The sequence below is a fragment of the Devriesea agamarum genome, from assembly GCF_900070355.1.
GTDB classification, from domain to species: domain Bacteria; phylum Actinomycetota; class Actinomycetes; order Actinomycetales; family Dermabacteraceae; genus Devriesea; species Devriesea agamarum.
Map to the genome: position 1 here is coordinate 2,825,906 of NZ_LN849456.1, position 57,671 is coordinate 2,883,576.

The window sequence follows — 57,671 nt, forward strand, 5'->3', positions numbered from 1 at the left end:
CAGGACGGGCAGGGGGCACCGTGGCCCCGATGTGGCGGCCGAACGCGGTCGCTGCCCAGGTGTGGAATGCACCGATGGACACCAGTAGCCGGGTCAGCGAACCAGAACACACTTGGGCGCCATCAGCAGCAAGGTCACGAATGCGCACCAAAGCCTCGAGCACACCGTCTGGGCCAGAGGCTATGCCCGGGCTTGGGGTCGTTCCGGTGACCTTCTGTCCAGCCTTGACCCGCTCGGTTTCGGCCCCGGTCAATAAGGCTCCGCGCTGGACTGACAGGGCGGAGCTGAGCGCAGACAGCACGCCTTGGGCGGGGGCAACAGTTTTGATTTTTGATCCGTTGGGCCCGGTCGCGTCGTCAAGAGCGGATACCAACCCGAGCATTTTGTTGCGGAACAGCTCATCGATGCCCGGGGCAGGTGGTGTGTAGCTGGCGGGCTGTCCGATACGCAAGCCGCAGGCGCTCAGGCCCACCAGGCTCGATCCTGCGATACCGAGTCCGAACAGACCGAGAGTTACTGTCCTTTTTACGAGGTACCGACGGGAAAGCGGTGAGGCAGCGTGAGCTGGGGTGGCGGCAGGGCCGCGATGGACAGACCGGTGAGGCACGCCCTTGATTCTGACACGGGATAGAGTAGGACGAGGACTGAAAGGCCTTTCGGCGGGTGAATTCGGCAGGTGAATGAGGCGCATCTCATCGCGGTCATCGCGTCCGCGAAGCGCGCTGAGGAGCTGTCGGGTGAGCCTGAGCGCGGTCTGAAGGATAAATGGACGGCAAACAGGAGGGCGCATAGGCGATGAGCGAAATAAGTCGGGATGGTTTGGCAGCGCCGACGTCGGCGGCGATGTCGGCATCTGCTGGGCAGCGGATAGCGGCTGCTGTGGGGCCGGTGGTCGCAGAGCACGGGCTCGTGATTGACGATGTTGCGATGAGCCGGGCAGGCAATCGCAACCGCTTGCAAATTGTGGTGGACCTTCCTGAGGACCACCTTGGCAGCGCCGATTTGGACGCGGTCGCCGAAGCGTCTCGAGCTATTTCGACTTTTCTGGACGACCGCGATGACCTCACCGGAGGCGGTGCATACCTCCTAGAGGTGACGACCCCCGGTGCTGACCGGCCCCTCACCTCCCCGCGGCACTTTCGTCGGGCCCGTAAGCGTCTCGTCGCCTTGGACCTTGCCGATGGTCGCAGGGTGATCGGGCGCTTGCTCACGCTCACCCCTGTCGCGGGTGCAGCCAAAGCGGCAAGCGCAACCGATCTGGCAAATGCCGCCGAAGCAGCAGATGCGCCCGAGATAGCTGGAGTATCCGAGGCGGGAGCGTCTGAGGCGGGAGCGTCTGAGACGGCAAATGCGCCGCAGGATTTCACATTGCACCTGAAAGACGCTCGGGAGGCCACCGACTCCCAGTCCGGGACATCAGGGTCTGCGGCAAAGAATCGACGCATGGGTAAGACATCGCCTATGCTCACAATTTCGCTTTCCGAGGTGCGATCCGGTCGGATCGAGCTGGAGTTCTCCCCGTTATCGGAGGAAGAACTGCTCGGGATGGACAAGGACATACAGACAATCGAAGCGTCGGCGATGGCGAACACCGAAGATGAGGCAGCATCCGAGCCGGTGGCCGCACAGACTGAGGAAAGGGACGGATAATGGACATTGACTTGGGGGCATTACGAGCGCTGGAGCGTGAGCGAGATATCAGCTTGCCGGTGCTGCTGGACGCGATTCAGCAGGCACTGCTCGTGGCATACCATCACACCGATCAGGCTGCGCGAAATGCACGGGTGGAGATTGACCCGAAGTCCGGGCGGGTTGCGGTTTTCGCTCAGGAAATGGACGAGAACGGCGAAGTCATCCATGAGTGGGATGACACCCCGGCTGGATTTGGGCGCGTTGCCGCCTCCACCGCGCGGCAGGTTATTTTCCAGCGCATCCGCGAGCTAGAAGACGAAGCGGTGCTCGGCGAGTTTTCCGGTAAAGCGGATGACATCGTCTCCGGAGTGGTGCAACAGGGCAAAGATCCGCGCATGGTGCACGTGGACCTTGGGTCTGTGGAAGCCGTGCTTCCGCCCCACGAGCAGGTTCCAAATGAGGAATACACGCACGGTCGGCGGCTTCGGGCCTATGTGGTGGAGGCTCGGCGCGGGATGAAGGGCCCGGCCATCACGCTCTCCCGTTCCCATCCCAACCTGGTGCGTCGGCTGTTTGCGCTCGAAGTCCCTGAAGTGACCGATGGCAGTGTCGAGATTGTGGCTCTGGCACGCGAAGCTGGTCATCGAACCAAAATGGCGGTGCGTTCGACAGTTCCGGGGCTGAATGCCAAAGGTGCATGCATCGGCCCGATGGGTGCGCGGGTGCGGGCTGTCATGAATGAACTCGGCGGCGAAAAAATCGACATCGTCGACTTTGATGAGGACCCCACCGTGTACGTGGGAAATGCGCTGTCCCCGGCGCGAGTCTCCTCGGTCACGGTGCTTGATGAAGTGTCGCGGTCAGCGCGGGTACTGGTACCAGAAGGTCAGTTCTCTCTCGCGATCGGGAAAGAAGGCCAGAATGCGCGGCTCGCGGCAAAGCTGACCGGTTGGAAGATCGATATCCGACCCGATCGGCAGTCATCTCCATCCTGACCTGCGCTGACGCTGCGACGTGAGCGATCTCATCGTGCGCTGGACCACCTTATCCAGCGCACTGATGATGCGTCCGATAGACTGGACAAGCTGTTCTCGTGCCGTTTCTCCGGCCAAGGCCTTGTAATGCACTGACTGCATTGCGGTTGTGAGCGTTCGCTTACACCTCAATGTGATGGTCATCCGCGGGGTGTTGCTGGAGGGCTGTGCGGGTTGTGACGCAGTAGCGGTGGGAGGTTGCAGGCATGCGTGCCATGTCGGATCCTCAACGCACCTGCGTGGGTTGCCGTCAGAGGTGTTCTGTCGGCGATCTGCTCCGAATCGTCGCCCCTGAGGGCTGCGTGGAATACGACCTGCATCGCCGAAAGTCGGGGAGGGGCGCGTGGATTCATCCGAACCCGCACTGCCTCAAACTGGCCCGGACCCGAGGGGCGTTTGCGCGCGCTTTCCGGCGCGCGGTAGACGATTCCGCCCTCGCTGACGTGCGAGAACAGTGTTAATGGAAGATCACCTGGAAGCGGGTAGAACCAATGGACATCCGATGAGTACTCGAGCATGAGCACCCAGAGGCACTAATGGTCCGCGCCCTTCTGTCGGCCGGACCGAGACAGGAGAAATGTGGCTAAGGTCCGCGTCCATGAGCTTGCTAAAGAGCTCGGACAACCAAGCAAGGTCGTCCTGCAGAAATTGCGGGATATGGGCGAGTTCGTGCGCTCGGCATCCTCAACGATTGAGGCGCCGGTAGCCCGCCGCCTACGCAATGCTTTCCCCGCCCCCGAAGATACGGGAGCATCAGATAAGGCTGGCGCTGCCGATAAGAACGGCCCCACTCCAGCCCCGAATACCTCGAAGCCTGACAAGCCTGCGGCCCAGACCGAGGCGAAGAAACCGGCCGCGCCGAAACCGGCGGGATCGGTGCCACCCGCACCCGGCCCACGCGCCGCGGCGCCCCGGCCCTCAGCGGCCCCCGCGAAGACCCCGGATGCGACCGAGGACAAGGCCCCGACTGCGAAGCCGGGAACGTTCGCGCGCCCGTCTGCGGCCCGGCCCGGCCCCCAGCGTCCGGCAGCACCCAAGCCTGCCGAAGCAGCCAAGAAAGCGACCGCGCCGCAAAACGCTCAGGACTCCGCAGCGCAGACCGGTGCAAAGCCCGCAGACGCAAAGCCTGCGCAGACTCCGCGGCCTCCGCGCCCGGCACCGAAACCAGGGCAGGCTCCCGGCACCACCTCGCGTGCCCGGGAAGGCGCACCGCGTCCCGGGAATAACCCGTTCGCGACCAGCCAGGGTATGCCCCGGCCCGGTGGCCCGCGTCCTCAGCGGCGCGATGGCGGCCAGGGAGGTCCGCGTCCGGGCAATAACCCGTTCGCGACCAGCCAGGGTATGCCCCGGCCCGGTGGCCCGCGTCCTCAGCGGCGCGATGGCGGCCAGGGCGAAGGTCGTCCCCAGGGTGGCAACCGCGAAGGCGCACCCCGTCCGGGTGGGCCGCGTCCCGGAATGCCTCGGCCCAACCCGGCCATGATGCAGCAGCACGCCCACGGCGGACTTAACGACTCGCAGGCCGGTAACCGGGGCGCCCGTCCCGGCAACCGCGGCGGTGGCCGTGGAGGCGCTGGCGGAGGCGGCCCGCGCTCCGGTGGCCCCGGTGGCGGATTCGCCGGACGCCCAGGCGGTGGCGGTGGCCGTGGTGGTCGCGGCGGCACCCAGGGAGCGTTCGGACGCGGCGGCAAGCCCGCTCGTTCACGCAAGTCCAAGCGCGCGAAGCGGCAGGAATTTGAACAGATGAACGCCCCCGCACCGGGCGGCGTCAGCATTCCTCGCGGCGATGGCAACACGCCTATTCGTTTGCGGCGCGGAGCCTCGCTCTCGGACTTCGCTGACCGTATCGACGTCAACCCCGCATCGCTGGTCACCGTACTGTTCCACCTGGGACAAATGGCAACCGCCACGCAGTCCCTGGACGAAGACACCTTTGTTCTGCTCGGTGATGAACTCGGTTACAAGATCGAGATCGTCTCGCCAGAAGACGAGGAACGCGAGCTGCTGGAGCAGTTCGACATCGACCTTGAGGCTGAACAGGCCGAGGAAGACGACGCTGATCGCCTGCCCCGCCCGCCCGTGGTCACTGTGATGGGTCACGTCGACCACGGTAAAACCCGCCTGTTGGATGCCATCCGGAACGCGAATGTGGTCTCCGGTGAGGCTGGCGGCATCACCCAGCACATTGGCGCCTACCAGGTGGTTGTTGAGCATGAAGGTGCCGACCGCGCCATTACGTTCATCGACACCCCCGGTCACGAGGCGTTTACCGCCATGCGTGCCCGTGGCGCCAAGGTCACGGACATCGCGATCCTGGTGGTCGCGGCCGACGACGGCGTGATGCCTCAGACGGTTGAGGCCATTAACCACGCCCAAGCCGCAGACGTGCCGATTGTGGTGGCGGTCAACAAGATCGATAAGCCCGACGCCAACCCGGACAAGATCCGTCAGCAGCTGACCGAGTACAACCTGGTGGCGGAGGAATACGGCGGCGACGTCATGTTCGTCGACGTGTCCGCCCGCGAGAACCTGAACATCGACAGCCTGCTGGAAGCGGTCCTGTTGACCGCAGACGCCGCTCTCGAGCTGCGCGCTAACCCGAATAAGGACGCCCGCGGTGTGGCCATTGAAGCCAACCTCGACCGTGGCCGCGGCCCGGTGGCAACTGTTCTGGTTGAACAGGGCATGTTGCACGTTGGTGACGCGATTGTGTGCGGCACCGGCCATGGCCGTGTCCGCGCCATGCTGGACGAAAACGGCACCCCGGTCTCCGAGGCAGGCCCGGCTCGCCCGGTGCAGGTGCTCGGTCTCACCTCGGTTCCAGGCGCTGGTGACAGCTTCCTGGTGGCTCGCGATGAGCGCACTGCTCGCCAGATCGCCGAAAAACGCGAGGCTGCGAAGCGTGCCGCACAGTTCGCTCGCTCCCGCAAGCGCATCAGCCTGGAAGATATCAACCAGGCGATGGCCGCTGGCAAGGTCGAAACGCTCAACCTCATCCTCAAGGGCGATGCCTCCGGTTCGGTGGAAGCCCTGGAAGAGGCTCTGCTGCAGATCGATGTCGGCGAAGAAGTCCAGCTGCGGATCATCGACCGCGGCGTGGGTGCCATCACGATGAACAACATCAACCTTGCGATGGCGTCCGACGCAGTGATCGTTGGCTTCAACGTCCGGGCCGAAGGCCAAAACGCTGAATATGCGGACCGCGAAGGCGTCGAGATCAAGTACTACTCGGTGATCTACCAGGCCATCGACGAGGTGGAGCAAGCTTTGACCGGCATGCTCAAACCTGAGTACGAAGAGATCGAACTCGGCAGCGCTGAGATCCGCGAAATCTTCCGCTCCTCCAAGTTCGGCAACATCGCTGGCTCCATCGTCCGCAGCGGCGAAATCCGGCGCGGCGCGAAAGCCCGCATTACGCGGCGCGGCGTGGTTGTCACCGAAGGACTGGAAATCGCTGGTCTGCGTCGTTTCAAAGACGATGTCACCGAAGTGCGCGAAGGCTACGAATGCGGTATCAACCTCGGATCGTTCAACGATCTACAGCTTGAAGACCTCATCACCACGTATGAAATGCGTGAGAAGCCGCGCGAGCAGAAGAACGATCACAAGAAGTAAAACCGTCGGCCCGCGCTCCAGCTCATGAGCTCATAGCGCGGGAACAGACGTCGCAGTGAAAGGTGGCCGTCGTATCCAAGCGGATTCGGCGGCCACCACTGCCGTAGAGAAGCCGGTGTTATCGAGAAACCGGTGTCGCAGATAAGGAGGCTCGCAATGACGGAATACCTGGTATTGCTCGCCCCCTCGCACAACCGGGTCTACGCGCAGGCTGCCCCTACCTTGGCGCTGGCTGAAGCAACCGCCGTTATCCGCGCCCAGGTCCCTGAGCTCACGGCGGCTGTTGACCTCGTCGAGATCGCAGGAATTAACTATCTGCGAGTGGGCGTGGGAGGGGACGCTACCTCGCGCTCCGGGTTAGAACCCAATTCGACATCGCCGGGAAACCTTCGACACGCGCTATCGAATCTATCCGGCACCTACGCGCTGTTTCGTCGCGAATCCCAGGGACAGGGCACGCTGCCCACACTGACACCGATCGAGCGCGATGCAGCAGAAATACATCCGAGCGAACTCGTCACTCAGCAGAAATACCCCGGGAAAACTAATGAACAGTTCACGCACCTGCTGCTGAATGTAACCGCAGCTGCCACTGACCGTCCTCAGGATCTCGCGGCTCGGCGGCTACGAGTCTTGGACCCCATGTGCGGGCGAGGCACCACCTTGAACCTTGCGCTGCGCCTAGGGCTCAGCCCACTCGGAGCAGATATTGACCGCAAAGACTTCGAGGCGTACCGAACGTTTCTTGTGACCTGGCTGCGCAGCCAGCGCATGAAACATACCGCCGACACCACGCGGCTGACGCACCAGCGCAAAGTATTGGGGTCACGGTTAGATGTGTCTTTTGCCCCCGATAAAGCTGCGTGGAAAGCGGGCCAGACTCAGTCCCTCACCTATTTCGGGTGCAGCACAACTGAATTGGGGCGATGGTTGCCAGCAGGAAAAATGGATGCGATTATTGCGGACCTGCCCTACGGTGTTCAGCATGGAGCGCATGGCGGCAGCGCCGCTCAACCAGGCTCAACCAGAGCAACCACAATGTCCCAGCCGAACACCAGCCGCTGGAATCGCAAACCGCTGGATCTGCTGGATGAGGCGCTTCCCGTGTGGCGGACGCTGCTGCGCCGGGGCGGAGCACTAGGACTGGCCGTGAACCTGCATACCGCTGCGCATAGGGATGTTCACGCCGTGCTCACTCGGCACGGACTGCGTCCGGTGGGGGAGACAGGGCGCTTTCGGCACCGGGTCGATGCATCCATCGACCGCAACATTGTGATCGCGGTGCGCACCGACCACCCCTCGGCCCCGGAGACCCCATGAGCAGATCACTTATCTGCGCCGTACGCATCCGCCCACTATGCTCCTGCAGATCGAAGGGTCGCAGAGTGCCAAGCTGCGGGTCGCAGAAGTTCGCACCGGCATCCGCTCAATATGTTCTCAGTGACGACACCGGCCGTGCCCACCCCGGGCACTGATGAAAGGACAGGTCATGACAGACCACGCCCGCGCACGACGCCTCGCCGATCGTATTAAGGTGATCGTTGCTCAGACTCTTGAAAAGCGTGTGAAAGATCCCCGGCTCGGGTTTGTGACGATTACCGATGTGCGAGTGAGCGGCGATTTGCAGCATGCCACGGTTTTCTACACCGTGTTTGGGTCCGATGAGGAACGGCGAGATACCGCGGCCGCGCTGGCAAGCGCCACCGGAATGCTGCGCAGCGAAGTGGGACGCCAAACCGGGGTGCGGCTCACCCCGACCCTTGAGTTCATCGCCGACGCGATCCCCGAAAACGCTCAGCACATCGCTGAGCTCCTGAACGAAGCGAGGCAGCGCGACCAGGAGTTGCAGCGTTCTCGCGAAGGTGCCCAGTACGCAGGGGATGCTGATCCCTACCGGGTGCCTTCCGAGGATGAGGATGAGCTGTTATCGGAAGACGGTGCGGCAGATGCCGACGCTGCGAAGGCTCCGCGGCTCCCGTGAGCGTCGAACCATCGCATAGTCTCATTCTGATCGACAAACCCGGTGAATGGACCAGCCACGACGTGGTAGGTCGAATGCGCCGGGTCGCCGGCACCAAGAAAGTTGGCCACGCCGGCACCTTGGACCCCATGGCGACCGGCTTGTTGCTGGTCGGGATCGGGCAGGGGACCCGCCTGCTGACATACCTGGTGGGTCTGCCCAAAACCTATACGGCGACGATCAGGCTCGGCCAGGCGACCACCACTGATGATGCCGAGGGAACTCTCATTGCAGATCAGGCGTCCACCGGGCACCTGACCAGTGAGGCAGTGGAGAACGCCATTGACACCTTGCGCGGTGAAATCCAGCAGGTGCCCAGTAGCGTCTCAGCGATCAAGGTCAATGGACAACGCGCGTACGCTCGCGCCCGTGCCGGGGAAGAGGTGAAGCTCGCGGCTCGGCCAGTGGTGATTCACCGATTCGAGACCGTCGGTCAGGCTCGGCACGATGACGGGTTTTACGACATTGACGTGGTGGTGGAGTGCAGCAGCGGAACCTATATCCGGGCCCTCGCGCGTGACCTGGGGGCAAATCTCGGTGTCGGCGGACATCTCACCGCCCTGCGTCGCACACATGTTGGTCCGTTTTCAGTATCTGATGCAGTGCTTCCACCTCCTCGGGGGGATGACGACAAGCACCTGGTCGGGTTGGGGCTTGGCAAAGCCGCCTCAATGGTGATGCCGTCGCTCAGGGTGAGCGCGGAGATCGCGCGAGACCTCGGACACGGTAAACGGCCCGAGGTTGATCTGTCGCCTATAAAGCGCACGGAAACGCAGTCCCGCGTCAAAGATGCATCGGTGCCCGAGATAGCGGCGCTCGATGACGACGGCAAACTGGTTGCCATTGTGACTGCGGGCGGGAAAGCGCGCTCTCAATCGGTGGATGCCATAAGCGGGATGAAGACGGTCCGAGGTTCTTTGCGACCTCTGCTCGTCATTCCCGTCGATGCTCAAACGTAACGCCGGATACGCACCCACACGAAGATCGGGCTCGGAACCATTGCATGGTTCCGAGCCCGATCTTTTGTTTATTGGCAGCTCACGTGCTGTTCAACGGCAACTAGTTTCGCTGATTACTGCTGGTTTAGCTGATTATTGGCCATCAGGTGGGCGCGTTACCAGGTCCGTGAACCGTGGGCAACACGCCCACCTGACAACTCGACAACTCAGTAGTGCACCTCAACGCGGGTCCCCAACGAAGCCCAGTTGTACATCCATTTTGCGTCAGCAACCGACATGTTGATGCAGCCGTGGGAGCCGGAGTAACCGAAGGAGGAACGCCAGTAGGCGCCGTGGATCGCGTACCCGCCCTTGAAGTACTGCACGTAGGGGACATCCTCCGTGTAGTAGTAGCGCGGATCGTTCTTAGGCACCCTGGGGCCGTTGGTCATGTCCTGCTTTTCGTAACGCAGGTAGATCTTGAACGACCCGGTCACGGTTCCATAGCCGTGAGAGCCCAAACCATCGATGATCTTGCGCGGACCGAACACCGGAGTATCGCCAACGTACGCCGTCAACGTCTTTCGCGAAAGATCGATATCAATCCACTTCTCTTGCGACTTATCAGGGCCAGCCGGAGCGGGCTGTGCCCCCGCTTCGGCGGGGTTTGGAAGCTTTGCTTGGGTGACCTTCGCGGGCACCGGAGTGGTCTCTAACGCGCCTTTGTACGGCTTAGCGTCAGTCACCGCAGTGGTCAGGCCTTGAACAACCGTGTCCAGATTGGACACTTTGGCGCCATCGACCTTCTCGGAAATAACCTTTACGACCGTGCCGTTGCCATCGACCTGCTCGATGCCGTTCTTCGGAGTCACCTCAACCTTGCTGGCCAGCGACGACACATAAGAACGAACAGCGCCTTTATCGACGACGACATCGAGCCCGCCCTGCTCATTGGCCTGCATAGAAATCCAGCGAGCGCGATCCTGCGCGGGAGCATCCCACGTATTCTTCCCGCTGGAGATGGTGACAGGCGCCTCCATAATGCTCTGGGCACGGGTGAGAGCCTGCTGAGCCGCGTCGTCGGTAATGCGAGGCTGAACTTCAGAAATCTTCTGAGTGAGAGTGAAGTTCTTCAGAGCCGTCGCGTTCTTCGTAAGGTCAGAGGTCATCGCGTTGGTGTCGATGCCCTGGCCAGGCTGACCGGGCTGCACAGTCCACTGCTTGCTGTTTTGATCGAAAACAACCGTGGCGTCGACGGGCTGTTTGCGCCCTTCAGGAACGAGCGACGACGCGAAGGCGTCCGTGACCTTGCGATCGTGAGTCACGACCGGGGCGACAGTGTGAGAGCTACCGAGACGAGCCGAAATAACATCCAGCGGGCCATTGCCGTGGTCAACAGCCTTATTTGCGGTGGCAGCAGCATCAATGGTGATACCTGCATCCTTTAAGGAGACTTGGCGCTGCTCTTCACTCGATGTGACGGTCACCTTGACAGAAGCTGCTCGTTTAGTCACGGCAGCGGTGATTTCTTGGCGGGACATCCCGCCAACATCTATACCGGCGATGGTTGTGCCGGGCAAGGCTCGATTGTCATAGGTTTTTGCGTAGGCGAAAGCGCCCCCGGCAGTGATGAGGCCGAGCACCACTATCGCGGCGAGGACGATCAACAGAATTCGCCGCCCTGAGCGGGATCGGTTGGCCCCGCGACCAAGTCTCGGAGAGAATTGAGTCAAATCTGACATCTACCATCGCATTCTGTGAGCGCGGCCATGAGGCCGGACTGAGCTGAAGGGAGCCCCTCCACTGGGGCACTGTTCCAGGTTACTGGAAACCGCGAGGTAGATGAAGGAATGTCGTACAAACTGGGGGGTGATACCTGACGCAATGCGCGAGACCAGGTCGGCGGAAACGTCATATTCGGGTGCGTTCATCCGTGTGGGGACGAGGTGGCATACAGTGGCGCACGAAGAACTTGTCACGCTCCGTCAGCGTTCGCGCGAATACCCGCGAGGAAGAAGGCTCACGACTGTGTCCGCACGACCCATCTGGAGACGCCTCGAAGACGTCCCCGCAGATCTTGGACCCACTGCCGTTGCCATTGGTAACTTTGACGGGGTTCACCGCGGTCACCAGCATATTCTCTCCCAGCTAGCCCGGTGTGCCGACGCTAATGGGCTAGCCCCGGTAGCGTTAACCTTCTGGCCCCACCCTCGCCATGTGATGGCGCCCGGTAAAGGCCCCGCGCTGATTACCTCCATGTCCGAACGCAACCGGTTACTGGTTCTGGCTGGGATGCGCGGGGTGCTCGACATCGAATTCACCCGTGCTTTCGCGCGCCACAGCGCAGAAGATTTTGTGCGCTCACTCCTGGTCGAGGGGTTGGGTATGAAGGCAATTGTGATGGGGGCGGACTCCCGTTTTGGTCGGGGCAATGAGGGTGATGTCCAGACCATGCGCTCACTGGGTCAAACCTATGGTTTTGACGTCCATGTGGCTGAAGATCTCGCCCCCGGCACGGGCGGGCGGCTGTCATCTACGCTCATCCGCTCAGCGCTCGGCTGCGGCGATGTGGAAATTGCGGCTGAAGCCCTCGGGCGGCTGCACAGTGTGTCCGACACCGTTCACCATGGATTTGCGCGCGGACGCGCCCTGGGCTTCCCGACCGCAAACCTCGGGCCTGCGCCCGAAGGACTAGTTCCGCTCGACGGCGTCTACGCCGGGTATTTATCGGTGGTGCGGCAGGCCGCCCACCATCGCGGGGTCGCTCCGCTCGCAGGCGCGCCGTGCACCATCTCCATCGGCACCAACCCCACCTTCCAGGATGACGGGGAGGCCGCCCGCACCGTCGAGGCATATGTTCACGGCTCCCACGATCTGGACCTGTACGGCGACGTGGTGCGCATTGAGTTTGTCGCCCGTCAGCGCGAAACGGTGAGGTTTGACACCGTTGAAGAATTAGTTGCTCAAATGCGCCGCGATTTAGACGTGACTCGGCGCACGCTTGAGGTGCATGAACTCCGCAGTGTGGTGACTGACTGATAGGCTCTAGGTTGCCGTCAGATCGGCCGCGGAGTGCGGTGGATACGGTCGTGTCTCTCGCGTCGGATTGCGATCCGGCAGCAGGTGAGCACACGCACAATCCACCGCCGACCACAGAGCCCGGGAGAACCAGCCCCGGTGCGCCGCGCAACGACCCGTGAAGGAGAACCAGTGGCCTTTGATACTGCCACCAAGCAGGCCATCATCAAGGAATACGCGACGAGCGAGGGCGACACCGGTTCGCCCGAGGTTCAGGTTGCGCTTCTATCCCACAGGATTAAATACCTGACCGAGCACCTGAAGACCCACAAGCACGACCACCACAGCCGTCGTGGCCTGATGCTTCTGGTGGGTCAGCGTAAGCGCCTCCTGCAGTACCTGCAGGACGTCGATATCGAGCGTTACCGTTCGCTGATTCAGCGACTCGGCCTGCGCCGTTGATCTTGTGCCGCCGCCCAACTTCACTGAGGTCGGGCGGCGGCTTCATTCCCGGGCCTGGGCCCGGGATGACCTTTGCGGCACCCGACGGTTCGGTCCTCGGCAGTGGCCTCCGGGACGTATAGCGCCCCGTGGGTTTCTCTCGAAGGCCGGTCCCGGGCGATCGCACGGCACCTGAACGTGCCGACCACCCGGAGGCGCAGGAGCGCCCCACCGACTGACTAAAGGAGAGACCTGTGGAAGGTCCTGAAATCACTTCAACCACCGCTGTTATTGACAACGGCTCATTCGGACGGCGCACCGTCCGCTTTGAAACCGGACGCCTCGCTCAGCAGGCTGCGGGCTGCGTGGCCGTCTACCTCGACGAGAACACCATGATTCTCTCGGCCACGGCTGTGTCCAGCCAGCCGAAAGAACACTTCGACTTCTTCCCGCTGACCGTCGACGTCGAAGAGCGGATGTATGCCGCAGGCCGGATCCCCGGCTCATTCTTCCGCCGTGAAGGCCGCCCCGGCACCGATGCCATCCTCGCCGCGCGCCTAACCGACCGTCCGCTGCGCCCTGCCTTCGTCAAGGGGCTGCGCAACGAGGTCCAGGTCGTGCTCACCGTGATGGCTTCGGCTCCCGAGGACGCCTACGATGTGGTCGGCATCAACGGTGCCTCCGCATCCACCCAGATTTCCGGACTGCCGTTCTCCGGTCCAATCGGTGGCGTACGCATCGCGTTAATGCCCACCGCCAAGGGCGGACAATGGATCGCCTTCCCCACCTTCAACCAGCTGAAAGAAGCTGTGTTCTCCATGGTGGTCGCAGGGCGAATCGTCAGCGATCAGGAAGGTCATGACGATGTCGCGATCATGATGGTCGAGGCAGAAGCCACCGACAACGCCTGGACTCTGATCAAGGACCAGGGCGTCATCGCCCCCACCGAAGAAGTTGTCGCCGAGGGCCTGGAAGCCGCGAAGGTGTTCATCCGCACCCTGTGCGAAGCGCAAAAAGAACTCGCCGCCAAAGCTGCGAAGCCGGTGCGTGAATTCCCGTTGTTCTTGGATTACGCCGATGACGCCTACGCCGCGGTCGAAGAGGTTGCTACCGAGCGTCTGCGCGAGGTGATGTCCATTGCCGCCAAGCAGGAACGCGAGACCAAAACGGAAGAGCTGCTCGCCGCTGTCAAGGAGGAACTCGCTGAGCGTCTTCCCGAACGCGACAAGGAGATCTCCGGGGCCTTCCGAGCGCTCACCAAGAAAGTTGTGCGCCAGAGGGTGCTCACCGAAGGAAAGCGGATCGACGGTCGCGGCCTGAAAGACATCCGCCAGCTGTCCGCTGAGGTCGATATCATTCCGCGCGTGCACGGCTCCGCGCTGTTTGAACGCGGCGAAACCCAGATTCTGGGTGTGACCACCCTGAACATGCTCAAGATGGAGCAGCAGCTGGATTCGCTTTCACCCACCCGCCACAAGCGCTACATCCACCACTACAACTTCCCGCCATTCTCCACCGGCGAAACCGGGCGCGTTGGCTCCCCGAAGCGCCGCGAAATCGGCCACGGCATGCTGGCCGAACGCGCACTGGTTCCAGTGCTGCCGAGCCGGGAAGAGTTCCCATACGCCATCCGCCAGGTCTCCGAAGCCCTTGGATCCAACGGTTCCACCTCCATGGGGTCAGTCTGCGCATCAACCCTGTCACTGCTCAACGCTGGTGTGCCGCTGCGCGCACCCGTGGCAGGCATCGCCATGGGTCTGATCTCTGACACCGTTGACGGCGAAACCCGGTACGCGGCCCTGACCGACATCCTGGGCGCAGAAGATGCCTTCGGCGATATGGACTTCAAAGTCGCCGGAACCAAGGAGTTCGTCACCGCGATCCAGCTGGACACCAAGCTCGACGGCATCCCCGCCTCCGTGCTGGCCGGCGCCCTCACCCAGGCTCGCGAAGCCCGGTTGCACATCCTGTCGGTCCTACAGGAAGCCATCGACGTTCCCGACGAGATGAGCCCGAATGCTCCGCGCGTCATCGCCATCACCATCCCGGTGGACAAGATCGGCGCGGTGATCGGCCCCAAGGGTCAGATGATCAACCAGATCCAGGACGACACCGGCACCGACATCACCATCGAAGACGACGGCACCGTCTACATCGGTGCCACCAACGGGCCCGCCGCAGAGGCCGCCCGCAGCGCCATCAACGCGATCGCCAACCCGATGGTTCCGGAAGTGGGCGAACGCTACCTCGGCACCGTGGTGCGCGTGGTCGACTTCGGCGTGTTCGTCTCGCTCACCCCGGGCAAAGACGGCCTGCTGCACGTCACCCAGCTGCGCAAGCTCAACGGCGGTAAGCGCGTGGAGTCCGTTGAGGACGTCGCCTCGGTCGGTCAAAAGATCGAAGTCGAGATCAAAGAAATCGACGCCCGCGGCAAGATCTCGCTCGCGGCAGTGGTTGACGAGCCGGGAGCAGCTCCGAGCGAAGCCTCCGCCACGGGCGCGGGCACCTCATCCGCGGAGTGATCCCCTATGCCTGTCGATCTACCGGTCGACGGGAGCAGCACTGATCTCATCCTCGCCGGGCAGGACGGCGGCGCATGCGTGCGTCGCAGTGTTCTGCCCGGCGGGGTTCGTCTGCTCACCGAATACGACCCGACCGTCGGATCTGTAAGTCTCGGATTGTGGCTACCCGTCGGCTCCCGCGACGAACTCGACGAGCACGCCGGCAGCACCCACTTCCTAGAACACCTGCTGTTTAAGGGAACGAAGCGGCGCACCGCCCGCGATATCGCCGAAGCATTCGATGAAATCGGCGGCGAAACCAACGCGGTTACCGCTAAAGAACACACCTGCTATTACGGCCGGGTACGCAGCTCAGACCTCCCGAGCGCCTTAGACGTGCTGGTGGACATGGTGACCTCCTCCGTCTTAGATCGCGATGCTTTCGCAACCGAGCGTGAGGTGATTCTTGAAGAGCTCGCCATGGCGCAAGATGACCCCACGGATATTGGGCACGAAATCTTCCTTGCGGACGTGCTCGGACCAACTCCGCTCGGACGTCCTGTCGGAGGCAACCCGGACACCATCAACGCGCTAGCGCGCGACAGCGTGCACGAGCATTACCGTCGCCACTACGTGCCATCAAACCTTGTAGTGACCGCCGTCGGCGATGTCAACCACGCCGAATTAGCTGAGCGCGTCCAAGAGGCTTTGCGCGCCGGAGGCTGGGATCTATCCGCCGGTGCCCTTCCCGCCGCCCGGCGTCCAATTCCAGATAACCCGTTCGATTCGGGAGCACGATTAGCGGCAACTACGGCGCAGGCCAAAGGCCGTAAGCTCGTGCGGGACACCGAACAGATCCACCTATTCCTCGGCGGATCTGGCCCCACCGTCACCAGTTCAGATCGTCACACGCTGTCGGTATTGCAGACGATTTTCGGCGGAGGCATGTCCTCTCGCCTGTTCCAATCAGTACGTGAACAGCGAGGACTCGCCTACAGCGTCTATTCCTTCTCGTCGTCCTACCGCGACGCTGGCGTGTTCGGAATGTATGCCGCTTGCCGGCCCGACCGAGTGCGTCAGGTAGAAGACGTGATGCGAGGTGAACTCGCGCAGCTTGCCCACCAGGGTGTCACCGAAGCGGAACTGCGCCGGGCGCGCGGTCAGATCACCGGTTCGCTAGTTCTCGGTCTCGAAGACACATCCTCACGAATGGCGCGGCTCGGTGTCTCTGAACTGGTCCACGGACGCTATAGCAGCGTGGACGAATCAGTGGAAAAAATTGATGCGGTAACTGGGGGCCAGGTGCAAGCGCTCGCTGGCCGACTGCATGACGCCATCGATACCCGGGTCACAGTCGGCCCCTCCTACGAATAGCCTGCGAGTTACGATCCCTGGCCGGATCGACGACCGCGTAGGCCGGGTCGGGCGGGCCGTGTTCCTCTCTGCCCGTAGGCTAGAGGTCGTCACCCCGCCGACCATCTGAACGCACACTGAGGAGATTACGCGATGACCCGAGGCTCACTTTCCGTGGCAGTGTTTGGCTCTGACGGGCGCATGGGCTCAGAGACCGTCCGCGCCATTGAAAGCGCCGATGACATCGACCTGGTTGCCCGCGTGTCCGTGCCCGAAGAACGTCATCTCGCGGCGGACAACGGCGCCCAGGTCATGGTTGACTTCACGATTCCATCCGAAACTAAAGCCAACGTGCTGTGGGCCATCGAGCATGGAATACACGCTGTGGTCGGGACGACCGGCTGGACCGAGGATGACCTCGCTGACGTGCATGAAGCACTCGAAAAACGCCCGGGCGTGGGTGTTCTAATCGCACCGAATTTCGCACTCGGGGCGGTTTTGGCCATGCGGTTTAGCGAAATCGCGGCGAAATACTACGAGAGCGCCGAAGTGATTGAGCTGCATCACCCCCAGAAAGTGGATGCACCCTCTGGCACCGCCCGGCACACCGCACAGGGTATTGCCCAGGCTCGCCGCAACGCCGGGCTCGACCCGGTTCCGGACGCTACAGCCAGCGGCCTTGATGGTGCGCGCGGTGCGATGGTCGATGGTATTCATGTGCATGCGGTGCGTCTGCGGGGCCTAGTGGCCCACCAGGAAGTTCTGTTCGGGGCACCCGGGGAGCAACTGACGATCCGACACGATTCCTTTGATCGAGTGAGTTTCATGCCCGGCGTGCTGCTTGCCGTGCGCGAAGTCGGTTCGCGCCCCGGTCTGACCGTTGGACTCGACCAGTACATGGACCTCGGTTGATGGAGTCAGATCCGCCTGCTCGCCGGTTGACAAAGGGACCGCCAAGCTCCGGCGAAGCGCCGAACCCCCGGGAATTTTCGGCGCCTCAAACCCCGCCGATCTCGGAGGCATCGTCTGCGACAGATGAATCATCAACGTCAGAGGGGATGCTGAGCACCCGTCCCCGGGGATCACCAACCCGGGTCCGCGACCTAGTGGTCGTGGTTTTCTTGCTTGCGCTCACGGTGCTGTACGCGTGGGCGCTCGCTTGGATCGCGTACGGATTCTTACGGGCCGGAGGCGTGGTCGGGTGGGGTCTTGCTGCCGCCGTGACCGCGTTCTTGGCCCTCACGATCTGGGTGACGTGGCGGGAAGTTCGTTTTGGTATGCAGGCAGCTGCTTTGATGCGAAGGCTTGCGGACGAGGGCGGCCTGCCCCCGGAGCCGGACCGCACTTCTAACGGGCGCATTGATAAAGCTGCAGCCGAAGAGGTGTTCGCTGCTCGCCGCGAAGAAACGCTAGCGGACGATACCGATTGGCGGCGCTGGCTACGCCTGGCTTTGGCCTACGATGCTGCGGGAGACCGTCGTGAAGCCCGCGCTAGCGTGCGCCGTGCCGTGCGCTGTGCACGAGAAAACCGCGGGGAAACCCGCGGATAGCTGGGGTCTTTATAACGCCGTGCCACCTGGCCTTGCCGGATGATGGGGTGTCGCTGCGAGATACGGGTTGACGTGTTTATCCCCAGCCCAGCAGACGAATTACGGCAGCAACCACCGCGGCAGCCGCCACCGCCACGATGAACGGCGCGCGACGCCACAGCAGAATTCCAGCGACAATAACCCCAGCCACCCGGGCGTCAATCACGAGGCGTTGGCCATCGGCAAATGTCTGTGTCGCCAGCAAAGCAGACAACAGGACCAGGGGCAATATTCCCAGGATTCGGTCGATCCGGGGATGGGACAGTATAGACCCGGGAATCAAGTAGCCTGCGAGTTTTAACCCGTAGCACCCGAGCGACGTTGCTATCACGGCAACCCAAAGAATCATGCCGAAACCTCCCGAGTTTCGGCCTGATCAGAGGTGCGAGGCGTACGCCATACCCAGACGACTCCCACCAGGGCCGCGCACAAAATAGGAATCCCTGCGGGCAGCATAGGGGTGGTGATCAGCGCAATGAATGCGGCGGCACCCGCGAGTGCGATCGTGTCCTTGTTCTTTAACCGTGGCCATAGCAGGCCGAGGAAGGCCGCGGCTGCCGCAGCGTCCAGCCCGTAGGCCCGGGGCTCTCCGAGCAGATTGCCGAGCAAGGCACCGACGAGAGTCATCAGGTTCCACCAGACATACACCCATAACCCGGCTGACCAGAACCCGGCGCGGCTCGCTGTCGGGTCGGTCTGCGCAGCCGAGGTGGCCACTGATTCGTCGATGGTAAAGAGTGCCCCGAGTAGTTTGGTCAGGCCCCGCAGGTTCAAAAACCGCGTAAGCGCCATCGCGTAGAGAGTATTGCGCACCCCGAGTAATAGGGCCGCGAGCCCGGCGCTCAGGAACGCTCCTCCGGCACTGATCACACCGATGAATGCGAATTGGGAACCGCCGGAAAAGAGGATCAGCGACATCGCCATGGTCTGTGTGAGAGTGAGCCCTGACGTAACCGCTAACGCCCCGAATGAGATCCCGTACAGGCCGGTTGCGACCCCGATTGTGAATCCTTGGCGACGAGCCGCACGTACGTGACCGGCGGTGTTGAGTGTAGTTGTGGGCTCGGGCCCCGGCGCAGGCTCAGGCCTTAGCGCTGTTTCAGGCTCCGGCGTGGGTACGGGCTCGGGTTGCGCCAAAGGTTCGGGTTGCGGTGCACAATCAGGCTGCGCACAAGCAGGCTGCGGAGGCATGGACGCAGCGGCAGGATCGGGAGGGGGAGCAGGCGTGGACATGGCATCCAGACCATATCGTGATCGACGCTACAGGCGACAATCCCGGCCCTGATATGGACCGGGACTGTCATCAAGGGGTGCACGCTAGCCCGTTATGGTTGGGCCGCACTCGGAGCTTTGTCTATGGACCGGGATCTACGCCGCGACTGCACTCGACTGGGCCTGCGCTGCGACCTCGGTGGACCGGGATCTATGCCGCGGCCGCAGCGGGACGCCGTCCAATCCGCTTAAGCGCAATCACGACGGCAGCGGTGACGATAGCTCCGATGGCGACCGATGCGATAAACCAGCCGAAGTGTCCGATGGCGAATCCGACCACGAAACCCCCGTGAGGTGCAGTCAGCGTGACGTCAAAGGCCATCACCAATGCGCCCGTCACGCCAGACCCAACGATGGAGGCTGGAATAACGCGGAAAGGATCGGCGGCCGCAAACGGAATGGCACCTTCAGTGATGAAGAACGAACCGAGGAAAAATGCGGCCGTGCCATTTTCCCGTTCCGCAACGGTAAACCAGCGGCGCCGAATGACCGTGGCCAGCGCCATCCCTAGCGGTGGAACCATGCCCGCTCCCATCACGGCGGCCATGATCCGCCAGGCACCCGGATCAGCTGCGGTGGCGGTTCCGAGCCCAGCGACTGCAAAGGAATAGGCCACTTTGTTAATGGGACCGCCGAGGTCAGAACCCATCATCACGCCCAGCAGAATGCCAAGCAGAATCGCTTGGGCTCCGGTCATGGAGTTCAGCCCGTCGGTCATGGCATTCATGACGAAGGCAATTGGATGCCCAAGGAACAGGAGAAGCACTCCGGAGACGACCAGCGAGGTCAACAGCGGAATAATGACAACCGGCATGAGACCACGCAGGTAACGATGCACTTTCATCTGTGCGAGGTAGTAGGCCAGGATGCCGGCGAGGATACCGCCGAGAATGCCACCGAGGAACCCGGCCCCCATAAAGGAAGCGACAGATCCCGCAACAAAACCGGGGGCGATACCCGGCCGGTCGGCCAGGCCGTAGGCGATGTATCCGGCGAGCGCGGGGACTAAGAAGCCCATTGACAATTGGCCGATTTTCACCATGGCGTTACCGAGGTAAATGTTCAGCGAAACGTCGCCGAGGTTAAATAGGCTGGCGTTCTTGAGCACGGTGTCCGGATCCATCTCGATGGTTCCGTGCGGGCCAAGGAGCAGGAAACCGAGTGCTATGAGCAACCCGCCGCCTGCGACGAACGGAATCATGTAGGAGACGCCGGTCAGGAGGGCTTTTTTCAGCCGTCGCCCAAACGACTCGGAGCTCGCCGAAGATTCCGAGGCGCCATCGGTGCGTTCGGAGGTGGTGGCGAGCACGCGGGTTGCGGACGGGTCAGCCGCTGCCTGCACGGCCTGTTCAATCAGCACTTTTGGTTCGTCGATGCCGCGTTTGACCGAGGCGTTCACGACGGGTTTTCCGGCGAAACGATGCTTATCGCGGACATCGACTTCCACCGCGAAGATGACAGCGTCGGCTGCATCGATCACCGATTGGGGCAGGGGTTTGCTACCCGCGGATCCTTGGGTTTCCACCTGCAGATCGATCCCCATGCTTTGAGCCGTGGCTGCGAGCGAGTCAGCGGCCATGTAGGTGTGGGCGATTCCAGTGGGGCAGGCAGTGACGGCAACCAGACGCACGGTTTGTGCGGATCCGGTCTGTCCGCCTGACGTATCGGCGTTGGCTGGCGCGGAGGTGTCGCGTTCGTGATCGGAGGTTGCGGCGGTATCGCGGTTGGTGGATGTGGGCGGGGTCTGCGATGCAGGCTCGGGATGAATGGCCTGGTTGACCAGCTGCACGATTTCATTGGCCGAGGAGGCATCCCGTAAGGAGGCGGTGAACTCAGGGCGAACCAGAGCTCGCGCAAGACTGGAGAGCAGAACAAGATGCTGCTGATCGGCGCCGTCGGGAACGGCGATAAAGAAGGCGAGATCGGCCGGTCCGTCGTCGGCGCCCCAAGCAACCGGCGGGTTGAGCCGCGACATGGCGATGGTGGGTTCGCTGACCGCGCTGCTTCGGCAGTGGGGGATGGCGATGCCGCCGGGGATACCGGTGTCGGTTTGGGCTTCGCGGGCTTTTGCGTCGGCAAAGAGCTGCTCGGCATCGCTCGCGCGGCCTTTTGCTGCGATTCGCGCGGCCATTGCGCGAATAACCCGGAACCGGTCGGAACCGTCGCCGCTGTCGGCATCGAGGGACACGAGGTCCGCGGTGATGAGGTCGGTCATGGTGGTGTCTTTCTGTGAAGAGTGGTGGTGCTCGGTTAGGGGATTGAGGTCACGGTGACGGCGTCTGGGCGGATCAAATCCGGTGTCGGCATGGCGGTGCCGGGTAGGGCTGCGGCGGCTGACCCGTGGGCTACGGCTCGTCGTAGGCAGCTAGGTTCGTCGTCGCCGAGGAGTCGTCCGGTGAGGTAACCCGCTAGGGAGCAGTCTCCGGCACCGACGGTAGAGCGGACTGTGATCTTCGGGGCGCAGGCGTGCCAGGCTCCGGCGGTGGTGACCAGCACTGCTCCGGCTCCGCCGAGAGTGACCAGCACGGCCTCTAAGCCGGAGCCGATCAAGTCTCGGGCGAGTGAAGCTACCGATGCTGGGTTTTGTTCAAGCTGTGCCGGATCGCCATGGCCGAGTATCTGAGTCAGTTCTTCGGCGTTGGGTTTGATGAGGGCTGGCCGGTGGGAGGCGAGGACGGCCTCGCGCAGTGGGGGTCCTGAGGTGTCCAGAGCGCAGCGAATCTGAGGGTTTGTCTGACGGACGGTGCTGATTAGGTCTCGGTAAAAATGCGGGGGAACCTGAGGAGGGAGGGAGCCACACAGGGCAATCCAGGAGGGGATATGCGCTGGTCCTTGCGTCTGCGGGGCATCGCCGTTGGCGGGGCCGGTGCCGTTGCGCAGAAGCGGAGCTTGCGCGTTATTTTCGGGCCTGAATGTGTGGTTGTTGATCGATACGGTTCGGTTGTCGGTCAACAGTGCTTCGTTGTCATTGAATGACGGGTGAACTCCGATCAACAGGGTGGTGAGTTCGCGCAGAGTGTTCTCGCTCAATGGCGGCCCCTGGGCGTTGAGCTTGGTGGTGGTACCATCCGGTTCGGTCAGCGTGAGATTAGTGCGTAAGGGCTCGGTGATTGGGGCGGTTGCGATGGGGATTCCAGCACGGTGCAGTCCGGTGACGACTGGGTCATTGGGGCCGCCGGGCAGGACTGCGCAGGACGGGATTCCGCACGTGACGAGTGCACGGGTGACATTGACCCCTTTGCCTCCGGGGTCCTCGCGCACTGAGGCGAAACGTTGCACCTCGCCGCGCTTGAGGGAGCTGGTGAGGCTCACTGTGCGGTCGAGTGACGGGTTGGCGGTCAGGGTGAGGATCATGCCAACACCACCTGGACGTCGTGCGCCGCTAATTCTTCGGCGAGGTCGGATGGCGGTTCGGCGTCGCAGATCAGAATGTCGAGCTGGTCCAGCGAGATGATGTGAGCCAGAGTTTCCACCCCGAATTTTGAGGAGTCTACGAGCGCCATCACTGTTTGACCAGCTTGGGCTAGGGCACGTTTGACATCGGCTTCGTGGGGATCGGGAGTGGATAACCCAAATCCTGCCGAGAGCCCGTTGGCGCCGAGCACCGCGATATCGGGGCGCATCAGTTCGTAGGCTGAGCAGGTGGCGGCACCAACCGCTGCTTCGGTGAGAGGCCGCACGCGTCCTCCCACCAGATCGACCACGGCCTGCTGATGGGGGGCGAGCACGCTCGCGACGGTCAGGGAGTGGGTGACGATATGCCAGGGAAGATCGCGGGGAGAGGGGGTTGAGAGCAGGGCCTGGCCGAGGCAGACGGTGGTTGAGCCTGCATCTAAAGCCACAGAGCGCACTTTGAGCCGGGCGATTTCTCGGGCGGCGGCTTCCCCAATGCGTTGTTTTTCGTGGGAATGGGCGCTAATCCGGGTGGCTAGTGAGGGTTCGTCGCCTGCTGTGACCCCGAGGGCGACGGCACCGCCGTGGACCCGGCGAAGTTGTCCGGCGCGGGCTAGTTGGGCGAGGTCTCGACGAATCGTTTCGGAGTTCACGTTGAACGACTCGGATAGTCCTGAGACTGTTACGGTGCCGTGGCGGGTGAGCTCCGTCAGGATTCGGGCGTGTCGTTCTTCGGCGAACATGCTGCTCCTGCGGGGTGGGCGGTATCCGGTATGGGGTGTGGGCCGGTGGTGAGAGGTTGGGATTTTCTCCTTGCGTGACTCGAGTGTACGCGAGATTTTGCGGGATCGTTTGGGATCATGCGGTTTTTTACCCGAATAACTGTTGACCTACTGGTCAGAGGTAAAAATTGACGAAGAAAAATAGTGAGAGGTGCGTTCCCAAGTCGTTGGCTGCTACTCGCCGGCTCGGGTCCATGACAGTGACGCCGTTGGACCCGCAGAACGTATGGCCGGCCGACACCGGCCAAATGTGTTGGTGTACAAGAGGCCCCAGCTTGGACGGATGCAGGTCTATGGAGGCATCGACATAGGCGCCACCATGGTGTGTCATCGTGGAGACGTGCTGCTACCTGTGAGGAGGTCTACGGTAGGGCGGCAATAATGCTGCTATTGGCGATGAACGGTAGTGCGAACTGGAGAGTTTTAGCGATCTAGGTCGCTTCAGGATCAGCCGGGATAGCAGGATGACCGGCGAGATATGAGAGATTGGGGGAGTGACCGATCATCACCACCTCGCTGATCCCCCGAGCGCACAGCCTCACCTCGTTCCATCTCGCAACAGTGCCCCGACGGCCAGCGATGCCGAGCTGACCCTCGACGTAGCGGCGCTCTTGCTCGATATGGACGGCACCCTGATTGATTCCGGTCCGGCCGTGTTGCGCTGCTGGAACCGCCTCTTCGTTGAACTCGGTGCCAAAGACGCCGACGGGCAACCTCTCACCTATCGTCCCGCCCTACACGGCATGCCCGCTCGCACCGTGCTTCGCCACGCAATCCCAAGCCTGACTGACGATGAGGTCGAGGATGCATTCGCACGTATTGAAACCCTTGAGACCGAAGACCTCGACGGGGTGACCGTGCTCCCCGGCACTGTCGAACTGCTTGACCGTCTTACGGCGCTGGGGGAGGAGATCGGTAAAGAGGTGTGGACCATTGTCACCTCGTGCACGACTCCGTTGTTTCAGGCGAGGTGGGGTGCGACCGGGCTCCCTGTTCCGGCGCACACCGTCACTGTCGATCAGGTGCTCGTCGGCAAACCTGAACCAGACCCGTATCTCGAAGGCGCCCGCCGTCTCGGGGTCGATCCCGCTGACTGTTTAGTGCTGGAGGATGCGGTTGGAGGTTTACTCTCCGCCCGCGCCGCAGGTGCGCAGGCCATCGCCGTCTCCCACACCAGCCAGGTGCACGATCTGCGCAGGCTTGCACGCACTGTGGTCAGTTCCCTCGCTGACCTGACGGTGAATCGGTGCGGAGACATGCTCCGCGTGACCGCACCTCTTGACAGCCCAACAGACTAGGCTGACCGGCATGAACGACACGACCCCGACGCCCTCGGCCGCGCACCCGATCTCGTCCAGCCCTTGCCCGGACCGCCCTTTCGGGTGCGTCACCGTCGCGATGGTGACGCCGTTTACCTCTGACGGAGAGCGGATCGACCTCGACGCTGCGCAACGACTCGCCCGGCATCTCGTCGATCACGGTTGCGATGGGCTCACCATCAACGGCACCACCGGAGAGGCCCCCACTACCTCCGATGGTGAGAAAACGTCTCTAATTCGCGCCGTGCGCGAGGCGGTCGGACCCCAAGTGAAAATCATGGCTGGGGTTGGGACCAATGACACCCGGCATACCCTGCATCTGGCTGATGAGGCGACCAAGGCAGGGGCTGACGGGTTACTCGTGGTCAACCCGTACTACTCCAAGCCTTCCCAGGACGGTTTGAGGACCCACCTGCTCGCGGTAGCCGATGCCGCGGAGCTGCCGGTGGCGCTGTATGACATTCCCGGCCGCAGCGCCGTCGCCCTGAGCTATGACACCTTGCTGACACTCGCCGAACATCCGCGGATTATCGCGGTTAAAGACGCAAAAGGTGACCTCCTGCAGTCCAGCCTGGTGATGGCGCGCACCGATCTGTGCTTCTACAGCGGCGAGGACGCCCTCAATCTACCGTGGCTCGCGATCGGTGCCAGTGGCATTGTGTCGGTGGTTGCTCATCTTGCCCCCGCTGCTCATGCGGCGCTGATCGCCGCACACGACACCGGCGATGTTCAAAGAGCCGCTATGCTGCACCGCGCACTCGCCCCGCTGGTCGAGGCGATTATGACTCGTATGCCCGGCCTGGTCGCTGTGAAGACCGTTCTCGCCGCCGAGGGGTCCTTGCCCCACGATGTGGTGCGGTCACCGCTCACTGGTCCCTCACCCCGGGAACGAGAGGTATTGCTGACTGACGTGCGGGCCGCGCTCGAAACCCTTGACGCCTTGATCTGAGGTCGGCGTCGCCACCAAGAACAGACGCCCTTGACCCGTTCTGCGCGGGGGCGTCCACGACCATCCCCGGCCCTAAGGAGCCTTTGCATGACCGCTTTCTCTACCAAATTGACGCCCCCGCCTCCGCTAGCTGATGGCACCTTGCGTATCGTCCCCCTGGGGGGACTTGGCGAGGTCGGACGCAATATGGCGGTCCTCGAAATTGATGGGCGGCTGCTGATCGTGGACTGCGGAGTGTTGTTCCCCGAAGAATCGCAGCCCGGAGTAGACCTGATTCTTCCCGACTTCGACTACATCCGGGATCGGCTCGATGATGTCATTGCCGTTGTCCTCACCCACGGGCACGAAGACCACATTGGAGCAGTTCCCTATCTGCTGCGGCTGAAACCAGATATTCCGCTGGTCGGGTCCCAGCTCACCCTCGCACTCGTCGAGGCCAAGCTTAAAGAACATCGCATCACCCCGTACACGCTTGCAGTCACAGAAGGGCAGACGGAAAAGCTCGGACCGTTTAGCTGCGAGTTCATCGCCGTCAACCACTCCATTCCGGATGCATTGGCCGTCGCCATTAGCACCGCAGCGGGCACCGTGCTCCACACCGGCGACTTCAAAATGGATCAGCTGCCGCTGGACGGCCGGATCACCGATCTGCGCGCCTTCGCCCGGCTCGGCGAGCGCGGTGTGGACCTGTTTATGGTGGACTCAACCAATGCTGAGGTCCCCGGATTTACGGTCGCCGAGCGCGAAATCGGCCCTGTTCTCGACGGTATTTTCGCTCGCGCTACCCAGAAAATCGTGGTGGCTTCGTTTTCCAGCCATGTCCACCGGGTGCAGCAGGTGTTGGATGCCGCCGCCGCGCATGACCGCAAGGTGGCGTTCGTGGGGCGCTCCATGGTGCGCAATATGACGATCGCCGCCGATATGGGCTACCTCAGCGTGCCCAAGGACGTGCTGGTGGATGTGAAGAAGCTCGGTGATCTTCCCGATGACCGGATTGTGCTCATGTGCACCGGCAGCCAGGGAGAACCGATGGCTGCGCTGGGACGTATCGCCAACCGGGACCATCGCATTTCCGTGGCGGACGGTGACATCGTGATCCTCGCGTCGTCGCTCATTCCGGGAAATGAAAATGCGGTGTTCCGGGTGGTTAACGGGTTGATGGCGCTCGGCGCTGAGGTCGTGCATCAGGCGAGCGCGCGGGTGCATGTGTCTGGTCACGCCTCCGAGGGGGAGCTGACCTACTGCTACAACATTTTGCGCCCGAAGAACGTTATGCCCGTTCACGGTGAGATCCGACACCTCATTGCCAACGCGCGGATCGCTCAGAAAGTGGGAATCGGCGAGAAGAACATTGTGCTGGCCCGCGACGGGCATGTCGTGGATCTTTGCGACGGGGTCGCCAAAGTGGTCGGCGAGGTGCCGTGTGGGTACGTGTATGTCGATGGTTCTAGCGTCGGGGAGATTTCCGAAGCGGACCTGAAGGATCGTCGGATTCTTGGCGACGAAGGGTTCATCTCGTTGTTCGCGGTGGTCAACTCTAAGACCGGCACAATTATTGCCGGCCCTGAAATCCACGCCCGTGGATTCGCCGAGGATGATGAGGTATTCGAGGACATCAAACCGGATTTGGTGACGGCGTTGGAGCGCGCGGTGCGCGATAGTGCCGACCATGACACTCACCAGTTGCAGCAGGTAATGCGACGGGTAGTGGGCCGGTGGGTCTCGCAGCGGCTTCGTCGCAAGCCGATGATTATTCCGGTCGTGGTTGAAGCGTAAATCTGCCCACAGGTCTCGGCGCCTGCCCGTCGGCACGGTAGATTGAGAAGCATGGCGACACGTACGACTTCCCCCGCACGTGCGTCGAAAGGCTCGTCTCGTACCGGTTCAGCCGGAGGGGCCCGAGGTTCGGGTCGCTCCGCCGCGCCGCCCGGCGACCCCTCGACGCTTCCGCTTCCGATCCGCGCCGTGAGAACCGGGTATCTCGCGGTGGCACGCGCGGTTGGCGGTTTTGTGCGCGGTATAGGTGTGGAAGCTCGACCCGTCCCGTATGAGATGAGACGGGACGGATACGGGCTGTTCTTGCTTGCGATTGCGGTGCTGGTTGCGATCCGTGAATGGTGGCAGGTTTCGGGATCGATTTTCGAGGCTGTTCACGCGGTTGCCGGAGGTACCTTCGGGTTAATTGCAGTGGTGCTGCCGGTCTTGTTAGCGGGCTGGGCTATTCGCATGTTCCGCAGGCCGGATTTAGTGCACGCCAATGCCCGCATTGCGATCGGCATCATGCTGTTTTTGATGGCGTTTGCGGCCATCGCCTCGATTGCTCGTCAGATGCCGGAGCCCGCCTCGGGCATTGAGGCGCTTTCGCGCGGAGGTGGGGTGCTCGGCTATTTGGCTGCGGCTCCGCTGCTGACCCTGATGCCCGCCCCATTCGTGGTCACGATCTACGCGGTGGTGGCACTGTTTTCAGTGCTCATCCTGACCGCGACGCCGTTGGAGTCGATTCCGCGCACGCTGATGGGGGTGTATCGGCGTCTGGTCGGGCAATCCGATGCCGAACATGAGGAACGGGAGCAGTTTGGGCTGCGGCCGCGCCGTCGGGATATTCGCCGTGAGACGGATGAAGCTAAGACGGAGACGCTGGAGCGCACTGGTGTCGACGCTGAGCCGTCGGAGAGTGGACCGTCCTCGCTGCTGAAACGCAGACGCCGTGGGCAGAAGAAATCGAAGGCCGACGCCCAGGAGAACCTGGATCACGACAGCTTCGGTTACGTGGGGGACGAACCCTTCGTGCGCGGCGCGGAGGTTGCGACCACCAAACTCGACCTCGATTCGGCAGCTTCTTCGCACCAAGGCACTGAAGCGCTGGTGACGGCTGTGTTGGGCGATCAGGAAGAGGACGTTGAAGAAGCGACCGCTCGGCGTAAACGGTTTCCGCGTGCTGCTGACGCGTTGAAAAAATCTCGTGGAAAAGCCGCTCACGATGAGACTCAGCCCGTTGAGACCGCTGAGACCACGCCATTGGAACCGCCCCCGCTGGGCCTTCTTCCGCGCTCTGGGGAGCAACTCGAGCTGTCCGGCGACATTGTCTACACCCTGCCTGACCCGGCATTCTTAGTCGAAGGCCCTCCGCACAAAACCCGCTCGGAAGCCAACGATCATGTGGTGGCTGCGCTTACCGAAGTGTTTGACCAGTTCGGGATTAACGCGCAGGTCACCGGGTTTACCAGGGGGCCGACCGTCACGCGGTACGAGGTGGAACTCGGCGCTGGAACCAAAGTTGAGAAGATCACCGCTCTCAGTAAGAACATCGCCTATGCGGTGGCGAGTGCGGACGTGCGGATTCTCTCGCCGATCCCCGGAAAGAAAGCGATCGGTATTGAGATTCCCAATGCCGACCGTGAAAACGTGGCGCTGGGCGATGTGCTGCGCTCGCCGATAGCGCGCGGCAATGAGCATCCGATGCTGATGGGGATCGGTAAAGATGTCGAGGGCGGGTTTATCACCGCGAACCTTGCGAAGATGCCGCATCTGCTGGTGGCCGGTGCCACCGGTGCGGGTAAGTCGAGCTTCGTGAATTCAATGATCACCTCGATTCTGATGCGTGCTACCCCTGAGGAAGTGCGGATGGTGCTGGTCGATCCGAAGCGGGTGGAACTCACCATTTACGAAGGCATTCCGCATCTGATCACGCCGATCATCACTAATCCCAAGAAAGCAGCTGAGGCGCTTGAATGGGTGGTCCGGGAAATGGATACCCGCTACGACGACTTGGCGGCTTTCGGATACAAGCACATTGACGACTTCAATAAGGCGATCCGTTCGGGCACGGTGAAGATCCCCCCGGGCAGCGAACGCAAACTCGCGCCGTACCCCTATTTGCTGGTTGTTGTCGATGAGCTCGCGGATTTGATGATGGTTGCCCCGCGCGATGTCGAATCTTCGATTCAGCGCATCACCCAGCTGGCCCGCGCCGCCGGTATTCACCTGGTGCTCGCGACGCAGCGTCCCAGCGTGGACGTGGTCACCGGCATTATTAAGGCCAATGTGCCTAGCCGCCTCGCGTTTGCCACCTCGTCGCTGCAGGACTCACGAGTGATTCTGGACTCCCCGGGCGCTGAGAAACTGATCGGCCAGGGTGATGCCCTGTTCCATCCAATGGGCGTGGCTAAGCCGATGCGAGTGCAGGGCGCGTGGGTCAACGAGTCGGAAATTCACAAGGTGGTTGACCATGTGAAGGCCCAAATGAAGCCCGCCTATCGCGAGGATGTCACGGTCGCTGCGGCAAAGAAGCAGATTGATGACGACATCGGCGGCGATCTCGACGTGCTGTTGCAGGCGGCCGAACTGGTTATCACCACGCAATTTGGTTCGACCTCAATGTTGCAGCGCAAACTGCGGGTCGGCTTCGCCAAAGCTGGTCGGTTAATGGACTTGCTGGAGTCTCGTGAGATCGTGGGTCCGTCCGAAGGGTCTAAGGCTCGGGATGTTCTGGTTCACCCCGACGATCTGCCGCAGGCACTCGCCCTGATCAGGGGAGAGGAACCGGCGTCTCACGCACCGGCTAACGAGGAGAGCACCGAACAGTTCGGATCGGGCGACGGTGGCGTCGGAGTCGATTCATCAAGGAATTATTACGATGAGTCGGCCTCGGATGAGGACGCCTGGCAGCTGACGGACCGAAGGTAAGCTGGGCAGATGCCACCCAACCAGCTTGCCGAGCCGAACGTCTCTGCGTCCGTCCTCCCCGACAAGTCCGTCCGCCAGGGAGTGCAGCAGGCATCCCATGATTCGTCGCCGTTGATTTCGGATGCTACCGACCGGACTGTCGCCTTGGTGACTCTGGGGTGTGTGCGCAACGAGGTTGATTCGGAGGAGCTGGCCGGGCGTTTGGCGGCTGGCGGCTGGCGGCTCGTGGATGACGCGTCCGATGCGGATGTGGCGGTGGTCAACACCTGCGGGTTTGTTGAGGCCGCCAAAAAGGATTCGATCGACGCCCTATTGGAGGCTGCCGATCTGAAAACCGATCAGACCGCTCGCACCCAGGCGGTGGTGGCGGTGGGGTGCATGGCTGAACGGTATGGCCAGCAGCTCGCTGACTCCCTGCCGGAAGCGGATGCGGTGCTCGGCTTTGACAGTTACACCTCGTTGGCGCAGTCTCTGACGGGTATCTTGGCTGGTCAACGCCCGGCCTCTCATCTGCCGGTGGACCGTCGCACGATGCTTCCGGTCTCGCCGGTGCGACGACGAGCCGTGGTCGAGGCTGGGGATCTGGCGGTTCCCGGGCATATGCCGGTCGGTGAGGGCGGGTACGGTGGTGCTCCGCGCACGGTGCGCCAGCGTTTGAACGCTCGTCCCTGGGCTCCGCTGAAAATCGCGTCGGGTTGTGATCGGCGCTGCGCTTTTTGCGCGATCCCCTCCTTCCGAGGCGCGTTCATCTCTCGGACGCCGGAGGACATTCTCCAAGAGGCACGCTGGTTAGCGGATCAGGGGGTGCGCGAAGCATTCTTGGTGTCGGAAAATTCGACCAGCTACGGCAAAGATTTCGGTGATATCCAGGGTCTTGACCGGCTATTGCCACAGCTTGCGGACATCCCCGGTCTAGAGCGGATCCGGGTGTCTTACCTTCAGCCCGCTGAGGTACGGCCCGGCTTGTTAGAGGCCATGACTCAGACTCCTAAGGTGGCACCGTATTTTGACCTGTCATTCCAGCATGCGTCAGCTCCGCTACTCCGTCGAATGCGGCGGTTTGGTTCGCGCGAACAGTTCCTTGATTTGATCGGTCGGATCCGGGCAGCCAGCCCACACGCTGGACTGCGCACCAATGTGATCGTCGGCTTCCCGGGTGAAACGCAGGCCGACTTGGATGAGCTGGAACGCTTCCTTGCCCAGGCGCGGCTGGATGTGGTAGGGGTGTTCGGGTACTCCGACGAGGAAGGCACCGAAGCAGCGCAGCTGGATGGTGCATTGAGCCCGGAAGAGATTGAGGCTCGTCGTGCCCATATTGATCAGCTGGTGGAGGAGCTCACCGAGCAGCGGGCATGGGACCGGGTGGGTGAGGAACATCCGCTCCTGGTCGAAGAGGTGGCAGAGCAGGACACTGGTGATGTGTCCGCAGACTCCGTTGCCGGAGGCGATGCCCAACTGATGAGCGTTGGCCGGATCGGTCCGCAAGGTCCCGAAGTGGACGGCACCACGTCTGTGATCGGTGAACTTCCGATCGGACGGTTTGTGCCGGTGAGGATTGTCGGCGCTGAGGGAGTCGATCTGCACGCTGAGGTGATCGCATGAACACGACCCGGCAGGGACCGCCGCTGTGGAACGTCGCCAATGTGCTGACCGTGGTGCGTTGCGTGATGGTGCCCATTTTCTTAGTGATTGCCTGGCCGCATGATGAACAGCCTGCCTGGCGCCTGCTGGCAACGCTTATTTTCGTGGTCGCCATGGTGACGGACTTTTTGGACGGGCATCTGGCCCGTTCGCGCGGTTTGGTCACAGATTTCGGAAAAATCGTGGATCCGATCGCCGACAAGGCGATCACCGGTGCTGCACTGATTGTGCTTTCGGTGTGGGACTATGTGCCCTGGTGGATCACCGTGTTGATCTTGATCCGGGAAATCGGCATCACGGTGATGCGGTTTACGATCCTGCGCTACGGTGCGCTGCCCGCGAATATGGCTGGTAAGGCCAAAACGATGATGCAGTCGTTGGCAATCACCATCTGTTTGCTTCCGCTGGAACTGTGGTGGAGCCCGGCACGGTGGTTTGGTCTCACGTTGATTGTGATCGCGCTGATCCTCACGCTGTGGTCGGGCGCGGTGAACGTAGTAGACGGTGTCCGACTGCGCAAAAAAGCGTTGGCTGGAGACGCACCGTCGAACTAGACGAAACTCTGTGGGCAGGTGGACAGGTGGATGCGTCAATCTGGAGGTGATGGCAACCGATGGAGGCAGAGCGCCGCGACCTGGCATGCTGCTTAGCAGCCGATGACGCCCAGTTGCTTTTGGCGGCTGCGTCGGCTCGGCACCTTACCGTGGCCTGTGCAGAATCTTTGACCGGCGGGATGCTCACGGCGAGATTGGTTGACATCCCGGGAGCGAGCGCGGTGGTACGCGGAGGTATCGTCGCCTATGCCTTGGTGATGAAAACCTCTTTGCTCGGTGTCTCGGAGGAGTCGCTAGCTCGGACCGGTGCGGTGACCGCGCATGTGGCCGAAGCTATGGCCGAAGGAGTGCGCAGAGCTATGGGCGCCGATATTGGCCTCGCTACGACCGGTGTCGCAGGTCCTGGCCCGGATGCGCGGGGGCTGCCAAGCGGAACGTTCTGGGTCGCGGTGGCGGGTGTCGAATCTGTACGATCGCGGGGATACTTTGGTGCAGTGTCGTCGGGACTAGAAGATGGGCGGGTTGAGCGGTCTCGAATGCAGGTGCGCGAATGTGCGGTGGGCGCTGCTTTAGCATTGGCGCGAGAGATGCTGACGGGGTCGTAACCGGTCGGCGCCTGGCGGTGCTACCGCAGACTGAGAACGCTTCTCATCGTGTCCATGCTTACAATCAGGAACACTGACGCGGGTTCACGCGTTATTGGGGATGTGAAAAGTTTTGAGACCACGTACCGTGGACCTTCTGCACGCCCCGGCGGATCTGTGATTGGATCACGCAGGCCGCATCGGCCATCTACCCGTCCAGGGGCTGTGAAAGGAGTGCTGGTGAAGGGAGGAGGACGTCCCGTGGTGGTTTTCCGGCAGGAACTTGGCGATGTCCTGCGCGATGTTCGTCGCCAGCAGGGTCGGACGTTGCGGCAGGTATCGCAGGCGGCCCGGGTGTCGCTCGGCTACCTCAGTGAAATTGAGCGGGGGCAAAAGGAAGCATCTTCGGAGCTGCTGTCCTCGGTCTGTCATGCGCTGGGGATGCCGATGTCGTTTGTTCTGCGAGAGGTGTCGGACCGCATTGCCGTAGCGGAAGGGGTTGTGATTCCTGACACGGTTCCCGATGACCTTGGGGACTCGCTGCATGGCGGCCTGGTCGGTGCGCGTTAAGCGCACGCACGTTGTCATGCGAGATCTTGTCATGCGATATCGCAGGCTGACGCAGGGCAGGCTGTGCCCGCAGGTATTTGCGTAATGTCTGAGACGTCGGCGACACAAGGATTTCTTTATGCGACGTAGTCGCTTTCAGGTACTCGCGGATCATGTATTTGGGCCTGCGCTCGCGCGCACGTACTGCGCGGAAACGCTGCTGGCTCCGTATGGGTATGTGAGTGCGGATGACGCCTTATCTCGCGGCGAGAATGTGCGGGATGTGTGGGTTGCTCTATGTGATGCGCACGATGTTCCGGAGTCTGAGCGGTGGGAGCTGCCTGAGGAGCGTCGCCGGGCTCGGTGATAGCGGTGGCCTTTATGATGGTCGCCGCTGTGGCCGCGCCGGGCTTGCTCGCGGCGCCCAGTATGCGGTGGTGATCGGCTGTGCGGCTGAGGTCTGGGGGTTGCTCGGGGCGTGAGTCGGCTAGTCAGCCGTGTTCGGATTGTCATCGAACATATGTTCGGTCTATCGTGTGAGCAGCGAACCACGGTTGGGGATTGCGTACTCGTCCACACCGCCTGAGGCTTTGGCTCGAATGTCATAGGGCCGTCCTACCGTGGTTCATGACAGACCACGACACCAGTGGCTACAGACCGTAGCCCAGCGGAAGGACACCAGATGGCAGCAGCGAAGAAAGAACGCGCCTCCACCCTCGATGCGGCTCTCGCCCAGATCGATCGCCAGTTCGGCAAAGGGTCGATCATGCGCTTGGGTGATGACACCCGGCCCCCGGTGGAGGTTATTCCGACCGGTTCGGTTGCCTTGGATGTGGCGCTGGGTATTGGCGGTATTCCGAGGGGCCGGATTGTGGAGATCTACGGGCCGGAATCCAGCGGTAAGACGACGGTCGCCTTGCATGCGGTCGCTAATGCGCAGCGCAATGGCGGCATCGCAGCTTTTATCGACGCTGAACACGCGCTCGATCCCGAGTACGCCAAGAAACTTGGCGTCGACACGGATTCCCTGCTGGTCTCGCAGCCGGATACCGGGGAACAGGCCCTGGAGATTGCCGACATGCTGGTGCGCTCAGGCGCTTTGGATATCGTCGTGATCGACTCAGTGGCTGCGCTGGTGCCCAAGGCTGAGATCGAGGGTGAGATGGGTGATTCCCACGTCGGTTTGCAGGCCCGGCTGATGTCGCAGGCGCTGCGCAAGCTCACCGGCGCTCTGTCGACCTCGGGAACCACTGCGATCTTCATTAACCAGCTTCGCGAGAAAATCGGCGTGTTCTTCGGCAGCCCGGAGACGACGACCGGTGGTAAAGCTTTGAAGTTCTACGCTTCGGTGCGCATGGATATCCGCCGCATTGAGACGTTGAAAGAGGGTTCCAACCCGGTCGGCAACCGCACCCGGGTGAAGGTGGTCAAAAACAAGATGGCCCCGCCCTTCAAGCAGGCTGAATTCGACATCCTCTACGGAGTGGGTATTTCCCGTGAAGGTGGATTGATTGACCTGGGTGTTGAGCATGGGATCGTGCGTAAGTCCGGCGCTTGGTTCACCTATGAAGGGGATCAGCTGGGCCAGGGCAAGGAAAATGCTCGCACCTTCCTTAGGGATAACCCCGATCTCGCCGCGGAGATTGAACAAAAGATTCTGCGGACCCTCGGCATCGGTCCCTATGCAGCTGAGGTCGCTGGCGCGGACGCGTCGGATGATGAATTCATCGATGATGACGTACCGGCAAAGATCTGATGCGGAAAAATTTGATGACGGTAGGTGTGCGCACGGGTCAGCCGGTTTGGCGGTAAGTCTCACCGGCGCCGGTGCGTGCACTGTCAAGCGGAGAGAAGTAGGTGAGATGGTCTGTGATGCTCGACGAACATGCTGAGGCGGTGAAGGAACTCGCCGGTCACATTGAGCATCTGCAGGCCCAAAAACCCACGATCACCGCGGAGGTGGCCGCATTCGAGCGCGAGGTGGTCGCCCAATGCCGCTATCTTATGCGTTTACTGGCTGATCGCCGTAGGTCACGGTATGAACTCGCCGAAGCGCTACAACGCCGCGATGTCACACCGGAACTCGCCGAGGAGTGTCTTGCACGCATCGAGCGAGCGGGATTAATTGACGACCTCGAATTTGCGCGGTCATGGATCAGCCAACGTCAGCGCCGCAGGCATCGCTCGGCCACAGCACTGGCCGCAGAGCTTCACAGCCGAGGAGTTAGTTCCGACGACATCACCCGAGCGATGCGAGAAACAGCAGTGGCCGATGAGGCAGAGCTGTGCCGAGACCTTGTACAACGCCGTTTGCGGAGCATGGGGGACTTACAGCACACCGATCCCCGCCGTGTAAAACGCCGCCTGGTGGATTCGCTAGGTCGACGAGGTTTCTCACCCGGCCTCGCGCAGCGCGTGGTGCGAGAAGAGCTCTCGCGATGACGGTCTATGCTCACGATGACGGTCGGTAGAATCGGGGACGCCATGACGACCACACCAGCACCCACGCACACTCCGTCCGTCCAGCCCCGAGACGATGAAAACATCAGCTTTGCCTCATCGCCCGGCTCGGCGGCACGCCAACGCACGTATCAGGTGCGCACCTTCGGCTGTCAAATGAACGTGCACGACTCGGAGCGACTGACCGGTCTGCTCGAAGACGCAGGGTATATCAGCGCCCCTCGAGAAGCTGACCCGCGTGATGGCGGGGTCGATGTCGTGGTGTACAACACCTGTGCTGTCCGCGAGAACGCAGCCAACAAACTGTACGGGCACCTCGGCCAGCTGCTGCCCGCAAAAAAACTCAACGGTGACCTGCAAATCGCCGTCGGTGGATGCCTGGCGCAAAAAGACCGATCAACCATTGTGGAGCGAGCGCCCTGGGTCGATGTGGTCTTTGGTACCCACAACATGGGTTCTCTTCCGGTATTGCTCGAACGTGCGCGACACAACCACGAGGCGCAGGTCGAAATCCTGGAATCCCTAGATGTTTTCCCCTCAACCCTTCCCACCCGGCGAGAATCTGCGTACGCCGCATGGGTCTCGATCTCGGTCGGCTGTAACAACACCTGCACGTTCTGTATCGTCCCGTCACTGCGCGGAAAAGAAAAAGACCGCCGACCCGGAGACATTCTCGCCGAGGTCCGCTCAGTGGTCGAGGACGGCGTGGTTGAGGTAACCCTGCTCGGTCAAAACGTGAACTCATACGGCGTGGAATTCGGGGATCGTGGGGCCTTCGCGAAACTGCTGCGAGCCTGCGGAGAGATCGACGGACTTGAACGGTTGCGCTTTACCAGCCCCCACCCGGCTATGTTCACCGACGACGTCATTGACGCGATGGCCGAAACGCCCAACGTGATGCCGCAGCTGCATATGCCCTTGCAATCCGGTAGCGACCGGGTGCTTAAGGCAATGCGACGCTCTTATCGATCCACGAAGTTCCTCGGCATCCTCGACCGGGTGCGTGCCAAAATCCCGCATGCGGCCATCACCACAGACCTGATTGTCGGATTCCCCGGTGAAACGGGCGAAGACTTTGAAAAAACCCTAGAAGTCGTGGAAGCCTCCCGGTTTTCCAGCGCATTTACCTTCCAGTATTCGATTCGTCCCGGCACCCCTGCGGCGACCATGGCGGATCAGATTCCTAAAGAGGTAGTCCGGGAACGCTACGACCGGTTAGTCGCCTTGCAGGATCGCATCACGTTTGAAGAGAACCAGAAGCAGGAAGGGCGTGTGGTCGATGTCCTGATCGCAGAGGGCGAAGGGCAACGAGACCACGAAACTGAGCGCATCTCCGGTCGCGCCCGCGACCATCGGCTGGTGCACCTATCCCTACCCAAAGATCTCCCCGCCGCGGAACGCCCCCGCCCAGGTGACATCGTCACCACCACGGTGACCCGCGCGGCCCCGCATTACCTCATTGCCGACAGCGCCCGAAGCATTTCAGCGGCAGAATGCGCCCAGAGCCGAGACCTGTTTTCGATCAGGCGAACCCGGGCCGGAGATGCCTGGGATCGCCTGCACGATGCGAACTCGAACGATCCCGGGTCAGCCGGATGCGGCACTGGGGCGCCAAAGCCAAAGGGCCCGGTCGGGCTCGGATTACCGACGATACGTCCTAGGTAGCTGATCGAGGATGGGCAGGCGCCGTCGAATGCCCGCGCTCGGTGAAGGCTGATGAGAGCCGATAAGGGAATGGATCCGGCAAGCGCGCTTTAGAGTCCAAACGCCCCCGGCTTATCGAGCTCTTCGAGCGGGAGCACAAGACGTGACTCCAAAAATTCAAAGAACTCGGTCAGCGCTTCCAGTGCCCGGCCAATAAATCGCTCCAGAGCGCTATCAGTAAGGCCCGTTGCCACATCAAGGGACATATCCGCGTACAAACCGAGCACGCCGTCACCGTCTTGAAGAATGTATCCCATAGGCCACAGGCGGCTCCCGTTCCATTCATTGATCACCGTCAGCATCTCCACGATGCGCTCGGCATCCACGGATTGGTTCCACCGCGCGCGGAACTGCATCAGATCATCATCCCCGCTGACGATCACCATGACGTCGCACCCAGCGACCGTGACATGCATGATCTCCGCGCTCTCGGTTTCGCTCACCTGCGCATCGACGCCGCGCTGCGCAAGAAGCGCTCGAACTCTTCCGGCAGTCACGGTGGGAAGCGCCTCAGGAGTCGCGGCGCCTAAACGAAAGAAAGAAGGGTCCGAGGGTGTGCTCACAGGCTCGAACCTACCGCACGTCTATGGGGTGACCGCACGTTAATGGGCCTACCCTGCGTTTAAGCCCGACCGTACGCCCATAAGACCTCGTATCCAGGTCTGCATAGCCCGGTCTGCCGTGCGAAGTCGATACGGGATTAAGTCAGGCCACCCCATGCATGGTCTGACTGGGCACGTGCTGATCCGGCTGGGATGAACAGGGTAACCCCCACTAGGCTGCGAGCATGACTGTTCCGCCGCCACTGCTCGTCGTCGTTGGTGCCACAGCGACGGGAAAGTCTGCGCTCGCCGTTCAACTAGCCCATCGCCTCAACGGCGAGATCATCAATGCTGATGCGCTTCAGCTCTACCGGGGGATGGACATCGGCACCGCTAAAGTAACGCGCGAAGAACGCGAAGGTGTGCCCCATCATCTGCTCGACGTTCTGGACGTCACCCAGGAAGCGTCCGTGAAGGCCTACCAGCGAGAGGCGCGCCGTATCTGCGAGGAAATCCGCGCCCGTGGGAAGGTGCCGATTGCGGTTGGCGGGTCCGGGCTCTATGTGCGCGCATTGACCGATCATATGGACATGCCCGGAACCGATCCTGTTGTGCGCGCACGGTACGAAGCGATCGCAGAACAGCAGGGTCCGGCTGCATTGCATCACCTGCTTACACAGCGCGACCCCGAGGCTGCCTCGGTAATTATCCCGAGCAATGTGCGGCGCGTGATCCGTGCCCTCGAAGTGGGGGAGCTGACGGGTAAACCCTTTGTCGCAGTTGCCCCGCCGCCGCAATGGCATCTGGACAACACGGTCGCTATCGGTCTGCGCATGCCCCGTGAACACCTCCATCAGCGAATCGATCTGAGGGCTCGGCGCATGTTTGCCGAGGGTCTCCTAGACGAGACACAGCATCTGCGTGAGCAGGGGCTCGACCGCGGAAAGACTGCGTCCCGTGCGATTGGATATTCCCAGGCATTGGCTGTCCTCGACGGGACGATGACGCTCGATCAGGCTATTGAGGCGACCACAGTCGGCACCCGACGGTTAGTACGGAAACAAGACACGTGGTTTCGTCGGGATCAGCGTGTGCGCTGGGTCGATGCGCTGCCCGGAGATGACCTCATTGAACGGGCCATGAAAGCCATTGATGACTAAGCGGGTTCGACGTGGTGGTTCCCGACCACTAGCGTGTTGGCATGACTGACGCGTCCGCTCCTTCCTCCCGGCCAGATCCCACAGCCTGCGCGGGCCCATGTAATGCCCTCGAAGACAATGTGAAGAGCCCAGTGTCAAACCCTCGCGACGCTATGGTTGTGGAACACAATTCTGCGTACTCCGCGAAACAGGCCATCCGAAGTGCCAGCTACAGTGCCGACAAAATCGTGCGCAGCGCAGTAAAAGTCGCCAAGGGGCATGGAACCGCGAACGATTTCGTGATTATTGAAGACCCCGATGGGCAGATCCAACTCGATGCTCAGGCCGTGCGGACCCTCACCGATCGGCGCCAGGGGATCGGCGGCGACGGTCTGATCCGAATTGTGCGCACCCGCGCCGCAGGTCTCGGGAAGCTGCCAGATGACGTCCCTACCTGGTTCATGGACTATCGCAATGCGGACGGGTCAATCGCTGAAATGTGCGGTAACGGAGTGCGCGTTTTTGCCGTCCAACTCTTGCGCATGGCCGCCCGGGAGAACCTGGTGCCAGAGTCGGGGTTCGGGTTCGCAAGCCGGGACAAACCCACACTTTCGGCGTTCGGTGATCGATTCGCTATCTGGACCCGCGCCGGTCGCCGCGATGTGGAAATTCTTGCACGACCCGAGAACCCTCTCGACGGCGAGGGCTGGCAGGTGCGTGTCGGTATGGGACGCTACGACATCCTGGGGCGCAGTCATGTTTACCTCACCCGACGGGATGGTCAGCGAGAAGAGGTGAGTGCAACCGAAGCCTCCATGGGCAATCCCCATACGGTGGCTGTGATGCCCACGCCCGAGGCGGTGGAGTCGGTCGATCTCACCCGCGCACCGCAGATCGACCCGGTGCCGACGGATGGGACAAATCTTGAGCTTGTTGCCCTCATTGGGCCCAGACGGGCCCGCATCCGGATTCTCGAACGCGGCGTCGGTGAGACTTGGTCGTGCGGAACCGGCGCCTGTGCTGTCGCGGCTGTGCTGACTCAGCAAGCTGATGCGATACCCGGTTCTGACACGTCCTCCGGTGACGTGTCTGGCCGGCCCTCTGGTGCGTGCGAGCCGCAAGCTGAGAATCGCCAAGACGGGACTGCCTGGAAGATTGAGGTTCCGGGCGGGGTGCTGACTGTCGGGATTGATACGACAACCCGCGAGGTCACGTTGGCTGGGCCTGCGGTGATCGTCGGCGAGGTTGAACTCACCGCGGCTCACGCCCTGGGGCGCTAATGCCGGGACGCGGGTCCAGGGCTTGCCCTACCTCAAAGACAGCGGTGCCCCAAAGCTGACGGTAACCCCGGGCGACCGCTGCAGGTTACAAGCTGGGACCGGAACGGGCCTTAGGGCCGACCGTGAGGATGCGAAATCCTTTTGCGCTGGCAGTGCGGTTAACAGGCCGGTCAGGATCACGGCTTGCGAGCCAGCGCATCAACGAATCGGCCCCGAGGTTCTTACCCACCGCCATGGACGCGGTGCCGTCTGGGTGTAGACGCCCTAACCACAGGGCGAGCATTTGGTGAAGCTCGTCTTTACCGATCCTGATCGCAGGATTAGACCAGATGGCATGGAATTGAATCTCTGCGGGCACATCCTCAGGTGCGCATACCTCGACGTTTTCTAGCCCGAGCCGGGCAGCGTTTTCAGCGGTCAGCTCCCGGGCACGGTCGGCAATGTCCACGGCCCAGACTCGGCACCGCGGCCTGCGCAAGGCGAGCGTTAAAGCGATCGGTCCCCATCCGCTACCCAGGTCGAGCAGATCACCGGTATCCGGTAAGGGGGGAAGCTCATCTTCATGGGCAAGTAATAGGGCAGTTGCCTTGTCGAGGCTTTTCGCGCTGAACACACCGGCGCTGCTGACGAGGTCACGGCGGGAACCGGCCAGAGTGACGGATAGTGGAAAGCGCTGTTCTTTAGCGGTGCTCTGCGGGGTGAAATAGTGATCGCTCACCGGGCACAGAATACCGGGCGCAGGTTAGCTCTCCGTAAAATTCCTCGACCTCCCGGGTTGGTCATGGGATTCTGTAATCACCACGCAAGGCAACCACGACCGCATGTGAATGTCGCGGGTCCGGTAGGCCGTCGGTTGGCGGCGGTAAGCCGCCTGCTGGCTATGGCGGGCCGAGGCGGCAAGAAAAGGAGCATTGTGAGAATTACCTTCCACGAAGAAACTGTCACCGATGATGATCGCGTAGATGTCGAGACCGCAGCGCACGATGACGCCACTGCCAGTCACGATGATCTGTCGAAGGATCGGCAGCCGGGACGGGAGCGGAAGGGATCCTCACCCAGTTCGCGCGGGGATGACCTCACCGCCAGGATTCTGGCCCGCCCCGATGCCTCAATTTCCGATGTCACCTATGTGTCGGATGCCGACGGGGACCAGTTCGATTTGGCTGACCGCCACGCTCTGCGGCGAGTGCACGGTCTTTCGACGGAACTCGAAGACGTCACTGAGGTGGAATACCGTTCGCTGCGCCTCGAAAAGGTGGTGCTCGCAGGCCTGTTTACCTCCGGTGGTGTGGAGGATGCGGAAAACAGCCTGCGGGAACTGGCGGCGCTCGCCGAAACAGCGGGGTCCGATGTGCTTGACGGGGTGATGCAGCGGCGCCACCATCCCGACCCGTCGACCTTCCTCGGACGGGGTAAGGCGCAGGAACTTGCCGATATCGTTGCAGGCTGCGGGGCAGATACGGTGATTGTCGACGGGGCTCTAGCCCCCTCTCAGCGTCGCGCCTTAGAAGACGTGGTGAAGGTCAAGGTTATCGACCGGACCGCGCTGATCCTGGATATCTTTGCCCAGCATGCGAGGTCTCGGGAAGGCAAAGCGCAGGTTGAACTTGCACAGCTGGAGTATTTACTGCCGAGGCTGCGTGGGTGGGGCGAATCGATGTCCCGGCAGGCAGGTGGGCGTGTAGCGGCAGGCGCTGGGATCGGTTCTCGCGGCCCCGGTGAAACCAAAATTGAGTTGGACCGCCGCCGTATCCGGTCGCGGATTGCCAAACTGCGTCGTGAAATCAAGGAAATGAAACCCGCCCGGGAGGCTAAGCGCGCTGATCGTAAACGCCACAAGGTGCCGAGTGTGGCAATTGCTGGTTACACCAATGCCGGGAAGTCATCGTTGCTCAATCGACTGACTGGGGCCGGGGTGCTGGTGGAAAACGCGCTGTTTGCCACCCTCGATCCGACGGTGCGTCGGGCTGAAACTCCCGACGGACGCGAGTTCACGTTCGCGGACACCGTGGGTTTTGTTCGGCACTTGCCGCATGAACTGGTTGAAGCTTTCCGTTCCACTTTGGAAGAAGTAGCTGACGCAGACCTTCTGCTGCATGTCGTCGATGCGTCTCACCCGGACCCTGAAGGTCAGATCCAGGCCGTCCGGGCGGTATTCGCTGACATTGAGGGTTTCGATGTTCCCGAAGTGATCGTCTTTAACAAATGTGATCTCACAGAACCGGAGACGATCGCGCGTCTGCGCAGTCAGGTGCGCGACTCCTGTACCGTGTCGGCTCGCACAGGCGAAGGAATTGACGAGCTGCGTTCGATCATTGCGGACCGGTTACCTCGCCCGCAGTCTGAGGTCGATGTGGTAGTTCCTTACACCCGCGGCGACCTAGTGTCGCGAGCATATGACGGGGGCCGGATTCTGGCGGAATCCCATGAGGCCGACGGCACCCGGTTGCATGCGTTGGTGGATGCGGGGCTCGCCGCGGAGCTTCACGCAGTGGCCGTACAGGCGGACCCGGCTGAGCACTGAGACGGAAGCCGCCGAGTGATGTCGGTCATCACTCGGCGGTCTCAGCTTGGCGCGGCTATCCTTCGTGGTCAGTGGTCAGTGGTCATCTCGAGCCCCGGTGAGACAAGGAGTGCATCACGCGAGGAGATACATACGTATACCCTCGCAGAGTTCTCCGCGCGCCTTGAAAACGTGAGACGGGCTAGGTACTAGCCTGTCTCGGTGACATCCTCCGCCACTGCCAACGAGCCCCAAGACGACCTTGACGCGCTCATGGACGCAGCTGTGCGAGCGGTGGGAGGAAATCCCCGGCGGGGGCAGCAACGCATGGCCGGGGCTGTTCAGCGCGCGATGGAATCGGGTCGGCACCTACTGGTTCAGGCGGGCACCGGAACCGGTAAATCGCTGGGGTACTTGGTTCCGGCTTTGGCGCGCGCTGTGCGCACAGGTAAGCCGGTGGTGGTCTCCACGGCCACCATTGCGTTGCAAGCACAGATTGTCACCAAAGACTTACCGCGGCTGGTGGAGGCGCTTGCCCCGCTTTTGCCTCGGACTCCCAGTTTTTGTCTCCTTAAGGGCCGTGCAAACTATGTGTGCCTGCATAAGGTGGCCGGCGGTTACCCCGATGACATCGAACCGGGTGCGCTGTTTGCTGAAGCGAGTGTGCATTCCCCTTCCGGGGATACGTTGACCAGTGAGCGTTTGGGTGATCAGATACGGCGTTTGAGGGATTGGGCTGAGCAGACCGATACCGGTGATCGCGACGCCCTGGATATGCCGGTCAGTGATCGGGCGTGGCGGCAAGTATCGGTCACCGGTTCGCAATGTCTCGGTACCTCGTGCCCGATGGTGGGTGAGTGCTTCGCTGAGCGCAACCGGGACATCGCGCGTGGAGTTGATCTGATCGTGACGAATCACGCCCTGCTCGCGGTCGATGCTTTCTCAGGGCATGGCATTATTCCGGCGCATGACGTCGTTGTCTTTGATGAAGCCCATGAACTCACGGCCCGGGTCACTTCGGCTGTCACCAAAATACTGACGCACGGTGCCGTGCGCGGTGCGGGCCGGGCTGTGCGTCAGCTTGGGCTCCCGGCGACTGCGCTGGAAGAAGCGGGAGAGGCCCTGTCGAAGGCGCTCGGTGATGTGGGGGAGGGGCGTCTTCCAAACGGGCTCCCAGAAGTGCTGACCGACGCCCTGGTGGTTTTGGAAGCGGAAGCCCGGCAGCTTCACGCCGATGCTCGGGCTGCCGGGGATGACGGTGCGGGATCGACCGCTGGCGCCCGTAAGAACGCGCGGACAGCTTTGCAAGAGATCTGCGATGTGGCGCGGAGGGTGGTTGATGAGCGCGAAGGGGATGTGGTGTGGATTTCGCGCGGTGAAGCCAACGGCAGACTGAGCTTGCTGGTTGCGCCCCTATCCATCGCCGGGTCTATGCGCTCGAAGATTCTTAGCCAGCGCACGACGGTGATGACCTCGGCCACGCTCGCGTTTGCGGATCGCTTTGAGTCGCCTGCCGGTGCCGTAGGACTGGATCCGCGCGATCGCCGCCCCGAGGATGAGGATTCTTATCTGCAGGTGCCTGACGGTGAGAATAAACTGTGGTCCGGTATCGACGTGGGGAGCCCGTTCGATTACGAGAAACAGGGGATTCTCTATATCGCCAGGCATTTACCGACCCCCGGCCGGGAAGGGCCGAGCCTGGCAATGCTGGATCATGTGGTGGAGTTGGTGGAAGCATCCGACGGTGGGGTGCTCGGCCTGTTTTCCTCGCGGCGTGCGGCGGAAGCCGCAGCTCAACATGTGCGTGAACGCAGTAGTTTGCCCATTGCAGTGCAGGGTGAAGACAGTGTGGGCAGGTTGGTGAGCGTTTTTCGTCAGGAAACGCATACGAGTCTTTTTGGGACGCTATCGCTGTGGCAAGGCGTGGACGTGCAGGGGGATGCCTGCCGGTTGGTGCTCATAGACCGGATTCCGTTCCCGCGTCCGGACGATCCACTGACTTCGGCTCGTCAAGAGCATATTTCGGCGCGTGGCGGCAATGGATTCATGAGCGTGTCGGCTCAGCATGCAGCATTATTACTGGCCCAGGGGGCCGGACGTCTGGTTCGTTCGGACACAGACCGCGGGATGGTTGCGGTGCTCGATCCTCGCCTAGCCACGGCGAGGTATGGCGGCTATCTGCTCAGCGCGATGCCTCCGCTGTGGCGTACCAGCGATCCGGAGGTGGCGCTGGGGGCTTTGCGCAGGCTATCCCAGTCGGTTCGCTCTAGGTGAGGGTGTTACGGGATGAGGAGCTAGATGGGATGGGTCGTTCGGTCTAGAAGCCGCGTTCCAGGGCTAGATTGCGCGCAGCACCGCTACGACCTTGCCAAGAATTTCAGCATGATCGCCAAGTATGGGCGTGAACGCTGGGTTGTGCGGCATGAGCCATACGTGATTGTCGGCGCGTTTGAAGGTTTTGACGGTCGCTTCACCATCCAGCATGGCCGCCACAATTTCTCCCGGCTCGGCAATTTGTTGTCTCCGGATAACTACCCAGTCGCCATCGCAGATAGCGGCATCCACCATGGAGTCGCCGCTGACTTTTAAGAGGAAAAGGTCGCCGCTGCCGACCAGCTGTTGGGGCAAGGTGAACACGTCTTCGACGTGTTCTTCGGCGGTGATGGGTGCACCGGCGGCAATGCGCCCCACAAGTGGGACTGCAACGCTTGTCCCAGCCGTAACGCCAGCTCCAACCACGATGTCACTCGGCTCGGGGAGGCTGGCGGCACCGTCCTCGTCGGGCATCACAATTTCCATGGCGCGAGGACGCTTGGGGTCGCGCCGCAGAAACCCTTTGCGCTCTAAGGCTTGCAGCTGGTGGGACACGGACGAGGGCGAGTTTAGCCCCACTGCATCACCGATTTCGCGCATGCTCGGCGGGTATCCCCGGTGTTGGATAGCGCTGGCGATTTTTTCGAGGATGCGACGCTGGCGAGGTGTCAGGGTGTCGGGGGCGGGGGACTTATCTGGATGTTGCGACTGCCCTGTGTGGTCGGTGCGTGCCATGTGCCGTCCGCCTCCCATGTCGCCGCGACCGCCGGTCGGAGCCGGTCGGAGCGCGGTGTCTCTCGTTTGTCATACCCCCTTGGTGCAGTGGGTATGTCCAGCGTAGAGGGGTCCGAGCACAAGATCAAACAGATGTTCGATCATCTCTTGCTGGAACGGCGGTTTGGATTTATAGTCGAACAAACATTCGATCGAACAGGAGTTCGAACATGAGCCCTCTCGCAGTGAGTAATCAGCAGCACGCATGTGGTGTAGGCGCCCTCGCATGCGGCGGTCAGCGGCATCTGTTCGTGGTGCGTGATGGGTCACAGACGCCTAACGTATCCTCCGCCCGCCCGGCGGTCTCAGCGCGCATGCGGTTGACGACTCGCGGGCGCATTGTGGTGACCATGCTGCTTGGGGCGGCAATTGTGAGCATGCTGCTGTCGCTATTCATTGTCGATATCCCTGCGGCTATGGCCGGCGGGCGCCATCCCGACGAGCTGGCAGTGGTCATGGTTCAGCCGGGGGAGACCTTATGGAATCTCGCAGAGCGTTACGGGGATGACTCCCTGACGGTTCAAGACAATGTGCGACACCTTCGGGAGATCAATCACCTTCCAAATGAGCAGGTCTCGGCGGGGACGGCCCTGTACGTGCCTGCGGGTTGATGACTTCAAGGCTCTGATTGCTTAATATCCGGAGGTTGGGCGGTCGTCTATCTGCTGCGACCGTTAAGATGCCTGGTGTGCACTGTCCTTTCTGCCGACACCCTGATTCCCGGGTGGTTGACTCCCGTACCTCTGATGACGGGGTGACCATCCGGCGCCGCCGTCAATGCCCGTCGTGTGGGCGGAGGTTCTCAACCACGGAATCGGCATCGCTGGTTGTCAATAAGAGATCTGGGGTTAGTGAACCCTTTAGCCGGGCAAAGGTCATTTCTGGCGTGCGCAAGGCCTGCCAGGGGCGGCCAGTGACCGAGGATGAGCTCGCTGTCCTCGCGCAAAAAGTTGAAGAGTCGGTCCGAGCAAGCGGACAGGCGGAGATCGACTCCATGGGGGTTGGTTTGGCGATTCTTGAGCCGCTCAAAGAACTCGACCTCGTGGCCTATCTGAGGTTTGCCTCGGTCTATCAGAGCTTTGAATCGCTGGAGGATTTCGACGCCGCCATCGCCGCTTTGCGTGGAGAACACCGGGGATCACCCCCAAATTCTCAGGATGGTCGAGACACCTCAGAAATCTAGGTATCATATGGTCGTGCGGTTCTGCCGCGCAGAGCCGGTGGTCATGGAGGGGAAGCCAAGACCACCGGCTTTTTCATGCTTTAACACCTAGATTGGTCTGCCGCTCCCTCATTGCTGAGGCTTGTGCGTGGCACAGATTCCGGCCGGAAGGTCTTCGCTGTGCACGATGTCCAGCCTGCGAGTGGACCGGGTCATCGCCACGTAAAGATCATTTGCACCCCGTCGATGAGCACGAAGAATCTGCGCCGGTTCCACGATGATGACATCGTCAAACTCAAGCCCCTTAGCCTGCTCAGCCGTCATCACAGCGACGATGTCGTCAATGCCCCCGCTACCGAGCCCAATGCGATCACCCAGCAGCGCCCGCGACGTGCCCTGCTCCTGACTCCCACGACAGGGATCGTGCAGTAACACGGATGTGAGCGTCGCCTGAAGAGACTGCGCAGTCTGTGACGGGCAGATCACCGCCACCCGGCCCTGGTCAGCACGGAGATGACCCATGATGAGGCGTGCGCACAAACTCGATATCGCCTCAGGCTCCACCCGGTGAGTAGCGACATCGTGATCACCGTTGCGCACCGACTGTACCTGTGTGACGTGCAAGCCTGCCTGCCGGGCCGTCTCCACTGCACGATCCATAATGCGCCGCGGGGTACGGTAATTCACGGTAAGTTCGGTGAGCTGATACCTGTCGCCCACAAAAGGAGACAGTGCAGCACCCCAGCGGTCAGCACCGGCAGCGGATGAGGTCTGGGCAATATCGCCAACCACGGTGAAGGACTTGGTGGGACACCGGCGCATAAGAACCCGCCAGGCCATAGCCGACAGTTCCTGCGCTTCGTCGGCAACAACGTGTCCGAACGTCCACTGTCGATCCTCCAGGGCACGCTCGGCGATGCTGCGCAGACCGGTACGAACCTCCATGCGATCAGCGAGGTCTTCCGCCCGAACCAACCCGTCAGTGTCGATGTTCGCCAACACTCCACGGGCATAATCCAGATTTTGTTCCCGCTGTGCGTGGGCGCGGGCATTGAGAACGCGCTCCACTTCGTCGTCCTCACCCAAAATCTCGGCCGCCTCATCCAAAAGCGGAACGTCATCGACGGTCCACGGGGAGCCTTTCGGACGGGCCAGTAGATCAACCTGACCGGGTGTTAAGGATGGATCTGCCGCGTGCAGTCGCTCCGGATGAGCGAAAAGAATATTTAAGAAGGACTGTGGCGTGTAGGGAAGCCAGCATAAATTGAGCAGCTTCCTGATACCGGGGTGGCGCCGAAGATCATCCAGCCGTTCGCTGCTTTCCTCAGGGGTGACGACCAAGCCTCGGGTAGCCAAAGCGCGCTCATACCGAACCAGAATCCGGTCTAAGGCGCTGCGCACGAACACGGAACGAGCTTGGTTATGGGGTTTCCGGGTGGCGCGGGCATCTTTGCGCGCCGCAGCGAGATCGCTTACACGGACAACGAATTCGACCCCGTCCAGGCGTACCTTTTGGTCGCGCTGGGGAATCCTCTGACGGTCTTTTACAGCGCGGGCTAGCAGTGTCGCCATTCTCGTATCGCCCTTGAGACGGGCAGTGTCGGGTGCATCGCGAAGCTCGGTGCTCACGCCGGGGAAAAGCTCACCCGGGGTGAGCATCAGAACCCCTGATTCGCCCAGGGAAGGTAGTACGCGTTCGATATACCGCAGGAAACCGCGAGTGGGAGCGACCACCAGCACCCCGGAATGCTCGAGTTTGCGGCGGTGGGTGTACAGCAGATAGGCGGCGCGGTGCAGTGCGACCGCGGTTTTACCCGTTCCGGGCCCGCCCTGGACAATGAGCACACCGCGAGTCTTCGCCCGGATGATGCGATCCTGCTCGGCCTGGATGGTCGCGACGATTTCTCCCATGCGGCCGGTGCGTTGAGCCCGCAGGGAAGCGAGCAAAGCTCCTTCTCCCTGAAGCACATGGGACCCGGCATCGGCGTCCTCGAGCAGGCGGGAATCCAGCACGTCGTCCTCGAGGCCGACGACGGTGCGGCCCCGGGTCACTAGATGCCGGCGCAAGCGCACTCCCTGACGTGCCGCGGGGGTGGCCTGGTAGAACGCTGCTGCCGCGGGGGCTCGCCAGTCAACGAGTAGCTGGTGACGGTCTGGAGTGAATAGGCCAATGCGACCGATATAGTGCGTCACTTGGTCGTCGCCGTCGAGGCGGCCAAAGACGACGTTGTTACTGACCGAGTCGAGTAGTGCCAGGCGGTCCTGGTACATCGCGGCGAAGGCGTCGCGTTCTGACCGGTTTTGATGGGTGGAGGCGTGCTGAGAACGCTGAACCTTGCTGAGCTGACCGCCGATCTGCGTGCGGATCTGGTCGAGCCGCTGGTACAGGCGGTCGACATATTGTTGCTCGGCGGCGATTTCTTCCTGGGGATCGGGTCCCTGCGCGGGCTGAGTCACTGCTGTTCCTGCCCCTGGTCGTCGGTGGTAGCTGCGCTCTGGGTGTCGCCGGGTGATGTTTGTGTCGCATCCACTTGGCGGCAAGGCGCAGTGTTCCATTATGGTGGAACGCGCTCGGGGTCGAAAGCTCAGACGACATGATCTGCTTATGCCGTGGACATCTGAATGACGACAAGGCCCCGATCCGGCGGATGCACAGTGGAATACGAGACGACGGGGAGGCGAAACTGATGCGCGACCCGCGAGAGCTGTACACATTTGCATCTGACGAGGTCGTGGCTGCGGTGCCACGGGGTGGGCTGGTGCTGGTTCATGCGCTGCCTGGGTTTATTGATGCGGGTAATGCCTGCCGGATTGCATCGACCTATTTGAAGGACACGTTGCGCACGGTTCGGCTGCTCACATTTGAGACCGACGAAATTCTGGATTATCGCGGCTCGCGACCGCAGACCATCTTTACCGGTCGTGCTTTTGGTCCGCTTGAGATTCCTGAGATTGCCCTGTACCTCATGTATGACGAGGCAGACCGGCCGTTTTTGTTTCTCGACGGTCCGGAACCTGATTTGCAGTGGCGGCGCATGTCGCGGGCACTAATCGACATCGTGGAGTATTTCGAGGTCGATCTGACGGTGAGTATGCACGCGATTCCGATGGCGGTTCCGCATACCCGTCCGATTGGATTGGTTGCCCATGCGACGGATGAGGGCCTGCTGGGTGAGGTTGACCGGGATACAGAAGCCACAGCTGAATTTGTGGTACCTGCAGGTTTTTACGCCATGCTCGAGACGATGCTGGGGGCGGAAGGGCACGATGCGTTGGGGTATGCCGCACAAATTCCCCATTATTTGACTCGCTCGGACTTCCCCGCGGGTGCGCTTGCGCTTTTGCGGCGGGTTTCGGAGGCTGCTCGGTTGGATATTCCGCTGGTGAATCTCGGCGATATGGCTGAAGCCGCGGCGAAAACGCTTGAGGGCACGGTTAAGGACAACGATGAAATGCTCCGCATGGTTGCGGAGCTCGAGGAACAGTACGATTCGCTGCAGGATGCGGACGGGTCATCGCTGTTAGCCACCACGGTTGATATGCCGACCGCGGCTGAAATCGGGGATCATTTTGAGCGGTTCTTGGCGACCCAGGAACCACCGGCATCTGATGACCGGTGAGTCCGATACGGCCCTGTTTCCCGAGCTTACGGATTTATTCCCACAAGATTTTGTTATGTGTTCGTAACCTCACTTTGGGCTGTGGCGGTCTGTTGAGCTGTATCCCGTGACATGATGGACGGGCTGCAGTGGCGTGATCTAGATGACTCGAAATCCCGTCGACGCGGTCGGCCCCGACGGCAACCGCTGATGTAGCAAGCATTTCAAGGTAGCTTCGAGCTACCAAATTTAGGGAGTACAGATGGCGCAGGGCGCGGTCAAATGGTTCAACGCTGAAAAGGGCTTCGGCTTTATCGAGGTCGACGGCGGAGGCGCCGATATCTTCGTTCACCACAGTCAGATTGAGATGGACGGCTACCGTGCCCTCAACGAGGGACAGCGTGTGGAGTTCGAGGTCATCCAGGGGACGAAGGGTCCGCAGGCTGAGAAGGTGCGGCCCCTGTCGTGATGACATCGGTGATGGTGCCGCTTTGCGCGATCCGGTGAAGATCGGTATCAGAGACTAAGCGCACTGTCACTGCATCCCGCCTGAGCTCACGGTCTAAGGCCGTGGGGATAGGCTGTGAACCGGCGAGTACGAGGTAATTCCCGTACCGCCGGTTCTTTAGTTGTCCGGGTTCTGCCACCACATTGACGTGGGGAAACACAGCGCTGGCCGTAGCCACTTCGTCAGCCAATAGACCGAATCCTGGCCGGTCAGCGCAGTTGGCAATGTACAAGCCACCGGGCGCGAGTATCCGGGAAATATGCCGGGTGAACCCGAGGTCGCGCACGCTGCGTGGGGTGGTGTCCCCGGAGAAAACGTCGCGGGTCACAATGTCGAATTTGTTATCAGACCACTGCTGGACGGCTCGAACCGCGTCGTCTTCTCGGATGCGAAGGCGGGGGGAGCGAGGCAGATCGAACCAGGTCCTCGCGTTGCGCACTAGAGCGCCATCAATTTCCACCACTGTCTGCTGTGCGGTGGGGTGAGTGGCAGCAAGGGCACGGGGTAGGGAACAGCCCCCGCCCCCCAGATGTGCGATCCGTGGACCGCTGGCATGCGAACGCTCATGCGCGGTCTCACGGTCTCGAAGAACGCAGGAAATCACGGTGTGCATCCAGCGCTGATACTCGAAAATCAGGACTGACGGTTCGGGGTGATGCTGTGAGCTGGGGACTCCATTGACGTAGAGAACTACCGATCCGTCGTTTTCCCTGGCGAGTCGGGCGATGCCGGTGTCAATGGGGACATCCTGATCAAAGGGTGGCTGGGGTGCGTTGTCCCGCTTGCGGGAACGCGAGGCGGAGAGTGGTGCAGGGCGGCGGCGAGGGCTCATGGCGCCACAGTATCGGTGATCTGCTCATATCGCTGTGAAGCCGTCGAGCAACAGGTGGTGCCGAGGGGTCGAACTTCGTATGTCATACCCCCTTCTTAGCGTTGTGGATGTGGATAGATCGGGCCGCGGTGCGGTGGTCAAGCTCGGATCCCGGGGTGTCGGTTGGTGAGGTCTCACCGGCAGCGTGAGGGGTGAGAAACCGTGGCGTGGCGTGGATAGATGACAAGAGGTGATTCTCGTGGGCAAGGCAACGCTGATGAATCGGGCCAGGCCATCGGTCGGGCGGGGGTGGCACTCAGCGCAGGCTGTGGCAGGGCGGTCGCTGCGGGATCAGCGACGCAAGGATGACGCAGATCTCGATGAGCTAGAACGTATCCGTAAGGTTCTGCTCGCGGTGGAACCGGAAATCGCCAGTGGGCACGATGCGGTGATGGTGGGCGATGCCGGAGCTGCGGTTCCAGGAGTGGCGGTGGGATGCCCTGAACGCGCGGGTGAACGCGATGCCCAGAGGGCTCGTTTCGAGGCTGTTCACCGGGTGGCCTTACGCAGTGCGGGGGTCATTGTGAATCGGCGCAACCGGCAGAGGAAACGTCGGCTTCCGCTAAATGCGTGGGTGGCCTTGGCTGCATGTGGTGATGACTGGGCTGCGTGGAGTGAAAGGTTTGCGGGAATGGTCGCTGAACGGGAGCGTCTGCGGGGGCGAGAGGATCTGGCTCCAGCCCCGGGGATTGTAGAGGAGCATCTCTCATTGACATCAAGTTTTTTGATGGCGGTGACTGAGCATGTGGTGAAAGATCAAGCGGGTCTTGCCGCGATTGCGTCGGCGGCGTGAAGTGTTGCTGCTCAATCATGGATAAGGCAAGGCAGGGCGGCTCCCGTGAGGTCAAGAGGCGGGCGCAAAGCAGAGCAGATAGCGCCCGATGTGAACAGACGGCGCCTTTGCGCAGGAGCGAAGCCGACCAATCGTGAGGGATATTGGTAGGGATATGGTGTGGTGCGGGCGGTGCAACAGCCCAAGACAACAGGTGATACGGCCACGGTAAGGGGGCGCAAGTGGGGACTGAGGACGTGGGCGCTATCCTCCACGTCGACATGGACTCCTTTTTCGCTTCGGTCGAAATTCGCGACGATCCCGCGTTGAGGGGGCGGCCGGTCGTCGTCGGAGGTGTTGGGCCGAGAGCGGTGGTGGCGGCGGCGAGTTATCCCGCTCGTCGCTATGGGGTGCGTTCCGCAATGCCGATGGGGAAAGCTAGGCGGCTTTGCCCGGACTTAGTGATCGTTCCCCCTCGGATCGCCCACTACCGGGAAGTGTCGCGCGAGGTCATGGCAATCCTGCACGGTATCAGTGCCCAGGTGCAGCAGATAAGCATTGACGAAGCATTCCTCGACGTCTCCGGGGCAATCCGCCATTTCGGGGCCCCGCCGGACATCGCGACCTTGATCCGCACACGGATTCGTACGGAACTGGGGCTGCCGTGCAGCGTCGGAGTGGCCGCATCCAAATCAGTGGCCAAAATTGCCTCCGCACGTGCAAAACCAGATGGGATGCTGGTCGTGCCCACGGCACACACCCCTGGTTTCCTCGCGCCTCTCCCGGTCGAGGCCTTATCAGGGATCGGCTCGGTCGCCGCAGCCAAACTGCATAACCTCGGGGTGCGGACAGTCGGGGATCTTCGTGCAGTCCCCCAAGGAACAATGCAGCGAGTTTTCGGAGCGCACGCCGCATATATTTCTCGCGTCGCTCAAGGGCAGGACGATACCCCGGTCACTGCGGAACGGGTCGAAAAAAGCGTGGGCACCGAACATACCTACGACACGGACCTCACTGACCCCGTAGTCATCCGCCGGGAACTCACGCGGATGGCGGACGACGTCGCGTCCTCATTGCGCCGGCACCGGCAGTGCGCCCGGACTGTGAGCATTAAGGTCCGGTTCGGTGACGGGCACACCGTGACCCGGTCGTCGACTCTTCCGGAGTGGACCACCAGCGGTGAACGAGTGCGGCAAGCTGCGACCTCGCTATGGGACCGATTGGGGGCAGACGGGTACCGGGTTCGGCTACTTGGCGTGCGCACAGAACACCTGCGCACAACCGAGGGGTTGTCCCTGCAGGAGGAGCTTGGAACGCGCCCGGGATGGTCAGATCTTGAGTCCGCGATGGATCGAGCTCGTAACAAATATGGTTCGGCAGTGCTATCGCGAGGGTCCACCATGGCCCCACCTCAACCGGTGAAAACGCATGACGATGCGCATGACGAGCAGGTTAACCGCTAGCTAGCGACCGCTGACCTGACGGCATTGGGCGGTACGTGACCAAGGTGTCATCCCTGTGAATGACATCCCCTGTTTTGGGTTCTATGCTGGAGGAACACTAACGTGGTCGACAAGTAGGCGGGCGAGAAACCGAGGAGGTCGAGATGCCACTGTCCGAATATGAGCAGCGGATGCTCGCCGAAATGGAACGTCAGCTGTTGGCCGAAGATCCAGATCTTGCCCGCTCGCTGGGTGAAGGTCCTCGAATGCGACGAGGTCGCGGACGGATGGGACTTGGGGTCCTGTTAATTCTCGCCGGGCTCGCACTTTTAATCCTGGCGGTATCTATCCCCATGGTGTGGCTCGGCGTAGGCGGGTTCTTAGTGATGCTCGCCGGAGCAATCCTCATGATCACCCCGGGCAAACAGAAATCGAAGCTCGTGACCATCGACGAAGAAGGTCTGCGGGCGCGGGCAGCGCACCCGGCAAAAGGTCGCAACGGGTTCATGCGGAAATTCGAGGAACGCTGGGACCAGCGCGGCGACGATCGCCGCCGCTGATTTCAATCGGTTACACCTTTCGCGCCTTAGTGGCGTCAACATCTCGCGCTCTCGGCGCACAGATCAGATGCAGCAGCGTTCCAGATAACTTCTGAGCTCACCAGAGATGCCATCGACTCGGCTTTAGCCAGCCCCTGCGCCTGGTGCTACCTAGCCGATATCAAAATGGCGCCTTGGAAGGGCGATCAATGTGGTCGCAACACACCACGAGTACCACGAGTCATGCCATGGATCGGACTTAGCGCTATCTTCCACAGCCCTCCACCTCCTCGTGCCCATCCCCTCCACCTCCACACACCTATTCCCCTCCACTTTCCTCCACCCCTTTGAGCAGTCCACTCGAAGCCGACTGGACTGTCGAAAGCAGTGTGAGCGTTCGCACTGAGTTGCTTGTGCCATCAATAATGGCAGCCGCTTCCCGCCGCCACCACCAATAATCGACTGTGACCTGCTGTTATGGCGTCCGGGGTGAATAGGTTAGACGTGGCTGCTGGCGTGTTCTGATCTTCTGTAGGTCTGCTCCGTGCCCCCAGAAAGTGCGTTGATGCCCGGCTCAATCTGGGACCTCAGCTGTTCCTCCGCTCGCTTGTCGCGGCCAGGTTGAGCTTGCGCGGCAGGAATCACTCCACTTTTGCTCCACCTCACTCCACGCGTATGACCTGGCTTTTTCGTCAGTCGCCATGAAATTACATGGCAATAGCAGTGGTCTGGTGGGGGAGAGTGGGGTAAAGTGGAGCGCACGGGAAGAGAAGTGGTTCAGTCGGCAACCGCGGGAGGTGAGGACGCATGTTCCTCGGAACCTTCACACCGCGCCTGGACGACAAAGGCCGTCTGATCTTTCCGGCCAAGTTCCGCGACCAACTGGCAGCGGGCCTGGTGATGACCCGAGGGCAAGAGCACTGCATCTCCGTGTACCCGATGCGCGAGTTCGAACAAGTGCATGAAGAACTTCGCAAGGCACCGGTGACCAGTCGCGACGCTAGGGACTACCTTCGCGTGCTGCTATCTGGCGCCGAAGATGTAGTGCCCGATAAACAGGGACGCATCACCATCCCCGCGCACTTGCGCTCGTGGGCCGGACTAGACCGGGAGACCACGGTCATTGGGGCGGGCAACCGCCTCGAGATCTGGTCGACCCCCGCCTGGGAGACCTACTTGGCAGCGAAGGAAGAAAGTTTTGCGGAGACGGCTACCGAAGTCGTTCCCGGTTTGTTCTAAACAGCACCAAGGGATGGTTATCCCCGCACAGCGAGGACTCATCCCGGCAATACGGCGCACCGCGAGATCTCTCGCCGCTTTGGCCCCGACGCATCTTCCCCGGTGGCGGGACTAAAGCGGGAGGGGATCTGGCGGGGCGTCGCCTCGCAAGAGGGCGGGCCCCTGCCCGTCTCGCACACGATGGGCGTATGCCCGTGACCGGCACGAGGGAGGGGCCATGGATACACCGGAAGCCATTGCCTCCCGTCACATCCCTGTTCTTCGGGATCGCTGCGTCCAACTGCTGGGCCCCGCTCTCGAACGCGAGGGTGCGGTGTACATCGACGCAACACTCGGCATGGGGGGACACGCCCACGCGGTGCTTACAGCATTCCCGACCGTGCGGCTGATCGGGATCGACCGAGATACACGCGCCCTAGACCTAGCGAAGCAAAGGCTGGGCGCGGCGGGTTGCGACGGCAGGTTCGACCTCGTCCACGCAACCTACGACCAGATCCCTGAAGCCCTCGCGCGGCACGGACTGAGCTCGGCTGACGGCATCCTGATGGACCTCGGCGTATCCAGCCTGCAAATTGACGACGCGGAGCGCGGTTTCGCATACCGCTTCGATGCGCCGCTGGACATGCGCATGGACCAGAGTTCGGATGCTCCCACCGCGGCAGATCTGCTGCGTGACCTCGACGAACAGAAACTCTCCCGCATTCTGTACGAGTACGGCGAGGAACGTTACGCGCGCAAAATCGCTCGAACCATCGTGGCGCGCAGAACCACCCAGCCGGTGCTTACCAGCACCGATCTGGTTGAGGTGGTTGAACGAGCAGTTCCGGCCGCATCGAAACGAACCGGTGGGCATCCCGCGAAGCGAACGTTCCAGGGGCTGCGCATTGCCGTGAACGGGGAGCTGGACATCCTCCGGGTTGCCTTGCGCCGGGCACTCGACTCCTTAAGCGTTCACGG

50 protein-coding genes (2 of these 50 running past the window's edge) are annotated in these 57,671 nt (G+C 61.7%); 38 read left to right on the plus strand and 12 right to left on the minus strand.

Going from position 1 to position 57,671, the window contains the following annotated elements:
• Positions 1-607, minus strand: the 5' portion of a protein-coding gene (locus tag BN1724_RS11865) for a DUF4439 domain-containing protein (RefSeq protein ID WP_172797131.1). It extends 476 nt beyond the left edge of the window; the window shows 607 of its 1,083 coding nt (coding positions 1-607); its start codon is at positions 605-607; its stop codon lies beyond the left edge, outside the window.
• Between the two features lie 188 nt (positions 608-795).
• On the opposite strand from BN1724_RS11865, the gene BN1724_RS11870 reads away from it, so the two are divergent.
• The 7 genes from BN1724_RS11870 (at position 796) to truB (ending at position 9,257) form a co-directional block, all read left to right on the plus strand.
• Positions 796-1,650 carry a ribosome maturation factor RimP gene (locus BN1724_RS11870; RefSeq protein WP_058235534.1) on the plus strand — a complete coding sequence of 285 codons (855 nt, stop codon included), beginning with the start codon at positions 796-798 and terminating at the stop codon, positions 1,648-1,650.
• Entirely contained in the window at positions 1,650-2,627 is a 978-nt protein-coding gene (gene nusA, locus BN1724_RS11875) for a transcription termination factor NusA (protein WP_058235535.1), read from the plus strand. Before BN1724_RS11870 ends, nusA begins: the two co-directional genes overlap by 1 nt.
• Before the next feature lie 254 nt (positions 2,628-2,881).
• Positions 2,882-3,127, plus strand: a complete 246-nt coding sequence (locus tag BN1724_RS12765; RefSeq protein WP_197671828.1) for a YlxR family protein — start codon at positions 2,882-2,884, stop codon at positions 3,125-3,127.
• Between the two features lie 118 nt (positions 3,128-3,245).
• Positions 3,246-6,278 (plus strand): translation initiation factor IF-2, encoded by a 3,033-nt coding sequence (gene infB / locus BN1724_RS11880; protein WP_058235536.1) that lies wholly within the window; start codon positions 3,246-3,248, stop codon positions 6,276-6,278.
• Between the two features lie 156 nt (positions 6,279-6,434).
• Entirely contained in the window at positions 6,435-7,598 is a 1,164-nt protein-coding gene (locus tag BN1724_RS11885) for a TRM11 family SAM-dependent methyltransferase (RefSeq protein WP_058235537.1), read from the plus strand.
• Between the two features lie 169 nt (positions 7,599-7,767).
• Positions 7,768-8,259, plus strand: coding sequence for a 30S ribosome-binding factor RbfA (gene rbfA, locus BN1724_RS11890; RefSeq protein WP_058235538.1), 492 nt, complete (start codon positions 7,768-7,770; stop codon positions 8,257-8,259).
• A gap of 74 nt (positions 8,260-8,333) precedes the next feature.
• Entirely contained in the window at positions 8,334-9,257 is a 924-nt protein-coding gene (gene truB / locus BN1724_RS11895) for a tRNA pseudouridine(55) synthase TruB (RefSeq protein WP_231928298.1), read from the plus strand.
• A 206-nt stretch (positions 9,258-9,463) separates the two neighbouring features.
• Here the strand turns inward: truB and BN1724_RS11900 are convergent, their stop codons facing one another.
• Positions 9,464-10,978: a L,D-transpeptidase family protein gene (locus tag BN1724_RS11900; RefSeq protein WP_058235539.1), complete on the minus strand. Its 1,515-nt coding sequence runs from the start codon at positions 10,976-10,978 to the stop codon at positions 9,464-9,466.
• A gap of 286 nt (positions 10,979-11,264) precedes the next feature.
• Here BN1724_RS11900 and BN1724_RS11905 point away from each other — a divergent pair, with 286 nt between their 5' ends.
• The 6 genes from BN1724_RS11905 to BN1724_RS11930 all read left to right on the plus strand — a co-directional run bounded on the left by BN1724_RS11905 (position 11,265) and on the right by BN1724_RS11930 (position 18,099).
• Entirely contained in the window at positions 11,265-12,275 is a 1,011-nt protein-coding gene (locus BN1724_RS11905; protein WP_058235540.1) for a bifunctional riboflavin kinase/FAD synthetase, read from the plus strand.
• Positions 12,276-12,446: 171 nt separating this feature from the next.
• On the plus strand, positions 12,447-12,716 hold the full coding sequence (gene rpsO / locus BN1724_RS11910) for a 30S ribosomal protein S15 (RefSeq protein ID WP_058235541.1): 270 nt from the start codon (positions 12,447-12,449) through the stop codon (positions 12,714-12,716).
• Positions 12,717-12,949: 233 nt separating this feature from the next.
• Positions 12,950-15,217, plus strand: coding sequence for a polyribonucleotide nucleotidyltransferase (locus BN1724_RS11915; RefSeq protein ID WP_058235542.1), 2,268 nt, complete (start codon positions 12,950-12,952; stop codon positions 15,215-15,217).
• A gap of 6 nt (positions 15,218-15,223) precedes the next feature.
• Positions 15,224-16,570 carry a M16 family metallopeptidase gene (locus BN1724_RS11920; RefSeq protein ID WP_058235543.1) on the plus strand — a complete coding sequence of 449 codons (1,347 nt, stop codon included), beginning with the start codon at positions 15,224-15,226 and terminating at the stop codon, positions 16,568-16,570.
• Positions 16,571-16,702: 132 nt separating this feature from the next.
• Positions 16,703-17,461 (plus strand): 4-hydroxy-tetrahydrodipicolinate reductase, encoded by a 759-nt coding sequence (gene dapB / locus BN1724_RS11925; protein ID WP_058235544.1) that lies wholly within the window; start codon positions 16,703-16,705, stop codon positions 17,459-17,461.
• Positions 17,462-17,607: 146 nt separating this feature from the next.
• On the plus strand, positions 17,608-18,099 hold the full coding sequence (locus BN1724_RS11930; protein WP_058236010.1) for a hypothetical protein: 492 nt from the start codon (positions 17,608-17,610) through the stop codon (positions 18,097-18,099).
• 76 nt (positions 18,100-18,175) lie between these two features.
• On the opposite strand, the gene BN1724_RS11935 is transcribed toward BN1724_RS11930, so the two are convergent.
• The 5 genes from BN1724_RS11935 to BN1724_RS11955 all read right to left on the minus strand — a co-directional run bounded on the left by BN1724_RS11935 (position 18,176) and on the right by BN1724_RS11955 (position 23,546).
• Positions 18,176-18,487: an AzlD domain-containing protein gene (locus BN1724_RS11935; protein WP_058235545.1), complete on the minus strand. Its 312-nt coding sequence runs from the start codon at positions 18,485-18,487 to the stop codon at positions 18,176-18,178.
• On the minus strand, positions 18,484-19,371 hold the full coding sequence (locus BN1724_RS11940; protein ID WP_231928249.1) for an AzlC family ABC transporter permease: 888 nt from the start codon (positions 19,369-19,371) through the stop codon (positions 18,484-18,486). Before BN1724_RS11940 ends, BN1724_RS11935 begins: the two co-directional genes overlap by 4 nt.
• A gap of 190 nt (positions 19,372-19,561) precedes the next feature.
• Positions 19,562-21,625: a PTS fructose transporter subunit IIABC gene (locus BN1724_RS11945; protein WP_058235546.1), complete on the minus strand. Its 2,064-nt coding sequence runs from the start codon at positions 21,623-21,625 to the stop codon at positions 19,562-19,564.
• 35 nt (positions 21,626-21,660) lie between these two features.
• Positions 21,661-22,764, minus strand: coding sequence for a 1-phosphofructokinase family hexose kinase (locus tag BN1724_RS11950; RefSeq protein ID WP_058235547.1), 1,104 nt, complete (start codon positions 22,762-22,764; stop codon positions 21,661-21,663).
• On the minus strand, positions 22,761-23,546 hold the full coding sequence (locus tag BN1724_RS11955; RefSeq protein ID WP_058235548.1) for a DeoR/GlpR family DNA-binding transcription regulator: 786 nt from the start codon (positions 23,544-23,546) through the stop codon (positions 22,761-22,763). The genes BN1724_RS11950 and BN1724_RS11955 overlap by 4 nt, the downstream gene beginning before the upstream one ends.
• 533 nt (positions 23,547-24,079) lie before the next feature.
• Between BN1724_RS11955 and BN1724_RS11960 the strand changes: the two genes are divergently transcribed.
• The 12 genes from BN1724_RS11960 (at position 24,080) to miaB (ending at position 37,992) form a co-directional block, all read left to right on the plus strand.
• Positions 24,080-24,883 (plus strand): HAD-IA family hydrolase, encoded by an 804-nt coding sequence (locus BN1724_RS11960; protein WP_058235549.1) that lies wholly within the window; start codon positions 24,080-24,082, stop codon positions 24,881-24,883.
• 10 nt (positions 24,884-24,893) lie between these two features.
• Entirely contained in the window at positions 24,894-25,853 is a 960-nt protein-coding gene (gene dapA, locus BN1724_RS11965; protein ID WP_157085888.1) for a 4-hydroxy-tetrahydrodipicolinate synthase, read from the plus strand.
• Between the two features lie 87 nt (positions 25,854-25,940).
• A complete protein-coding gene (locus BN1724_RS11970; RefSeq protein WP_058235550.1) occupies positions 25,941-27,629 on the plus strand; it encodes a ribonuclease J in 1,689 nt (562 codons plus the stop codon).
• A 51-nt stretch (positions 27,630-27,680) separates the two neighbouring features.
• The gene (locus BN1724_RS11975) at positions 27,681-30,539 is read left to right on the plus strand and encodes an FtsK/SpoIIIE family DNA translocase (RefSeq protein ID WP_084253036.1); all 2,859 of its coding nucleotides are present in this window, start codon (positions 27,681-27,683) and stop codon (positions 30,537-30,539) included.
• Positions 30,540-30,548: 9 nt separating this feature from the next.
• Positions 30,549-32,141 (plus strand): 30S ribosomal protein S12 methylthiotransferase RimO, encoded by a 1,593-nt coding sequence (gene rimO, locus BN1724_RS11980; RefSeq protein ID WP_084253037.1) that lies wholly within the window; start codon positions 30,549-30,551, stop codon positions 32,139-32,141.
• The gene (gene pgsA / locus BN1724_RS11985) at positions 32,138-32,734 is read left to right on the plus strand and encodes a CDP-diacylglycerol--glycerol-3-phosphate 3-phosphatidyltransferase (RefSeq protein ID WP_058235551.1); all 597 of its coding nucleotides are present in this window, start codon (positions 32,138-32,140) and stop codon (positions 32,732-32,734) included. The genes rimO and pgsA overlap by 4 nt, the downstream gene beginning before the upstream one ends.
• A gap of 59 nt (positions 32,735-32,793) precedes the next feature.
• Entirely contained in the window at positions 32,794-33,339 is a 546-nt protein-coding gene (locus BN1724_RS11990; RefSeq protein WP_058235552.1) for a CinA family protein, read from the plus strand.
• A gap of 240 nt (positions 33,340-33,579) precedes the next feature.
• On the plus strand, positions 33,580-33,888 hold the full coding sequence (locus BN1724_RS11995; protein WP_058236015.1) for a helix-turn-helix domain-containing protein: 309 nt from the start codon (positions 33,580-33,582) through the stop codon (positions 33,886-33,888).
• A 118-nt stretch (positions 33,889-34,006) separates the two neighbouring features.
• Positions 34,007-34,234 carry a DUF3046 domain-containing protein gene (locus BN1724_RS12000; RefSeq protein ID WP_058235553.1) on the plus strand — a complete coding sequence of 76 codons (228 nt, stop codon included), beginning with the start codon at positions 34,007-34,009 and terminating at the stop codon, positions 34,232-34,234.
• A 315-nt stretch (positions 34,235-34,549) separates the two neighbouring features.
• Positions 34,550-35,623, plus strand: a complete 1,074-nt coding sequence (gene recA, locus BN1724_RS12005; RefSeq protein WP_058235554.1) for a recombinase RecA — start codon at positions 34,550-34,552, stop codon at positions 35,621-35,623.
• Between the two features lie 116 nt (positions 35,624-35,739).
• Positions 35,740-36,309 (plus strand): regulatory protein RecX, encoded by a 570-nt coding sequence (locus BN1724_RS12010; protein ID WP_067635266.1) that lies wholly within the window; start codon positions 35,740-35,742, stop codon positions 36,307-36,309.
• Between the two features lie 42 nt (positions 36,310-36,351).
• Positions 36,352-37,992, plus strand: coding sequence for a tRNA (N6-isopentenyl adenosine(37)-C2)-methylthiotransferase MiaB (gene miaB, locus BN1724_RS12015; RefSeq protein ID WP_084253174.1), 1,641 nt, complete (start codon positions 36,352-36,354; stop codon positions 37,990-37,992).
• A gap of 89 nt (positions 37,993-38,081) precedes the next feature.
• On the opposite strand, the gene BN1724_RS12020 is transcribed toward miaB, so the two are convergent.
• Entirely contained in the window at positions 38,082-38,594 is a 513-nt protein-coding gene (locus BN1724_RS12020; RefSeq protein WP_058235555.1) for a type III secretion system chaperone family protein, read from the minus strand.
• A gap of 224 nt (positions 38,595-38,818) precedes the next feature.
• Between BN1724_RS12020 and miaA the strand changes: the two genes are divergently transcribed.
• Together miaA and BN1724_RS12030 are read left to right on the plus strand one after the other, a co-directional pair.
• Positions 38,819-39,733, plus strand: a complete 915-nt coding sequence (gene miaA / locus BN1724_RS12025; RefSeq protein ID WP_058235556.1) for a tRNA (adenosine(37)-N6)-dimethylallyltransferase MiaA — start codon at positions 38,819-38,821, stop codon at positions 39,731-39,733.
• A 41-nt stretch (positions 39,734-39,774) separates the two neighbouring features.
• Positions 39,775-40,992, plus strand: a complete 1,218-nt coding sequence (locus tag BN1724_RS12030) for a diaminopimelate epimerase (protein ID WP_231928250.1) — start codon at positions 39,775-39,777, stop codon at positions 40,990-40,992.
• Between the two features lie 85 nt (positions 40,993-41,077).
• Here BN1724_RS12030 and BN1724_RS12035 read toward each other — a convergent pair whose 3' ends face one another.
• Entirely contained in the window at positions 41,078-41,710 is a 633-nt protein-coding gene (locus BN1724_RS12035) for a class I SAM-dependent methyltransferase (RefSeq protein WP_058235558.1), read from the minus strand.
• A gap of 195 nt (positions 41,711-41,905) precedes the next feature.
• On the opposite strand from BN1724_RS12035, the gene hflX reads away from it, so the two are divergent.
• Positions 41,906-43,516: a GTPase HflX gene (gene hflX, locus BN1724_RS12040; RefSeq protein ID WP_407919308.1), complete on the plus strand. Its 1,611-nt coding sequence runs from the start codon at positions 41,906-41,908 to the stop codon at positions 43,514-43,516.
• A gap of 201 nt (positions 43,517-43,717) precedes the next feature.
• On the plus strand, positions 43,718-45,769 hold the full coding sequence (locus tag BN1724_RS12045; protein WP_058235559.1) for an ATP-dependent DNA helicase: 2,052 nt from the start codon (positions 43,718-43,720) through the stop codon (positions 45,767-45,769).
• A 63-nt stretch (positions 45,770-45,832) separates the two neighbouring features.
• Here the strand turns inward: BN1724_RS12045 and lexA are convergent, their stop codons facing one another.
• Positions 45,833-46,543, minus strand: coding sequence for a transcriptional repressor LexA (gene lexA, locus BN1724_RS12050; protein ID WP_058235560.1), 711 nt, complete (start codon positions 46,541-46,543; stop codon positions 45,833-45,835).
• Between the two features lie 209 nt (positions 46,544-46,752).
• Between lexA and BN1724_RS12055 the strand changes: the two genes are divergently transcribed.
• Both BN1724_RS12055 and nrdR read left to right on the plus strand, forming a co-directional pair.
• Complete coding sequence (locus BN1724_RS12055) at positions 46,753-47,193, plus strand: LysM peptidoglycan-binding domain-containing protein (protein WP_058235561.1); 441 nt, start codon at positions 46,753-46,755, stop codon at positions 47,191-47,193.
• A 77-nt stretch (positions 47,194-47,270) separates the two neighbouring features.
• Positions 47,271-47,765 (plus strand): transcriptional regulator NrdR, encoded by a 495-nt coding sequence (nrdR, locus tag BN1724_RS12060; RefSeq protein ID WP_058236018.1) that lies wholly within the window; start codon positions 47,271-47,273, stop codon positions 47,763-47,765.
• Positions 47,766-47,873: 108 nt separating this feature from the next.
• Here the strand turns inward: nrdR and BN1724_RS12065 are convergent, their stop codons facing one another.
• Positions 47,874-50,201 (minus strand): HelD family protein, encoded by a 2,328-nt coding sequence (locus tag BN1724_RS12065; RefSeq protein WP_058235562.1) that lies wholly within the window; start codon positions 50,199-50,201, stop codon positions 47,874-47,876.
• A 230-nt stretch (positions 50,202-50,431) separates the two neighbouring features.
• Here BN1724_RS12065 and BN1724_RS12070 point away from each other — a divergent pair, with 230 nt between their 5' ends.
• Positions 50,432-51,364: a proteasome assembly chaperone family protein gene (locus BN1724_RS12070; protein ID WP_058235563.1), complete on the plus strand. Its 933-nt coding sequence runs from the start codon at positions 50,432-50,434 to the stop codon at positions 51,362-51,364.
• A gap of 241 nt (positions 51,365-51,605) precedes the next feature.
• On the plus strand, positions 51,606-51,812 hold the full coding sequence (locus BN1724_RS12075) for a cold-shock protein (protein ID WP_058235564.1): 207 nt from the start codon (positions 51,606-51,608) through the stop codon (positions 51,810-51,812).
• Here BN1724_RS12075 and BN1724_RS12080 read toward each other — a convergent pair.
• Positions 51,760-52,683 (minus strand): spermidine synthase, encoded by a 924-nt coding sequence (locus BN1724_RS12080; RefSeq protein ID WP_157085890.1) that lies wholly within the window; start codon positions 52,681-52,683, stop codon positions 51,760-51,762. The genes BN1724_RS12075 and BN1724_RS12080 overlap by 53 nt on opposite strands.
• A gap of 238 nt (positions 52,684-52,921) precedes the next feature.
• Between BN1724_RS12080 and BN1724_RS12085 the strand changes: the two genes are divergently transcribed.
• From BN1724_RS12085 to rsmH, 5 genes are all read left to right on the plus strand, one after another.
• The gene (locus BN1724_RS12085; RefSeq protein ID WP_157085891.1) at positions 52,922-53,515 is read left to right on the plus strand and encodes an SAV_6107 family HEPN domain-containing protein; all 594 of its coding nucleotides are present in this window, start codon (positions 52,922-52,924) and stop codon (positions 53,513-53,515) included.
• A gap of 236 nt (positions 53,516-53,751) precedes the next feature.
• Positions 53,752-54,957, plus strand: coding sequence for a DNA polymerase IV (dinB, locus tag BN1724_RS12090; RefSeq protein ID WP_269447061.1), 1,206 nt, complete (start codon positions 53,752-53,754; stop codon positions 54,955-54,957).
• A 143-nt stretch (positions 54,958-55,100) separates the two neighbouring features.
• On the plus strand, positions 55,101-55,496 hold the full coding sequence (locus BN1724_RS12095) for a DUF3040 domain-containing protein (protein ID WP_058235566.1): 396 nt from the start codon (positions 55,101-55,103) through the stop codon (positions 55,494-55,496).
• A gap of 786 nt (positions 55,497-56,282) precedes the next feature.
• The gene (gene mraZ / locus BN1724_RS12100; RefSeq protein ID WP_058235567.1) at positions 56,283-56,714 is read left to right on the plus strand and encodes a division/cell wall cluster transcriptional repressor MraZ; all 432 of its coding nucleotides are present in this window, start codon (positions 56,283-56,285) and stop codon (positions 56,712-56,714) included.
• A 217-nt stretch (positions 56,715-56,931) separates the two neighbouring features.
• Positions 56,932-57,671, plus strand: the 5' portion of a protein-coding gene (gene rsmH / locus BN1724_RS12105; RefSeq protein ID WP_058235568.1) for a 16S rRNA (cytosine(1402)-N(4))-methyltransferase RsmH. It continues 280 nt past the right edge of the window; 740 of the gene's 1,020 nt are visible here — the first part of the coding sequence; it begins with the start codon at positions 56,932-56,934; the stop codon falls past the right edge of the window.

Coding starts and splice junctions, on each gene's coding strand:
- BN1724_RS11870 (WP_058235534.1), top strand. CDS start 796: ATGAGCGAAATAAGTCGGGATGGTTTGGCAGCGCCGACGTCGGCGGCG.
- nusA (WP_058235535.1), top strand. CDS start 1,650: ATGGACATTGACTTGGGGGCATTACGAGCGCTGGAGCGTGAGCGAGAT.
- BN1724_RS12765 (WP_197671828.1), top strand. CDS start 2,882: ATGTCGGATCCTCAACGCACCTGCGTGGGTTGCCGTCAGAGGTGTTCT.
- BN1724_RS11885 (WP_058235537.1), top strand. CDS start 6,435: ATGACGGAATACCTGGTATTGCTCGCCCCCTCGCACAACCGGGTCTAC.
- rbfA (WP_058235538.1), top strand. CDS start 7,768: ATGACAGACCACGCCCGCGCACGACGCCTCGCCGATCGTATTAAGGTG.
- truB (WP_231928298.1), top strand. CDS start 8,334: ATGCGCCGGGTCGCCGGCACCAAGAAAGTTGGCCACGCCGGCACCTTG.
- BN1724_RS11900 (WP_058235539.1), bottom strand. CDS start 10,978: ATGTCAGATTTGACTCAATTCTCTCCGAGACTTGGTCGCGGGGCCAAC.
- BN1724_RS11920 (WP_058235543.1), top strand. CDS start 15,224: ATGCCTGTCGATCTACCGGTCGACGGGAGCAGCACTGATCTCATCCTC.
- dapB (WP_058235544.1), top strand. CDS start 16,703: ATGACCCGAGGCTCACTTTCCGTGGCAGTGTTTGGCTCTGACGGGCGC.
- BN1724_RS11930 (WP_058236010.1), top strand. CDS start 17,608: ATGCTGAGCACCCGTCCCCGGGGATCACCAACCCGGGTCCGCGACCTA.
- BN1724_RS11935 (WP_058235545.1), bottom strand. CDS start 18,487: ATGATTCTTTGGGTTGCCGTGATAGCAACGTCGCTCGGGTGCTACGGG.
- BN1724_RS11940 (WP_231928249.1), bottom strand. CDS start 19,371: ATGTCCACGCCTGCTCCCCCTCCCGATCCTGCCGCTGCGTCCATGCCT.
- BN1724_RS11945 (WP_058235546.1), bottom strand. CDS start 21,625: ATGACCGACCTCATCACCGCGGACCTCGTGTCCCTCGATGCCGACAGC.
- BN1724_RS11950 (WP_058235547.1), bottom strand. CDS start 22,764: ATGATCCTCACCCTGACCGCCAACCCGTCACTCGACCGCACAGTGAGC.
- BN1724_RS11955 (WP_058235548.1), bottom strand. CDS start 23,546: ATGTTCGCCGAAGAACGACACGCCCGAATCCTGACGGAGCTCACCCGC.
- dapA (WP_157085888.1), top strand. CDS start 24,894: ATGAACGACACGACCCCGACGCCCTCGGCCGCGCACCCGATCTCGTCC.
- BN1724_RS11970 (WP_058235550.1), top strand. CDS start 25,941: ATGACCGCTTTCTCTACCAAATTGACGCCCCCGCCTCCGCTAGCTGAT.
- BN1724_RS11975 (WP_084253036.1), top strand. CDS start 27,681: ATGGCGACACGTACGACTTCCCCCGCACGTGCGTCGAAAGGCTCGTCT.
- rimO (WP_084253037.1), top strand. CDS start 30,549: ATGCCACCCAACCAGCTTGCCGAGCCGAACGTCTCTGCGTCCGTCCTC.
- pgsA (WP_058235551.1), top strand. CDS start 32,138: ATGAACACGACCCGGCAGGGACCGCCGCTGTGGAACGTCGCCAATGTG.
- BN1724_RS11990 (WP_058235552.1), top strand. CDS start 32,794: ATGGAGGCAGAGCGCCGCGACCTGGCATGCTGCTTAGCAGCCGATGAC.
- BN1724_RS12000 (WP_058235553.1), top strand. CDS start 34,007: ATGCGACGTAGTCGCTTTCAGGTACTCGCGGATCATGTATTTGGGCCT.
- recA (WP_058235554.1), top strand. CDS start 34,550: ATGGCAGCAGCGAAGAAAGAACGCGCCTCCACCCTCGATGCGGCTCTC.
- BN1724_RS12010 (WP_067635266.1), top strand. CDS start 35,740: ATGCTCGACGAACATGCTGAGGCGGTGAAGGAACTCGCCGGTCACATT.
- miaB (WP_084253174.1), top strand. CDS start 36,352: ATGACGACCACACCAGCACCCACGCACACTCCGTCCGTCCAGCCCCGA.
- miaA (WP_058235556.1), top strand. CDS start 38,819: ATGACTGTTCCGCCGCCACTGCTCGTCGTCGTTGGTGCCACAGCGACG.
- BN1724_RS12030 (WP_231928250.1), top strand. CDS start 39,775: ATGACTGACGCGTCCGCTCCTTCCTCCCGGCCAGATCCCACAGCCTGC.
- lexA (WP_058235560.1), bottom strand. CDS start 46,543: ATGGCACGCACCGACCACACAGGGCAGTCGCAACATCCAGATAAGTCC.
- BN1724_RS12055 (WP_058235561.1), top strand. CDS start 46,753: ATGAGCCCTCTCGCAGTGAGTAATCAGCAGCACGCATGTGGTGTAGGC.
- BN1724_RS12070 (WP_058235563.1), top strand. CDS start 50,432: ATGCGCGACCCGCGAGAGCTGTACACATTTGCATCTGACGAGGTCGTG.
- BN1724_RS12075 (WP_058235564.1), top strand. CDS start 51,606: ATGGCGCAGGGCGCGGTCAAATGGTTCAACGCTGAAAAGGGCTTCGGC.
- BN1724_RS12080 (WP_157085890.1), bottom strand. CDS start 52,683: ATGAGCCCTCGCCGCCGCCCTGCACCACTCTCCGCCTCGCGTTCCCGC.
- BN1724_RS12095 (WP_058235566.1), top strand. CDS start 55,101: ATGCCACTGTCCGAATATGAGCAGCGGATGCTCGCCGAAATGGAACGT.
- mraZ (WP_058235567.1), top strand. CDS start 56,283: ATGTTCCTCGGAACCTTCACACCGCGCCTGGACGACAAAGGCCGTCTG.